A 57,671-nucleotide genomic window follows, 5' to 3' on the forward strand; every position below is an offset into this window, starting at 1 on the left:
CCGCGCGCACCAGCTCCACCATCTGCCGGCGAAACTCCGGCGGATAGTTGTTCGGCACAGCAGACTCCTTCTTCCGGGAACCAGGGTTCCCCAGAGATCAGGTGTCCACCAAACCGGGCCAACTCCACATGATCACTCAAGGCCATTTTGCTGTCCGTGAAACGATCAACCCGCCGCTCAGAACAACAATCTGGACGATAAGAACAAGCTAAGGCGGAATGGCATGACCATCCGCTAGTTCCGATGACTCGATCACTTCACTCCCGTCACGATGGAAGCGTCCACACCATGCCCGCCTCAACCCAGGACAGCAGGCACCAGAGGAGGCACGGACAGCACGGCAAACGCATCGGTGAAGCTGGCCGTCTTCTCTAAGCGCCCGTCAACGTACGCTTCTCCGGCACCAGATGGTGAGGAACATGTCCATACTCCACGAGCAGATCGCGATACTCGCCCTCGTCAAGACGACAGACGGGCCCTGGCATCACATCTCTCGCCTCGTCCAGTCCCACGGCAGCGCAGCGCGACTCACCGCCGGCGACTTCGCACATCTCCGAGAGGAGTACCTTGCTCGAGCCACCGCTCTGGTCGCCCGCCTTGACCCTGACGACATGGGCTGGGCCGAAAGGCTCATCGCGGCCACCACAGACCAAGACACACAACTGATCACAGTTCTGGAAGAGAAGTATCCGAGCAACCTCGATTTTGCGCCCAACCTGCAACCCTTCTTGTGGATTCGTGGGCAGTTGCAAGCTGACGACGATCGGGCCGTGACCATCGTCGGCGACGGGGAGCACGCCGACGCTCAAGCAAGCGAGGCGGCTACCGCTCTCGCCCGCACTGGCCTGACCCTCGTGGCAGGCCTGGCGTCCGCCGTGGACGCGGTTGTCCACGAGGCCGCCCTCGCCGCGGGTGGCCGCACAATCGCGGCTCTGGATCATGGCATCTCGGTGCCACCCCGCCCTGAAAACGCCACTGTGGCCAAGGAGATAGCTGCAAGCGGAGCACTGGTCTCCCAGTTCTGGCCAAACGCCTCCACCACGGACGAGACGATCATGCTGTCGCGCATCGTGACCAGCGGCTTAGCTGAGGCCGTGTTCGTTGCCGACGGACATGAAGACGGCGTTGCGGCGGCTCAAACAGAGGTAGCACTCAAACAGGGCAAGCATGTGTTCGTACCTCAGCGGCTTCAGCAAGAACAGCCATGGGTTGCCAGGCTGGGGTTCCGGGGAGGCATCACTGCCGTCCAGGACATTGACGACCTCTCTACTCAGGTCGTCAATCTCATAGATATGACCCGGCAATCGACCATTTTCTGATCATGGGTGACGCCCGGGCGGTTACCGAGCGAATCATCCACGTGTACCGGAATGTCCCGGCAGAGGGCCCTGGAGTCTGCCGGATCTGCCATACGGGGCCGAACGACGCTCCAATTACCAAAGAGCCATGGTGGATTTGTTCCAGTTGCGATCGCACCACCCGAGGACTGTACCGCCACGCCAAGCAGGTAGTGCCCATCTCGTTATGCGTGCAAGACGATGGCGAGGGGGCGTTATACGCGGTCGTTGCCCGCAAGCGAAGCTTGGTCACGTCGAAAGGCAGGACGAAGCGCAGCACTGTGCTCGCCGCCACGATCGCCCGCTTCTACGAGGCGCACGCCTCATGCCTCAGCGAGCAGGCAGGCGGCCCTTTCACGCTGGTGACGACCATCCCCAGCACTCACCCCGACCCGCCGGCCAGGGCTCACATCCCGATGTCGGAGATCGCTACACACGTCGGCGCTCTGCAGCACCTCTACCAGCCAACCCTTCGCCCCAACTACGAGTGCACGCCGATACTCGCTGAACGGTGCTCCCACCCGGATGCCTTCCAGCCAACCGAGCCGATCAACCGTCTCAACCACGCGAAGGTGTTGCTGCTCGATGATCTCTTCGTGTCCGGCGCACATATACAAAGCGCTGCGTCGGCGCTGTACCAAGCGGGGGCAGACATCGTAGTAGCCCTGGTAGTCGCCAGGTTGATCAAGCCGGGATTCAACCCACACCGCGCCCGCATCTGGGAGCAGGCTGAGAGCGAAAGGTTCAGCTTCGAGCGTTGCTGCCTGTGCGCTCCATCAGCCGACCGCACTGCCTAGGACTGTATCCATGCGAGTTGCCACAGCGGCTGACCAGTCGGCTCGGCAAAGCTGCCCTTGTTGCCAATGTTAGCGACGTCCTCTGTCTGTTCTGGATGGCTGGACTAAGGCCGGACAGCTCGCCGAAATGGAAGCTCGTCCGAAACTCCGTAGCAGCGGATAAATCACCCCGTCCACAGAGCGAGCCTAATTGTCGGCGGTGGACTGTAGCGTCATTCGTAGTACGGCTGCGAAAGCACTGTAACGCCGTCGTGGATTTCGTCCCGTCGCACATGAGGTTGAGCCCTTGACGACCACAGATCGTACCTTCCGCCGGTCCTCCGGCACCTATCGGGCCGGCGGACCGAGTTCGGCGTTCAACTTCCTACCGATCAAGCTCACGGCGTCAGGGTTTCTGAGCCTGGATCCACGGATTCGAATCTGACGTAGCGGCAGTGAAATGAAACGAGGTGCCCTCCGATCTGGGAGGATGGGAGTTCTCTACGCTTCCAGCCACCGCAGTCAAAGGAAACCTCTGAAATGCGATTCTCCCACGCCGCGAGCAAGACTCATGCACGCTTCGACGATGAGTATGTGATCGCGTACGGCGGGCTGGCGAACTCTCTGAGGCCGCTCAGCGATGTGGACGCCCAGGAAGATTTCCACCTGCACCGTTCTGCATGAGCACCTGTTCGATGGCTTGTTGATACACGGGCCATCCGTGCTCGTGGCCGCCGGCCCAATCCCATTCGTGACGATCTCCCCCGAATTCTTTGATCTCAGGTGCGCGCCCCAGGGCCTCGGCGATCTGAAGGTAGGTAACACTGGCCGCGGCCAGGTGGGCTTTCTGACGGCACGAGTTCGCGAGCGGCGACCCCGGATTCTTCATGACCTCATCGAACGGCAACCCGCCCAGAGCGGCGTAGACGGCGTCGACGAAATCGTGCGCAGCGCCGGGAAGGAGATCGATTCGCCGTGACGTGGCTGGTGCTCGTTCCCCGATGGCCGCGTAGAGGCTGGCCAGATCCCCGTTGAACCAGTGATTGGCCGCCGTGCCAGCGAACCGCGCGAACTGCTTGTACGTCGGGAGCCTGCCATAGGCGGCGACGAACCTGTTCAGCTCGTAGGAGACCTCGGTCAACTCGCTCTTCCATCGGTGTTCGAGATATTCGGCCAGGTACCGATGGCTCCATCCCTGCCGATGACGCGTGATGATGTCCTTCAGTATTTCGAAGCCGGCACGGCGCTCGCCGATGACGACGCCCGTGGAGATGCCCGTTCGGCCCGCGTTCGCGTTCTGCTGGTGTGAATACACCGGCTGTGGCTCCCCGAGGTAGCGCTCGGCATGTTCGAGTTCGTCGAAGAGGCTGAGGTGGATGGGCGTACCGGCCTGTTCAAGTTCGTTCAGGTGGCGGCGGTAGTAGGAGCGCAAGCCCGGAAGGGTGGTGCGGGAGGTCGGGCCCTCACAGACGAACCAGGCCGTGAGCGCGACACCGTGCCAGAACGTGGCGGCGATGCCCAGGGTCTCGGCCATGAGCCTGTGCGGGTAGGGCTCGCTTACGATCGTCTCCGGCCAGCGCGGCAGGATGACGCCGTCCCAGAGGCGATCCACTTCCTCCACCAGATCTGGTGACAGGAGCCAGCGGTAGAGCTGCCGGATGGGTCCGAATCCGGCCTTGATCGCATACGGGCCGTCCTCGATCAGACCCCACAACGGGTGCATACCGGGTGCCTGGTGGGCATGGACAACGTCGAATTGCGACCACCATCGCCGCAGGACATCGACGCGCTGCTCCACGGGAGATACGGAGCTCCCCTGGCCTAGGAAGGCCGCGAGCATGGCCTCAACATCGCTGACGTCGATACCCTGCTGAGCCGCGACGGCTTCGGCCTTGGCTGACCCTCCGACAAACAACTTCGTCTCCGGCAGAGCGGTGACGATCTCCTCGCCCGGCCCTGGCGGCATCTCCACATAGTCCAGGTAGGACAGCCAGTCACCACCGAAGTAGGCGCTCAACACCGGCTGAAGGGCCTTGGTGAGCACCGTGCGCGCCAGCGGTGTCCCGCTCCGCGACTTCTTCACCGTGGCGCTGATCAGCGCCTGGATGCGTGCGGCGCGGAATCGTGCGGCCACCTGAAGCGGATCGGCTCGGGTCAGCTCATCGAGCAGGACGAGTCTGGCCCGTACCTGCCCCCCACGATCGAGGTGGCTCCAGCCCGCACCATAGGCGAAGACGCGGCTCTGCGAGGTGAGGGCCAGGCCCATGGCTGCGTACTTGGCCGTGATCTGGGCCCAAGTCTCCTCCTGCTCAGAGCCCGGCTTCGTTGAGCCTGTCGCCCGGACCGTGATCGGCGCCATGAGGTCGTCAAACAAGGGAATGAGCAGCGACCATGCCGCCAGGGCATCCGGTGCGGCACCGAGATGCACGCGGGCCACCTCGTCGGTGGCGAGCGTGATGGCATGCCAGGGATGGTGGCGGAGGTTCGCGGGCAGGTTGAGTACGCCCGCCTTGAGGGACAGCTGCTCGGTCAGGTACCAAGCGCCTCTTTGCTGCTGCGTGGAGAGGTTGTACGTCTCCCGCACGAGGGCCTGTTCCTGTCGGGTCAGGCTGTTCAGGGCCAGTGTGTCGCTGTTCTTGGAACCTTTCGGTCCTGCGACAACGGATATCGGGCGGTGACCCGCAAGAGCGGTCACAAGTACGTTCGCCACCAACTGATCGATCTCCGCGAACCTCGAGCTCCGGCCGGTGTCACGTTCCAGCCGCAGGAACTGGTCGGGATCCGCCGTCGCGAGCTCGGATGCGAATGGGTGCTCACCCATGAGTGCTCCTCATGACCGCCACGAACTGCTCGAATGGTCGTGGTTCCGATGTTTGCGCCACATATTTGGCGTAGGCCTGGGCCATCGCATGCAGCCGCCGCTCCTCCACGCGAGCCTCAATGCTCATCGGCGTGTGCAGGAACTGCTCTCGTGTGTTTCCCTCCTCATGGAGGACGCTGGCCTGCACCCGATCCTCAGACGGCCACCCACCCGGCGAGCTGCCGCCACGATCAGGAACCGGCGCGTCGCCAAAGTCGTCGGCATCGGGCGGCCGGGGATCCATGTCGTTCTCGGCCCGTAGGGTCTCGAGGTGTTCATCAAGGCCGAGCTCTCCGTGATACACCAGGTCGAGATGCTGTTCCTGGCGCCGCGCGCGGAGTTCAGGATGCTGTACGACCCGGATGCCGCGCCCCACAAGCTGGTAGAACTCGCCAAAACTGCCGTATGGCCGCATCGGGACCACGATGGCGATGGGTGGCAGGTCGTAGCCCTGGCCGAGCATCTTCATCTGCACTACCGCTTGCAGCGTCCCCGCCTCGCCTTCGTAGCGGGCCCTGACCGCGGCGATCTCGGAGTCGGACATGGAGTGGTGAAGCACACTGGCGGCGATGCCATGGGCGTTTGCGATGCGTGCGATCTGCTCCGCGTGCCGTTTGCCCAGCGCAGCGAACAACACCCGGGGACGGAGGGGCGCGAGGGCCCGGATCTGGACCTCCAGGCACCTACAAACACACTCCATCACCTTGCGTATCGGTTCCTCCGAGGTCGCGGTGATCTGCGCGACCTTGCGCTCGTCTTCCAGAACCTCCAGCAAAGCGTCCTTGCCGACGACGCGCTCGCGAAGGCCGTCCGGCCAGACGATCTCGTACTCCGTCTGTCCCACCTCCGGGCTGAATCGCTGTGCGCGCAGGTGCTTGGCGTGCCCGTCCGCGATCGAATCGATCAGCCGGTAGCGATAGACCACGTCAGCGGTCACCGGCCGTCCGTCACCGCGGCTGAAGCAGGCCGACATCAGCAGCCGGCGGGCATGCGGGAAATGCGCGAAGAGCCGCCGGTACGACTCTGCGGCCGCGATGTGCGCCTCATCGATCACGATGAAGTCGATGTCGTCCGGGGCGAGCTTGCCGAGCAGCCCGCTCTCACCGAGAGAGTGAAAGTTCGTGACAATTACTTCGGCGCGCAGCAGGCGTTCCCGGGAAACGGCGCGGATGGCGCCCTGTGCTCGGTCGAGCACCTCGACGACGGGCGGCCGGAGGCCAGCGATGAGAGGGCCACCCGGAAGCGTGAACAGCACGTTGCCCGCCATCGACGCGTCAAGCGCCCGGGCGAAGGTGCCTCTGATCACACGCCCTGGTGTGACGATCAGCGCCCGCCGCCGGGCGAAGGCAAGCGTGGCGGCGACGCCCAGCGCCGTCTTGCCGGCACCCACGGACATCACACAGGCGGCGTTGACCTGCCCCCGCCGGTAGTAGTTGGCCAGCGCCACAATGGCCTCGCTCTGGCATTGGCGCAACGGCTCCAGAGTCAGGCGCTCCCGTACCTGGTCGAAATAGCTCCGCTCGACCACCTGTGGCCGGGCGGGGGGCGTGATGATCGCCAGTGGCGTCGTGCCCATATCGTCAGGGATCGGAACGATGGGCTGCGCGATGAGGTATGTAGCCAAGAGAGGGTCGTCACGCAGAACGCGCTGGAGCTGCTCGACGCACAACCTGGTGTTTCGGCGGATCATCTCGTACGAGAACCGCAGCACGGTATAGCGCAACCCGACCAGGTGATTCTGCCGAATCCTGTCGTGCAGGAAAGCCGTCCTGTCGCTGTGGTACGCGAACCCGTCCAGTTCGATCGCAACACGCAGTCGTGACCCCGTCAGCAGGAAGTCCAGGCGATAATCATGGCCATCGGCCGCCACCGGGTGCTGCCCGCTCACGTGCTGTGCGATTCCCTTGGTCGCTGCGAAGCTGAGCACCCACTTGACGAAGGCGTTCTCAAGAAAAGAGTCGCCCCGGATCAGATCGACCAGACGGGCCACCTTCATCGCCCCTCTGCGTCGAGTGCGGCCACTTTCGCCTCCAAGTCCGCGCGCCGGTAACTCTCCCCGAACCGCTGGGCCCGGCGGCTCACCGCCACGGCGTCGCGAAGCGCGCCCTCGGTCTCCAGAAGCTTCATCCAGACCTCCACCGACGCGAGCCGAGCAAACCCTTGTGCCGGATCCGCTTCATCGATCGCGACAGCATGCGGGACCGCCTCTATCAGGCCGAGGTCGAGGGCGGCGAACACCTCAACGAACTGCAGCCCCTCAGGCGCCGATCGGCGCCGCGACCACAACTGCTTGATGGCGCCTTGCAAGAGGAAGTGGTAGTCCGACGCGATGCCCGGAAGTTCCACTCCTTCCCACACCCAGCGAACGAGCCCGTTCGTGTCCATGTGTTTGGTGTCGGCGAAGGCGCGGCGGTGGGCCGGGGAAGCGCTGGTTCCGCCCTCCGGGGTCGGCCAGTACAGGTACCGGGAACCGCGCTCCTGGCGAGGCCGTACATGAGCATCCGGCAGCCGGGAGCGGTCGATGTCAGGGCTGCCGGTGAACCCTATGCCTAAGATGTCCGCCATCCGCGTGTACCACCGTGCCACCGGTCGCCCCCTCCACCTGCGCATGCACAGTCAGCGAGGAGATCATCGCCTGGAAAGCGTCGAGTGTTACGGCGGCGGCCCCGCCGGCCAAAAGTGCGTTTGCGTGACCCTGCGTCCAGTGTGATGTTGGGCGGCGGCTTCTATGCGACATCGTCCGATCTCGGCCATCAAGGGGGTGAACACAGACAGTACGGTTGACATACGGCATTTCGGCCGAGAGGCGAACGAGCCATCCACTCCATCTCGCGCCTGGCGACCCCATCCCCACCCCAGACCTTCCACAACGCCTCTTGGAGACGCGGGCTGAGCGCGCCGATTCCTACAGAGACCCGCATCTGAAGAGCGGGAACGTCTCGGAAGGATCCGGCCGCGAGTATCGTTTTGACCAGGCCAAACGGCCCTCAAACGATGGGCGATGGGAGGTCCTTGCCGAGGTGCCAATGTACAGTGAGCAGCAACCCATATCGCCCATCAGGAGACATGTTGGACTCGAAACGACTCGAGCTATCCTAAGCGGGTGCCGCAGGTTCGAATCCTGCCGGGGGCGCTCACCTAGATCGGCATTTCAGGCTCCTGACCTGCTGTTTCACAGCCGCAGGTCGTTTTATTTTGCGCCCTTGATAGGCAGCGGACGGTGCCCGCATGCAGTCGTAAGACCATGATCAGGGGATATATGCGGGATGGTCTTGAAAGCGTTTCCCCAGGTCAAACAGAGTAGTGGGCCATCCGAGCGCCCGACAACCTGCTCAGGCCGCCTCCCTGCTGTGCTGGGCGCACGAGAAGGCTCAGTACCGAGTCCCGACCCCGCCTGCAGGCAAAGGTTCAGGTAGAGACGATGTGCCTGTAGCAGATGTTCAATACTTCGAGACTCAGATAATCGTCGTTGTTCCGGAGTAGGCCGAGGCCCCAGGTGAGGCTGGCCACCTGGGGGAAGGCATCCAGGGGGTCGAGACCCAGCGCGGCGATGGCGGCCGACAGTGCGTTGCGCTTGCGGTGCAGGTCGTCCACCTGTGCCTGCGTGCCAGCTGTGCCGATCTGCCGGTCGTACTCGTCGGACAGGGTCCGCAGCCGCTGGACAAGGAGCTCGATCTCCGCTTCCGGCGGTCTGGCATCGATGGCGGCCAAGACCGCCTCGGTGAGGGGGGTGCGCACGTCGGCGGTGGACAGGCCGATGGCGATGAACATCCGCAGCATCCTGGGCACCTGCTCCCGCCCGGGGTGGTCGACGATGTCGCGAATCTGCGGTGCCCGGGTGAGAAGTTCCCGCATGTCCGCGTACGGCAGCCGAACGGCGCCCTGACGAGCAGGACGGGACGGGCTTATCCGGACGGGCGTCCACACCGCGTCCATCCAGGTGTCGTCGGTCTCGATGCCGGTGACCGCCTCGACGAGGGCGAAGGCCGCAGCCTTCCACGAGGTGCGCCAGTCTCCGTCATCGATCCCCAGGGACCTGCTCCATCGGCGGGCGTCGTCGAGACCCTCCTGGTCGTCACCCATGCCCGCGGGGTCGAAGGTCACGGCGATCGCCGAATGGGTGACGTAGGAGAGGCTCGCGTTGACGCACCAGGTCAGGTTGAGCCCCTCTCCGGAGCCGCAGGCATCGAGCAGGACGTCATTGCGCGCGCCGATGGTGCTGTCCGGTTCCAGGACGATGATCCATTCGCCTTGCCTGCGCAGCAGGACCACTGGTTCTGGCTCGTCGGCCGACCGGAGCGCCAGATGGTTGCCGACACTGGTGACCTGGCCTCGGACTGCGTCGGCGGGCTCGCCGTTGAAGGCCCGAACGACGTACTCGAGTTCGGCTCCACGAACCCACGTGACGCAGATGGCCTCGTCGAGCAATTCCCACACGTCATCGGCTGCCACGGCCGAATCGTCGTCATCCATCTGACCATGCTCCCGCTTGTGTCGCGAGAAGGCCCGCGAGGCGCATCAGACCGGCCAGGCCGGACCTGATGCGCCTCACGGGCCTACCCATTGCCCTTGCTACAACGTCGGTTCTATCTCATCTGCTTGGCATGACGCCGCTACTCCTTCGACCGGCGGAGGAATATCGTCCAGGCCGGCGTACGGGGGTTCGCCGGGGAGTGTGGCCCATACCCAGAACGGGTCCATGTCAAGGAGTCGATTGTATACGTTGAAGTTTTTCAGGCGCAGGCCCGCCTTGCAGTTGTCATCGTAGTCATGCAGGCTGACGGAGTAGTTGATGCCGGCCCGGCTGACGCCCTGATAGGTAGCGGCCATCGGATACTCGTCGCAACTGAGCGGCTTTCTCCATTCGCCGCCGTTCACCCTGCGGCACGCTCTTTGAGCCTCAGTGCGGTTCGTACTATTCAGAGACTCGTTTGTGGTACGCCACAGACAGCCCGATTCGTACGCACCTCGCCTGCACGTGGGGTCGTTCGGATTGAATCGCCCAGGTATGGACTTTGTCTGGCCGGCCGGTGCGGCGGGGAGTGTCGATTGCGGGGCGTCGAGAGCCTTGCGGACGTGCCGCGCCGTCTCGACCACCTTGGTGTCTTTGGCGCCGTCGAGCACGAACACCGGGATGGGGTCCCACATGATGCATGCGCCAGTGTAGTACTTATAGAACGTCGAACTGTCGCACCGTACCAGATAGGGTTCTTCGAGCGGGTAGAAGTAGTCGTCCTTGTCGTCGACGTCGGGCGACTTGACCCACGGCCCTACACCGCACCATGACTTCTTCGCCGGACCACCCACGTGAATCGGCTCTTTGCTGGTGAGTTGCCATCCGGTGTCGCCGCCGTCTTTCCACTGCTGCAGAGTCTTTTCGATACCGTCCGGGTTGGTCACCATGCAGCTACTGAGCTGCCCGGTGTTGTTCTGCAGCCCGATTCTGATTCTTGGATTGCAGTAGTTGGGCTGTGCCGAGCAGGTGACGGTGTCAACGCGCGCCCAGACGTTGAATTGCCTGCTGGTGAGACCGGGCTTCCCCCGAGCGGCCATATTGGGTCTGGTCGATCCCACGTAGCTATGAGCCACCATGGTCACACGTGCTTTCCACTTCCCCAGCCATTTCGTGCGCTCCTTGTCCTGGTAGATGGGACCATCCATCCAGAACACCATGCACATGTTATGCGTATTCGCGTACATGCCCGCGCCGAGCGCCCCATATTGCTTCACGATCTCGTCCTGGCAATCCTCCTGCTCTATCCGCCTGTAGTTGAAGGTGCGGCCGGCGTTGGCCTGCTGTACGGCCTTCTGCGTCGTCTTGGCGGGGGCAGACTCCGTAGGCGCGGACAAGTCAACCTTCAGGACTTGCCATGATGACCAAGCACCAGGAACCGTGCCGATGGTTGTCCGGGCGCGCCAGCGCACTGTCGACCCGTCAGCGAGCTTTCCCTCAGGGATCTGGACGCTAGCGACCGAACCAGCAGTGAGGCTCGCGCTGCCCGACCAGATCAAGTGCTCACCTTCGGTCGTCTTGGACGTCTTTGTGAGCTTGGTGTGTTTGGCAGGCGTACGGGCGATTTCCACGTCGACTTTGGCCTCAGCGTCGCGCCCAGCAGCCACCCAGGTGCTCAGGCGGGGGGTGAGAGTAGAGGTGACGGTGACGCCGCCCGCTGTGCGACTGCCGTCCACCGCCAGCTTCTCTATCCCGGTGCCGAGGTCATCCACGCTGGCATGCGCCTGCGCCGCCCCACTCGGCGCCGCCGCAGCACCGATGGGGGTGTTCATGTCGGCCTGGATCTCGGTCGCGGTCTGGACACGGTTGTAGATGCGCACCTCGTCGATCAGGCCGCTGTAGAACTCCTCGTCCCATACCGCGTTGCCGCCGAGGTGCAGCACGCCGCCGTCGTCGCGGAGGTTGCCGGTCATCGGTGTCTGGTCGATCTGGGTACCGTTGAGGTACAGGGTGACGATCGTGCCGTCATAGGTGACGGCCAGGTGGCTCCATTGGTTCAATGGCAGCGGATCATCGCCTACCACTGACTTGGTGGTGGTGGCGTTTTGCAGGGTCCCCAGCGGAACATCGTCGACAGATGAGTACAGTCCGTAGGAGGCATCATCAGCGTTCTCTTTCCACAGCACGGTGCGCCAGCCGTCCACTGTCACCGGCCGGACCCATGCCGAGAATGTCAGTGTGTTCATCAAGCGCAGTGACTCGTCGTGCGGGACAGTGACCCAGCTGGAGAGGCCGTTGAAGGACAGGGCGTTGCCGTGCTTACCGGTCGTCCAGGTGGTATCGGTGGCCGCTCCAGTGTTGTTATGCCCGGAGGCGTCACCCACGGTCGTGCCCGAACCCTCGTTCATGCCGTATGCCGCCATCAGGCCCTCGTTCGCGGGCGGCTCGGTCGCCGTGGCCGATGCCTCGGCCGACGCGGGCCCCATGTTGCCGGCTGCATCGACGGCGCGCACCTGGTAGTAGTACGTACCCGCGGTCAGCCCCGGGTCCAGGAACGAGGTGCCCTCGGCGGAGCCGACCTGGTTGGCGCTCGACGGGGTGAAGCCGGGCGTCGTGGACCGGTGAATCGTGTAGCCCATCACGTCCACGTTGTCGGTTGCGGCCGTCCAGGTCAGGGACGCCGAGTTGGGGCCGCCCGTCGCGGCGAGCGAGCCGGGCGCGGTTGGGGCCTGGGTGTCGGGCGGTTGCGGCTGGCTAAGGGGGGTGTTCATGTCGGTCTGGATCTCGGCAGCGCTCTGTGCGCGGTTGTAGACGCGCACTTCGTCGATCAGGCCGTGGAAGTACTCACGCCAGATCTGGTTGCCGCCGATCCGAAGTGGGCTGCCGTCGCTGTACAAGCTGCCACTGAAATCGGTCTGGGCCACCTGCTGGCCGTTGACGAACAGCCGTAGCGCGGCGCCGTCGTAGGTGAGCGCCAGATGGCTCCAGGTGTTCACCGACAACGGCGACATTCCATCGACCGTTGCAGAGCTTCCGGGTGCGTCCTGCGCCCAGCCGCTGGGAGCCGCGCCGTTGGAGGCGTACAAGGTGTAGGAGACGCCGCCGGTGCCCAGTTCCTTGCCCACCACGCTGCGCCAGTTTGCCACGCTGGCCGGATTTACCCAGGCCGACAGCGTCATGCCGGTCGTTAGACGCAGCGACGCGGTGTCGGGCACGGTGACCCAGCTGGATGTCCCGTCGAACGAGAGCGCCTTACCGTATTTGCCGTCCACCACGGTGGTACTGGTACCGGTGCCGGTGTTGTTCTGTCCGGAGGAGTCGGCCACACTGACGCCGGTACCCTCATCCATGCCGTAGCCCGCTACCAGCCCCGGCACAGGCGCGGGGCCGTTAGATTCGTCACCTTGATCGGACAGATCGAGGTCTCGTAGCCATTCTTCCTCGGTCGCATCCTCGGGCGGCTCGTAGCCGAGGCTGGAGTTGTGGAGCACCACCTTGCCGGACGACACCCTGCGATCCATGTTCTGGTCTTCGCTCAGGTCAGGGACGACCGGCATCGAACTGGAGGACCGACGGCTGGCGATCACCTCGTCGTACGTTGGCTGCTCACTGAGCGGTGCACCCATCCGGATCGTCATCGTACGGGAGACTTGCGCGGGCGTGTAGTCGATGATGAGGGCAGGTGGGTGACGATAGCCCGGGTAAGGAGCGCCGCCGCCGAATTGGCTGGAATAGTACTGGCGCCAGTTGATCGCGGCGGTCTCGCTGGCGGCCTTCAGCACGATCCCGTGGTTGGGCACGCCTTGCTGAATCCAGGCGCGGGTCATGGCGGTGACCTCGTAGAAGAGTTCCTCGTCCTTGGCGCACCAGCTGGCGGGGTCGGCGTCGTAGTTGTAGCCGGAGTAGTTCACCGTCTCCGGGGCCGTGCTCGAAGGCTGGTTGTACCAGTCCAGGCTGTCGATCGTGCCGTCCAGGGTCCAGTCGGAGGTGACGCGCGCGGCCCGGATTCCCACGCCCATGGTCTCCCCGCACAGCTGCCCGTTGGGGCCGCCGGATTTGTAGTTCCACATCCGCAGGTCCGCGTCGTTGACGGTGGCACCCTGCAGCACCGGGTCGGTGGTGTCGAACTTCATGTACGCGCGGGCAATGTCCGCGCTGGTGGAGGTGGTGCCCGCGCGAAGGTACCCGGCTGCGGAGTTGTTGTTGTAGGGGTCGTTCTTGCTGATCCAGGCATCGTCGGGAGCGCCACCGCCGAACCATATGGAGGAGGCGGCGACGGTCACTGGGTAGGTTACCGCGGGGTCGGCCAGGAACTTCTCATCCGGAGAGAACACCAGCTCTGACGTCTTACCGGTGGTCTCGACCTGCGCCTTGACGGAGGAAGTCCTGCCCTGCTCGGGCGCGGCCTCCACCTTGGCGTCCGTCGCGGTCAGCACGATCGGCGCGGCCTTGGCCTTGCCCTTGGCGTCCTTGAGCTGCGGCAACCCCTGCGGGGTTTCGCCGAAGGTGGTGCCCTCGGGCAGAGTGAGCGGCAGCCGTACGGTCACCGGGCCGGTCGGCCGCTGCCGGAAGACCACCTGGGAGATAAAGCCGTCGGCTTGGGCCAGCACCACCAGGTCCGCCCCCGGTGCCACGGCGTCGGGATAGGCGACCGCGTTGCCGGAGACCTTGGGTTCCGGCAACGCGCGAGTCACGCTCAGGCCGATCTCACCGTGCTTATCGGCCGCAGACACCAAGTGCTTAGCGCCGCGCCCGCCGAAGGTCAGCGGGGTCTTGACCCGGGCTGCCTGGAGCTTGCCGTCGCGGCTGACGACGCTGGTGTCGATGGGTTCCCAGGCCCCGCTGGCCGGGTTCTTGAGCTGAACGGGCCGGGTGTGCAGCTCGGCTCGCATGTTCTTGCCGTCGGGGTTGGCCCAGACCTTCATGGTCTCGGTGAAGCGGGAGGGAACCTCGACGGGTTTGCCGGTCTTGGCGGCCTTGTCCCAGGCGGTTTTGAGCCCGGGATCCGAGGTAGCGCCTGGCGGTGTCGTGGATACGGGGGACAGGGTGGGCGGCGGCGTGGGACCCTCTGCGATCGCGGGCGCGCTCATGAGTGAGAGCGGCATCATCAGAGTCGCGATCAGGGCAGCGCGGCGGCGCGTCCGGGTGGATAAGCCGGATGCCGATCGTCGTGTGTTCACTCACAACCTTTCGAACAGATGTAGTAAAACGACTTGATCGTCACATACGGCTTAGCTGAAAGTAAAGATCGTCATCAGTATCGGGAACGCGATGCTCCGTGGTCACCGTGATCCGCTCTCGGCCCACAGCTGTCCTACCGCTGTCGCAGCCAGCGGGGTTGCCGGCACTCCTGTGACCGTCGGTCTCCAGACATATCGTGACGCGATGCCTTATCCGGTCTTGATCGCTGGAATGGTGGTTACGAGCCGATCAATGAGCACTTTCACCCTGAGTAGCGGGTCATCTTCGATGAGCTGCCGGACGTGGATGGCCTGCACGATGGTAGAGGCACGGCGCGGGTGGGCAGCGCAGCCGAGCCAGGACCTTCCAGGTCTTCCAGGCGGCAACGGCGCGTGCCCCACAGGCTCGGATACGAGCATGCGCGCGGTTATCGAGCGCTGATGGCGGGACAGGGCGGCCGCAGCCGATGGCCTGCGAAGGGCGTGCGGGTGCCATCGGCCGCGCCTTGAAATCCCTTGTCGGCGAAGGTCTCCACCCCGCGGGGGTCAGCGCGGCGATCAGGCCGGTGGCACGCGCTCAGGTCAGGTCATGCGTGGCACCGGGCAGCGCAGGTGAGTCCCAGACGATTCGGCCGGCCGGATCGGCCAGAACCTGCACGTTCACGCCGTGGCGTCGATGTTTACCGGGGTAGTACGGCCGTTCGTCGGCCAGCCGGTCGATCGGGACCAGTGTGCCGTCCAGGATGACGTAGGCCAACCGGCCGGCGTATGAGACGGTAGCGTGGACATCGTCGGCAAGCATGACGAGCAGGTCGGCGGCCTCATGGACGTAGCGCCAGGCGGGTGCTGGTGCCGATGGCGAAGCCCGCGGCCAGGCGCCCTTAGGTGTCGCCGTTGCGCAGGTGGGCCAGGACCAGCAGGGCTTGCCGAGACGGGTTAAGGCGCCGCCACCGGCAGTGGTGCTCGACACGCCGGGCGGGAATCAGCCCGGCCAGGCGGATCAGGGCGTGATTGGACAGCGGAATCGCGGCGGAGTAAGACAGCAACGAGGCTCTCCGGTAGAGGCATCGAATCTTGGTCGGATTGCCGTCTTACCGAGAGACTCTTCTTATGCCAGCCGGTCCCGGCGCCGGCCCTGCTGACCTGCACGATCAGGCCGGAAGGCTTCCGTCTACAAGCTCAGCACGCCAAGGTCACCGCGGAGCGAGCCGACTGCAGCGGTGCTGCCCCTCACGAGAACACCCGCATCGGCAGAGCGGGTACGCCTTGCGAGGCTCTCGCCACGAATATCGCTCTGACCAGGCCAAACAGTAGTCAGGTGACGGGTGATAGGAAGTCGTTGTTCAGGAACCGGTGTAGGTCAAGCGGCCCGCCACATATCGCTCAGTAATAGACATACTTGGCTCCGTACGAGTCGAGCTCTCCTAAAGCGGGTGCCGCAGGTTCGAATCCTGCCGGGGGCACTCACCTCGATCGCCATATATAGCCCCTGACCTGCGGCTTCACAGCCGCAGGTCTTTTGTTTCGCCACCCTCGATAGGCAGCGGACGGTGCCCGTACGCAGCCGTACGACCATGATCAGGGGACATGCGGGGGATGATCTTGGAGACATTTCCCCAGGTCAACCCCTGATTCCGGGTCATCCACGCAGCGACAACCCGCTACGACCGTCTCCGCGCGCGGGCGACGCAGCCATCGATCGTGCCAAATACGTGCGTACAACCCGGAACGGCAACCGGTCATCGCCATTGAGGGCGTCGTCACTCTCCTGGGCTACGCCCTGGCCGCGGACCATCGCGATCGGGCAGCCACCATGCCAGATCCTTCCCGTGGAGGGCCGGGGCTCAGCCAACCGGGCGATGCCGCCGGCAGGGCGGGCTCGTGCACCACTCCCGTGGACGCAACCCCTGACACGCGGCACTAAATCGTGGAGTATGGCCATCACCGGAAGGCACCCTTCCATCGAATGGCGCCTTCCGAGGGGCCGCTGTTTGTTGTGGGAGCGCGTCCAGGAACGATGGAGCGATCCGTTCGTCGTGGAGGCCCTGTCAGCGGTCCGCTCGATGGAGGACTGGGCCGAGGCCACCCGGCGCATCGGCTACCACTTTGGCACCGACGAGGTCCGTCGCCGCGTCGACCGCCGCCCGGCCTACATCCTGGACGACGGGACGAGCGGTAAGAGGCACATCGCGTCGATGACCGGCCCTGCCACTGGTCACCAGCTCTGATGCGCGTTCAGGGCGCGGTGCGGCCGATGCGCTGCAGGCACCGCTTCATGATGATGACGACAGCTTTTTGATCGTCGGTGAGATGTCCCATGTAGGCGTGGCCCGCGACCGCGTCCGCGGATTCGGTGAGGTCGTCTCCGAGCGCGTCCATCAGCACCTTCACGGCCGCACGGCGCGGCGTCCAGTCCGGGCCGGGTTCTCGTGCGACGTCGTCGCGCAGTAGGGCGACCTGGCGGCGGACCTCCCGCCGCCGGGTGACGTCGTCGTCGCCGCGCAGGAACTCCAGCGCCTCGTCCACTGCGGGGTGCGACAGCTGCGAACCCTGGACCACCGCCTCCGTCATCAGGTAGCGGATGGGAGCCACCTTGCCGGGCGACAGGTCATCGAGGATGGCCCGTACTTCGGGCCGGTTCAGTACGCGGTGGTCGCGTAACTGATCGGGGACGATGTCGTCGGGGAGCGGATTCTCGACGAGCAGGCGCGTGAGGCCGCCGTCCAGCAGCCACTCTTCCGTGAGGCGGGCACCGGTGATGTGCTCCGCCGCCAGGAGCGTGGCGGCTTGGAGCCCGATGACGTCATCGGTGCCGGCCGCGTCGATAACCGCGTCAGCGTCACCCGGAAGGTGGCCGGAGCGGGACGGGGAGGACGTCAGCCGGACGGCGAGCAACCGCCCGGCGGCGGCGTAGCTGAGCCGGTCGTACTGACCTCCGTCGAGCAGCACGTTCACCGCTCGCCCGCGGGCCGACAACGCCTTCAGCACTTCGGGTCGTGCGCCCTCGCACCCGTTCGGTTCGACGACCAGCGTCCAGTCGCCGATCGTCCCGGCGACGAGACTGGGCAGGATGCCGGGGATGTCCGCGTTGTACTGCTCGCTCTGGGCGTCCTCGAAGCTCAGAGACTCGGCCTCGGCGAGGTCGGCGCCGAAGGCTCGCGCCACGTCGTCCAGCCCCGATGCCTCGCACCAGGTCAGACAGGTGGGATCGGAGAACCACGCGGAGACGAGTCCCTCGTAATGGGTGAAGTCGTCTTCCCTCATGCCGCGGTCTCCATCATGTGGGGCCGGCGGGCGTCCTGGAACGCCCGCCGGCTCAGCGCTTACTGGGCGGGTGGCTGGTGGTGCAGCTCGGCTCTCGCGTGAGGCTCTGCTGGTTTGACTATGCCCGTCGTCAGTTCGGTGTGCGCCACCTCCTGGAGATTGGCGCTGGATGCCGTGACGAGGGCCATGGAGCTTTCGGGCAGGCAACGGCGGTCGGCGACCCGCCATTCGTCGTGGGCTTTGACCAGGCCGGCGCCGGCCAGGCGGAGCATCTCCGCACACCACAACGCTTCCCCCCGATCAGGGCCGTTGCGTTCTCGGCTGGTGAGACTGCTGCACCCCTGAGCCGGGTGGGCAAGTAGGGCGCCCCGGTGCGGAGATGACGAACGCGACCCCTCATGATCGTCGGTGTCTAGCCAGTCGATCAAGAACAGGGGCCGCGTTCGCGTGCCATCATCCACGATCGAGGTGCTCTCTCGCCACCTGGAGCACGTCGCCCTCACCGACCCCACCTCCGACCTGCCAACCCTGGCCGAGGTGCTGGATGCCGTAGCGCAGTGAACTTTCTGGTGTCCTATCGGTATGAGGATGAGAGGTCTCACCACGGGTTGTTGGCGACATACCCGAGATATACCGGGGTGTGCTCCAATTTCAGGTCGAAGCACCAAAGTCAAAGCCTCGGGACGGAGAACACATGCGAATATTCGCAAAGGTCGCGGCCATAACCATGCTAGGCCTGACAGCGGCAGGGACGGGGCTACTGGTAAGCCCCAGCACTGCAAACGCTTACCCAGTCTGTAGGACGGGGGTCGACCACGCCCCGAACCCCGACGAAGGTTGGGCCGTATGTGACAAGAGCTTCATGCATCGGGTTGTCGTCACCTGCAAAGTATCCGTCTCTTCGGCAATGGCAACAAAGGAGTACGGCCCTTGGAAGGCTCCAGGCATCAAATCGTGGAAAGCCTGCCCAACCGCCAAGCCATACATGAGTTCCGCAACTTACCAGTTGGATACATGATCGAAATCTGCGGATCTGACGGGAAGGTTCCTCGGCAACGGGGGTATCACTCCAGGGGCTCGACTCGGGAGCGCAGGGCCGGGCCGAAGCGTTCTCATGTGGTGAGACCGATTAGCTGAAGGCCGTCGGCAGGGTGGCTGCGGTAGTGGTCGGTGGCGGCGGTGATGTTGGTCCAGCCGATGAGGCGAGTCAGGCCGATGGCCAGGTTGCGCAGGCCGGCTAGGATCCGGGGCGCGGCGCCGGTGCGGACCTTGCAAGCGTCTTCGCGATAGGTGACATCGCGGATGTGGTGCAGGGCCTCGACGCTCCAGTGCCCGCGGATCAGCGCGGCAAGCTGGGCATGAGTGACGCGGCCCGGTGGCAGGCTGGTGATGGCGTAGATCGTGACGATGGTGGTCTTGCCGGTCTTGAGGTCGGTGCGGCGGCGTTTGACCTGGATGGCCTGGGCGGCATGGGGAAAGGGCAGGCCGGGTCGGGTGGTGCAGATCTTCATGCGGCGGATCTCGCGGCGGCCGTGCCCGCGCTCGTCGGTGCGGTCGTTGAGGACCGTTTCGCGCCAGGGCAGCGCCTTGAGCCTGCGGTGGAGCGTGGGCTGGTTGGCCTTGACGATGAACAGGAAGTGGCCGCCGGCGGCGACGAGTTGCCGGGCGTGCTCGGCTTGGGTGTGCAGGGCGTCGGCGGTGATGACCATTGCGGACAGGTCCAGGCCGGACAGCAGGGGTGTGAAGGCGGGAATCTCGTTGCTCTTGGCTTCGACCTGCCGCTGGGCCAGGACGGTCTGGGTGTCGTGCCGGACGGCGGCCAGTAGGTGAGTGACACTGTCGCCGGTACGGCTGCCGCGCAGGGTCTTGCCGTCCACGGCTAGGCCGAGCAGGGTTGTACTGGCGGCGGTGATCGTCTGGGTGGTCGTTTCTGGCGGGTGGCCGGGGGTGATCGCGGAGAGGTAGGCGCAGGTCGCGGCGTCGAAGGCATCGCCGTCCAGGCGGGCCAGCAGCCGTCCGAGGGTGCTGGTGGCCAGCGGGGTGGCCGGGAGCCCGAGCTGGGTGCGCAGGTCCGGGTCGTATCCGGCGATGAACCGGGTGATCTTCGCCAGGGATGTCGCTCCGCTGAGGACGGCGAGCAGGGATAACGCGAGCAGCGGGCCGAGTCGGTAGCGACGTCCCCGGCGGTGACGTGGGTCGGGTACGGCATCCAGCACCTCGGCCAGGGTTGGCAGGTCGGAGGTGGGGTCGGTGAGGGCGACGTGCTCCAGGTGGCGAGAGAGCACCTCGATCGTGGATGATGGCACGCGGACGCGGCCCCTGTTCTTGATCGACTGGCTAGACACCGACGATCATGAGGGGTCGCGTTCGTCATCTCCGCACCGGGGCGCCCTACTTGCCCACCCGGCTCAGGGGTGCAGCAGTCTCACCAGCCGAGAACGCAACGGCCCTGTCCCCCCGATCAACAGGCTGGAGCATCACATGTGTGTCCTGGGCAGGGTCTCGAGGTTCTTTCGGATGCTTGGCGATTACTCTGTTCTACGAGGGGCTTTAGTGAGGCTGGAATCAAAGCCTTGCGACGGCCAGAACTGTATAAGCCACTCCTCAGCTCCTCGTGGAGGAGCATCTTCATCTGGCCAGCTCCAGCCGCTTCCTGGACGACGATTTGCCTTGATCGCCCAATCGCTGGCATTTTTGCGCAGATCCATGAGGACACTCGGGGGCCCGCTGCCGAACAGCTCACTCAAGTAGACGAGACCCGAACTGGAGTAGAAGGATGCGGTCTTACTTCTCTCCCAGGAGCCGGAGATGTCGGGAGGGGGGCCATCCCATAATTCCAGGGTGACCGAGGTTTCGTGCCACGGAGCACTGCTCAGGAATACTGCCCAGTTCAAGGTCGCCTCGAACCAGGAGCCATGGTTGAGACGTGCTGAGATCTCCTCCAGGCGAGGCCAACCAGGTGGCTCGTCCAGTGTACCCTCCTGATCTCTCAGCAGAAATTGGCTTCTCTCCACCGTGATGACCTCGTGGAGGCGATCAACAAGTTGTGACATTCATTCTCCATACGTCCAATAATGATGCAGTGTGCTGCCTCCGCGGAGGCAGCACACTGCATTTAGATGGGCATCACGTTTTTGTGTTGCGTCGGACTAGGGATTGATTCGCGTGCCCGCCCTGTTGTAGAGGCGGAGGAAGAAGGCGTCTCCATCCAGCATGCGATCGTATGCATAGTAATACAGGATGCCGCCTTGACGGTTGTCGCCCCATGCACCGTTCTCTGCGGCTGGGATGGGTTTCACCGAGTAGTTGACGCCTCGTGGCCGGTAGTTACCTGCGTCGTTCGGAAGATTTTCCTGCCACCATACCCACGAGCCTTCGTAGGTAGAAGCGAACGGGAATTCGTCGCATTCGTTTCCAGCGGTAACCCATGGCGCTTGCCCCGCGCCGCTCCACGTGGGGAAGTATGACCAGCGGCATGCCGATTGCGACCTGCCGCGGTTACGGGCATTGCGGTTACCGTCTCGGACGCGTTCGTCTTCATATTGGTAGAGCCGGTGAATGAATTTATCCTTTGTGAAGCCCGGAATTACTTTTGGAGTGTCCTTCCGGATTTCCGGAACATTCGTGGGCCAGGCGTTCGCGTGGTCCGTTGGCTTGGGATGAGTGGCATTGGGGTTGGAGTAGGCCAAGGAGATGTGCGAGTATGCGTTCGGGTAAATGCTCTCCTTCAGAGCGATCGAGGGTGTCTCGTGATCGAAGATGCATCCTTCCGCATATCCAACATAGTGGGCGGAATCGCATCGGATGCTTTGCTTCGGCGGAGCCATTCCTTCTTGATAGTCGTTGAGACCGATGAGATGGAGGGTGGTCCTCGTAGTACAGGTTCCGATCAGTTCGCGGTTGTTGGACCCTGCCGATCCTGCGTCGACATAGGACTCGAACTTGAAGTGCACCGTTCGGTCGTCCCAGTAATCTTCGTTTCCGATGTACGACGTTTTCAGGCCGTCTCTGGTGACCGAAAGGCAGGCATTTCCGTTGGGGTAGCCGGTCCCCATCATACCGATGGAGAACGTCTTCCCCTTGAAGTAGTCACCTTTGAAGGGGTTATGAATCGCTTCGTCCACCCAGAGATCGAATTCTATGGTCCGACTTCCCTGATAGGTGCGCCCGATCAGAATTTGCGGGAACCAGACCTCATCGGTGGTTGCCGGACGACCCTGTGCGTCCTTTACGACGTCGCCGAATCTGTTGCGCTTGACGCGAACCAATCCGGACATGTATGTGGCGCACCACGAGAACCGGTTTCTTGCATAGCCCTTGGGGTTCTGAAGCACGTTGCTGCCGGAAGGATATCCGTAGGCGCTTCTCGCATTTGACTTGCAGTCGTCGTTGTCCTTGATCCTGTCGTACTTGAAATTGCTCGCCGAGTACGTAGATGCGCGGTTAGGAGACGTGGCTGAGGACTGCGTGGTCGGCTGACTCTCACCTTTCGAGGCGCGAACGTTGACGGGTTGCCAGCCAGTCCAGGGACCGTTAACGCCGTCGACTGTGGCGCGGGCTCGCCATCGCGCCTTCTCGCCGTCCCGCAACTTGCCCTCGGGGACCTGCAGGGACACCCGGGTCTCGCCGGGCTTGGCGGTGGCCTCACCCGACCAGATCAGCCGCCGGTCCGTGCGCACCTTGCCCGCCTTGGCTGACTTGGTGGGCTTGCCGGCGATCTCCACTTCCACCTTCGCCTCGCCCTCGCGCCCGGCGGACAGCCAGGTGGTCAGGCGGGGGGTGAGGGTGGAGGCGAGGGTGACCCCGTCCGCGGTGCTGCCGCCGTCCACCGTCAGTCTGTCGATCGCGGGAACAGGATCCGTAGCGGCGTTGAGGCGCTGTTGCTGCGTTGCCGTGCTCGTCGCGGCGGCGCCGATGGGGGCGTTCATGTCGGCCTGGATCTCGGCCGCGGTCTGGACGCGGTTGTAGATGCGCACCTCGTCGATCAGTCCGCTGTAGAACTCGTCCAGCCAGATGTTGTTGCCGCCGAGGCGCAGGACACCGCCGTCGTCGGCGAGGTTGCCGGTCATCGGGGTCTGGTCGATCTGGGTGCCGTTCAGGTACAGGGTGACGATCGTGCCGTTGTAGGTGACGGCCAGGTGACTCCACTCGTCGATCGGCAGCGGATCGTCGCCGACCACCGACTTGAAGGTCGTGGCGTTGCTCAGCCAGCCCAGGGGAACGCCGCCGTAGGACGCGTACATCCCGTAGGCGGGGCCGGAGGCGTTCTCTTTCATCAGCACCGTGTGCCAGGCGTCCACGGTCGCCGGCCGGACCCACGCCGAGAGCGTCAGTGTGTTCGCCAGGCGCAGCGACTGGGCGTGCGGGACGGTGACCCAGCTGGAGGTGCCGTTGAAGGACAGGGCCTTGCCGTGCTTGCCGTTGGCCCAGGTGGTGTCGGTGGCCGCTCCGGTGTTGTGCTGCCCGGAGGAGTCGCCGACGGTGGTGCCCGAGCCTTCGTTCATGCCGTACGCGGCCACCAGGCCCGGGGTCGCCGGCGCGGCGGTGACGGCGGTCGAGACCTCGTTCGAGGACGGGCTGAGGTTGCCGGCCGCGTCGGTGGCCAGCACCCGGTAGTAGTACGTGCCCGCCGTGAGGCCGCCGTCGGTGAAGGTGGTGGCGGTGACCGAGCCGACCTGGTTGGCGGCCGACGGGGTGAAGCCCGGCGTTGTGGAGCGGTGGATACGGTAGCCGGTGACGCCGACGTTGTCGGTCGAGGCCGTCCAGGTGAGCTGGGCGCTTCCGGAACCGCCGGTCGCGGCAAGCGAGCCGGGCGCGGTCGGCGCCTGGGTGTCAGGCGGCGCCGCCCCGCCGATCGGGGTGGTCATGTCGGTCTGGATCTCGGCGGCGGTCTGGGCGCGGTTGTAGATGCGCACCTCGTCGATCAGGCCGCTGAAGTACTCACTCCAGACGACGTTGCCGCCGATCCGCAGCGGGCTGCCGTCGTCGTAGAGGCTGCCACTCAGCGAGGTCTGGTCGATCTGCTGGCCGTTGACGAACAACCGCAGCGCGGCGCCGTCGTAGGTGAGCGCCAGGTGGCTCCAGCTGTTCACCGGCAACGGCGAGAGTCCGTCGGCGGTCGCCGAGCTTTCAGGATCGGTCTGCACCCAGCCGGACGGGACTGTGCCGCCGTTGGCGGCATAGACGGCATAGGAAGCCCCGCTGGCGCTCAACTCCTTGGTCACCACGCTTCGCCAGGCGGTGCCGGTCACCGTGGTGGGGTTGACCCAGGCCGACAGCGTCATCCCGGTCGTCAGGCGCAGCGACGCGGCGTGCGCGACCGTGACCATGCTGGAGGATCCGTTGAACGACAGTGCCTTGCCGTACTTGCCGTTCTGCCATGACGTGGCGGCGGCCGCCCCGGCGTTGTTGCGGCCGGAGGAGTCAGCCACGCTCGTGCCTGTTCCTTCGTTCATCCCGTAGGCCGCCACCAGCCCGGGTATCGGCTGTGACGTGTCTGCGGCTGTGGTGAACGACCAGGTATAGGGCGCCATGACATTGCCTGAAGAGTCCTTGGCGCCGCTGACATCGACCCGGTACGTTTTCTGGGCGGCGAGCCGGGAGGCCGGCGTGAAGGTCCACTCGGCGTTGCCGTTGCTGCCCGTCAGCGTGCCCTGCACGATCGCGTCTGATTGATCTTTGATCGTGAGCTGGACCTCAGACACGGTCTTGTCGAAGATTACTTTGACTGGGGTGCCAACTGACACGTTGGTAGCGTCCCGGCTGGGCTCAGTCCCGGTCACGATCGGTGCGTCGGTGCTGGAGACACCCGTGGTGAACGACCACGTGTACTGCGGCACGGTCACATTCTCGTAATTCCTCGCCCCGCTCACTGTGGCCGTGTAGGTGGTGTCTGTGGCGAGAGACTGATCCGGGGTGAAGGTCAGAGTCTGATCACCTGGTTCCAGGGCTGCGTTGCCCGCCACAGAAGCACCTTGTGAGCTCGTAACGGCGATGTCCCCGCCGACAACAGGTTCGCTGAACGTTACTTTGATCGGCTTATTGATGGCAACGTTCGTCTGCGAATCAGCCGGCGACGTAGACACCACCGATGGAGGCGCCGGCGGCTCTGTAGGCCTCGGGCCGTTCAAGAATTCTTCGATCTGTTCAGGCGTCAGCCCCTCCGGAAGAACCATGTCCTCCGGATTAGTTTCGGTATAACCATCCCCAGTAAGGGCAGCTGCGTCCATCTGCTCACGCGGAACCGCTGGGGGAGCTTGCACCGGGACGGCCGACGTCGCAGCTTCCAGGACGTCTGCAGTCGGGCTGTCTGGAGACATTCCCCAAATTGCGACGATCTCTTCTTGCGCGGGCGTGTAGTCGATGATGAGTGCGGGTGGGTGACGGTAGCCGGGGTAAGGGCTGCCGCCGCCGAACTGACTGGAGTAGTACTGGCGCCAGTTGATCGCGGCGGTCTCGCTGGCCGCCTTCAGCACGATGCCGTGGTTGGGCTCCGTTTGGTCGATCCAGGCGCGGGTCATGGCGGTGACCTCGTAGAAGAGCTCCTCGTCCTTGGCGCACCAGGTCGCGGGGTCGGCGTCGTAGTTGTAGCCGGCCTGGTTCACCGTCTCCGGGGCCGTGCTGGAGGGCTGGTTGTACCAGTCCAGGCTGTCGATCGTGCCGTCCAGGGTCCATTCGCCGGTGACGCGCGCGGCCCGGATGCCCGTGCCCATGATCTCCCCGCACAGCTGTCCGTTGGGTCCGCCGGACTTGTAGTTCCATATCCGCAGGTCGGCGTCGTTGACGGTGGCGCCCTGCAGCACCGGGTCGCTGGTGTTGAACTTGAGGTACACACGGGCGATGTCGGCGCTGGTGGAGGTGGTGCCCGCCCGGAGGTACCCGGCTGCGGAGTTGTTGTTGTAGGGGTCGTTCTTGCTGATCCAGGCGTCGTCGGGGGCGCCGCCGCCGAACCAGGTGGAGGACGCGGCGACGGTCACCGGGTAGGTCACCGCCGGATCGGCCAGGAACTTCTCGTCCGGGGTGAACACGAGCTCCGAGGTCTTCCCGGTGGTCTCGACCTGCGCCTTGACCGGGTGGGTTCTGCCCTGGTCGGGGGCGGCCTCGACCTTGGCGTCCGTCGCGGTCAGCACGATCGGCGCGGCCTTGGCCTTGCCCTTGGTGTCCTTGAGCTGCGGCAGTCCCTGCGGTGTCTTTCCGAAGGTGGTGCCCTCAGGCAGGGTGAGCGGCAGCCGTACGGTGACGGGGGCGGTCGGCCGCTGTCGGAAGACGACCTGGGAGATGAAGCCGTCGGCCTGGGCCAGGACCACCAGGTCCGCTCCGGGTGCTACGGCGTCGGGGTAGGTGATCGCGTTGCCGGAGACCTTGGGTTCCGGGAGCGCGCGGGTCACGCCCAAGCCGATCTCGCCGTGCTTCCCAGGGGCGGACACCAGTTGCTTGGCGCCGCGCCCGCCGAAGGTGAGCGGGGTCTTGACCCGGGTGGCCTGCAGCTTGCCGTCGCGGGCGACGATGCGCGTGTCGATGGGTTCCCAGGCGCCGCTGGCCGCGTTCTTGAGCTGGACGGGCCGGGTGTGCAGCTCGGCTCGCATGTTCTTGCCGTCGGGGTTGGCCCAGACCTTCATGGTCTCGGTGGAGTGGGTGGGGACCTCGACGGGTTTGCCAGTCTTGGCTGCCTGGTCCCAGGCCGCTTTGAGTGTTGGTTCCGTGGTGCCGGCTGTTGTCTTGGATGCCGCGGCAGGGGGTGGCGTGGGGCCCTGGGCGATCGCGGGCGCGCTCATGAGCGAGAGCGGCAGTGCCAGGGCCGCGATCAGAGCGCTGCGGCGGCGCGTTCGGGGGGATAAGCCGGGAGCTAATCGGCGTGCGTTCATGCACAACCTTTCGAACGAAAGTAGCAAAACGGCCCTGATCATCACATAAGGCGAAACTAAAAGTAAAGATCCTTTTCAGTATCGGGAACGGGATGCTCCGTGATCACAGGCCGGCGTGGACCTGCGCCCGCCGGATCACAATCGACCAGCTCATAGCCTTGCGAAGCTGTGTCGGCGAGTATCTGACATGGATGATCTTCGCCAGTCGCAGACGATTTTGGCCTGTCACCTAGCGGACCCCTATGGGTGAGACGGCGGCCATGCCGGCGATGGCAGCCCAGCGGATGACGGACTCAGAGACCTTCAGGTCCCGTTCGTAGTCGCGGGCCAGACGGCGACAGGCGGGCAGGCAAGCCAGCGTCCACATGGGATGGCGCAGATGATACGGACCGCGACTTGGCGTAAGGCCACGCCACCGAGAGTGATGCTGTAATAGCACGCGGCCAGCCCCAGCCCCCGGTCGCGTCGGTGGAGGACTGCGCAGCACTACTCGCATACAGGCACCCGCATGTGAACAGCGGGAACGCCTTGCGGTCCTCCTTCCACAAATGTGGCTCTGACCAGGCGCAACACCCATGATGAGCTGATCCTCAGCAGGCCCACGCCGAAGAGCTCAACACATGTCGAGGAGCACCTACATATTGTCCCATTAGTAGAGAAACTGGACTCGCTGTTGCTGGAGCTCTCCTAAAGCGGGTGCCGCAGGTTCGAATCCTGCCGAGGGCACTCACCTGGATCGGCATTTCAGGCCCCTGACCTGCGGTTTCTCAGCCGCAGGTCTTTGCTTGGCGGCCCTTGATAGGCAACCGACGGTGCCCGCATGCAGCCGTAAGCCATGATCAGGGGATATACACGGGATGATCTTGATGGCGTTTCCCCAGGTCAGACCCTAATTCTGAGCCATACCGGCCTCCGGCAACCGCTACGCCCGCCAGACGCGGGATGAACACAGCCGCTGATCGTGCCAAATACGTGAGTAAATCCGAGCGTCCTTGCCGATGAGTTCGTTGCGACCCACGACAGTGAACAGGCATGCTCGCATCGATCTTGATGCGCGACTCTCCCCGCAACTACCTCACCGGCCCTATCCTCCGCCGCTTTCCCCGCCGCCAGGAAGAACGCCGCCGAGCTGGTCCTGACAGCGGCTGGAGAAGAACTGAGCCCAGCTTCGTCACGCCGTGAGCATGCGTCGGGAACGCGCCGGACGCATCCGCGCGAAGCGGAGCCAGCATCGAATGCGGGCCGTTGACGCAGGAAGGTGTCTCAGAGCGTCCGCGGCGCAGTCACCTATCTCGGTGAGCCGGCGGTTGCCGCGAGATCGTGAACGCTTCCGCACAAGGCGGGATTTGCGCCACCATGATCGCATCGTTCCGACGAAGGAGGCTGCTTGGTCGTTTTCGCCTGTGCAGGATGCGCCGCCGTGGTGACCGCGCGGGTGACGCGGGTGGCGCTTCCCGACCACTCTGGCCAGCAGTACGGCCATGGCCTGCTCCCCGGTCTTCTGGAGCCGGGAACGTACGCGGTGGACCCTGGAGACGGCCGGACTTGGCAACCATTGAAGCCCGAGCCGGAAGAGCATGGCGTCCGGCTACTGACGTACTGCATCACTGGACCTCCGAACAGGATCGCGATCGCGCCGGGCGACGTCCGCGGAACCGTCTTCATCCCGGAGCGGTTGGGCGGCTGCTGTTGCGGCTGGGACGGCCAGTACGGTCCCAACTTGGCGTGCGCGAAGTGCGGCTGTCCGGTGGCCACCCGCGTCGATGACTGCGGGTTCTGGCAGGTGGTCTGGCTGGAGCCGGACGCCGTGCGCCCCGTCGCCGTCGATGGCCCCGTCCAGCGGGTGATGGATTGGGAGAAGTTGTCCAGCACGCCGCCCGTTGACCAGCCTGGTTTCTGGAGCCCGCTGTGGGAGGCCGCGGTCGCGGTGGCACTGGCGCACCTGCTGGCGGTCTCGGATGGTAAGCGGGTGTCCGTCCCCGAGGGGTCTGTCGCCGAGGCATTTCGCCGAACGATCGACAGCCTGCTCCCTCCAGGGCCACCGGAACGACACCTCGTCCTGGCCGGGCCCGGCCTACCCGCCGCCATCACCGACATCGCCCTGGTGCCGCGGCATCCGCAAACCGGTGAGATATGGCCGTGCGACGCAGGAGCGGTGGTGCCACTGGCCGCGGACGTATGGATGTACATGGCCTTCAACGATGATCGGCGGGGCGTGCCGACGGCGTACGGGATGCCTGCCGGCGTTCGCCGTGACGATCCACCCCCGCTGCTGCCGCATACTCTTTTCCGTCCCGACGGGCGGGTGTTCCTCAGCACGCTAAAGCGGCTGACGGCGGTTCGGCAGCCGTGGTTACGCCGCATCCACGACCGGGTGAAAGACCGCCCGTACATGGACCCGTTCTCGTAAACGCCAGGCCTCCAACCTGGGCACATACGCCGCGTGACGGCGGCGTCGCAGAGGCCGCCTGGTTGCAGGAAGAAGCTTTCACTCGCCAGACCCCAGAACGTCACGAGTGATCAGCAGCTTGTGGAGTCGGCCCATGGCGGTCCAGTCCCCTATGTCGGGCTCCCCTGGGTCGGCTCCCCATTCGGCAAGCGATTCGTGCACCAGCTCAGCACTACCGGAACGATCCAATACTCTCGGTCTCCTCACCGACCGGACCCAGACAGGCGAACAGCGGCTACCAGATCACCTGGCACAAGTGACCAGTCTCGCCCAGTCCTCGCGTAAGAACCGTAACCCAGCGGTTCTTACGCGATCGGCCGGGCGATCAGCGCGTACCTGCCCACCACCAGCAGGGCCGACATCCCGCCAGGACGCTCACCAGGCAACAGCAGGCCAGCATCAGCCCTCTTCCCCCGCCGCAACACCCGGCCGTCAGACCAGACCGCGAACACCAACGCCAGCAACGGCCACAACCCGAGCAGCGGCTCAACCGCGACGAACGGCCCCGCCAGCACCTCCCCAGCAACACTGTCCGTCCGGCTCGCCACGCTGAAGTTGTGCGCGGCGTGCGCACCACACACCAGCGCCACCGGCAGAAGCCCGAGCAGCCGTGATGGACCGCGCCACCGCAACAGCAGCCCCACCCCGAGCCCCGCCACCGCCGACCACGCGACATGGAACCCGGCCTGCAGGAACAGAGCCTTGATCATGCCAAATGCGTGCACGCTCTGCTTCCTCGACGAACACCTGCACCGCTCGGGCCTGGGACGATGACCCGCTGGTCCGCCTGACTCCTAAAGCGGGTGCAGCGAACGGTGCCCGTATGCAACCGCAAGACCATGATCAGGGTAATGCAGCAGATGATCTTTAGGCGCTCTCCAGGGCAGACCCTGATTCCGAGCAATCCAAGCTGCCGACAACCCGCTAAGACCGGCCGCGTATGCGACCAACGCCGCCGTTGATCGTGCCGACCACATGCTTACAATCCGAAGACCGTCCCTCCCCCGCCGTCGCCATTGAGGGTTTCGGCGGCCTCTTGCCCTTGGCCAGGCAAGGCCTGGATGCCGGCGGCGCGGCGTTCTCAGTACAGTGTCGGAGTGGCAGGTGAGCAGCTGAGTGTGCGAGTGGACAGCTGGATATGGTCGGTACGGCTCACCAAGACTCGTTCGATCGCGTCCGACGCCTGCCGGGGCGGTCACGTCCGGGTCAACGGGGTGCGGGTCAAGCCCGCGCACGCCGTACGGGTCGGCGACGAGGTCCGGCTGCGGCATGAGGGACGCGAACGCATCGTGGTCGTCTCCCGCGCCATCACCAAGCGCGTCGCCGCTACCGTCGCCGCCGAGTGCTACGTCGACAAGAGCCCTCCGCCCCCTCCTCGCGAGGAGACCGTTACGGTGGCCGTCCGGGCTCGTGGCGCGGGGCGTCCCACCAAACGCGAACGTCGCAGCATCGACAAGCTGCTCGCTCGTCCAGCGGTAGAGGGACAGCGGGGCGGTCGAGCGCGCCCGGAGTGATCGAGCACGATCTCATCGAGGTGGATGTGCGGAGGTGACCGGCCTGCGGAGCAGCACCGCCGACGTTGTGCCGGTCCGCCGCCGTAAGCCTCCGACGCTGGTCAGCCGCTCGCACTGCCGAAGGGATTTATGTGGTGGGCGGCGATGGGCATACGGACTGGTCGCGGCCCGGGGCGGACCCATGGCGTCCGATGAGGGTCGGCTGGTCTCCAGGACGACTCGCTCTCGCCGGCCCCGAGCCTGGCCTGTTCCCACTCCCGGCGGGTCACCGGGCTTGTCCCCCGCCGAGGCCGCAGCAGGAGCGTAGGCGCAGCGCCTGTTCTCTGCGCTGGGCGAAGTCGAGCAGGAGGGCCCAGCTCCCGCGTGCATGGCCGGGATCACCATGGCCGAGGCCGCTCGGCGGCTGCGCGCCCGGCCCGCCGATGACGCCGCCGTCGCGGCGATCCTGGCCGGTTCGTGGTCCGACTCGGCAATCTGGGTGATCATCGACTTCCACCAGGCCATGCCGGTGCTGTCGCTGTCTGCGGTGCCGCCGAACCAGCATCACCGCACAGCCATGGAAGATCTTTTCATCTTCTTCGCACCGGACGTTCTGTGACCCCCCACACTGAAGGCCGTGACGAACGATCTCACCGACGCTCGGAACCGCCTGGTCCCTCCCCGCCGGCTTCACCAGGTGGCGGCCCTGCTCAACATGCCGCACGTGGACGAGACCTCCACCCACGACGACAACGCCCCGCAAACCAGACGACAGGCGGCGCTGTACGCCAGCATCGCCGACTGGGCTCGGCTCTCGGCGCAGGCCGCCGAACAGCTCATCGATCGGGACGTACCCGAGGCTACCGACCGATTCGCCTACCTCGTCGAATACACCGACCGGCACGCCAAAGGCTGGCACCCAGCTCCCAGCGAGCGCTCCAATGGGATCACCCTCGCTGAGACGGCCGAGACGGTCGCGCGAACCGTACTTACGGGCTACATCACCCACCTGGACGAAAACCGCGAGGACTACCAGTTGTGGCTCGTGGACTCGCTGTCCCTGCGCGCGAGCGCGTGGCACGTGGACACCGCCCAGGTGCAGCTCGGCGGCCGCCGCCCCAGCTGTCCCTCCTCAGCGCTCACGTTCAAAGAGGCGGAGATTCCTCCTCACGCCGTCGAAGTTCGCACGCCCGTCCAAATACACCGGTTCATGAATCACCCCATCTGCCCATAGCCGCCGGGCAGCGGAGAGGTCAGCGCGGGAGAAGCAGGGGCCCAGCGTCGTCATGCCGTGTGCATGCGCCGAGAACGCGCCGGACGCATCTGCACGAAGACCGGGTTGCGGAACACCGAGCCCGTCAGCAGGCATTGGCCCTGCCCCAGCGCGGGAACCGTCGACCACAGCGCCTCGTGCACGCCCCCCGTGGTGGCACGTACGGGCGCGAGGTTGCCGGCCGACTTGAGCTGATGGATGAACCGGGTGTTCGCCAGCTCGAACAACTCCTCCGGCACGTGCCCGGGCTGCTGCGACACCAGCGCCAGGCCCATCCACCGCTTGCGGCCGCGGCGGCTGATGACCTGCAACTGATCCAGCACCGCTCGCATCCTGCCCGCACTGGCCCGCGAGACGAACGTGTGCACCTCCTCGATCACCACCAGCACCGGCGGCCGCGGCCGGCCGTCCTTGCCGATCGGTTCGTCGCGAGCCACCGCGATCACCCTGTCGAACAGCGCCTGCAGCAGGAATGAGATGGCGATGTTGCGAGCGGTGTCGTTGGTCTCGCTCACATCGAAGACGCTCAGTCGCCGCTCCACGAGCAGCTCGTCCACATCCAGGTACGGGGTGTTCCTTGTGGGCATCCAGTCGAGCATCTCGGACCTGCCGAGCTTGTACAGCTTGTTCCTCAGCGTTGAGGCGGTGGCCTTCTCCGCCATGCCGGGCCGCCCTGGGAACAGGGGCATGCTGCCCGTGGTGGTGTCCTCCTGCAACCCGTCGATCAGGTCGCTGAGGTTGTACGGGCGGTCGGGCGGAGGCGGCGTGGGGGCGGCGAGAGTGCCCATCCTGCTCGGCCGGGAAACCCGCTCCGCGTTGCGCCGGGCCTGGGCCGTGATGGCTCCCCACATCCTCACCTGGGGTTCGCTGAGGTCGAGGATGTCCGCGACGATTTCCTCGGGTACGTCGGCGATCGGCACCTTGAAGGGGAGCGGGTCGGGCGCGTCCGTCATGCCGGCGTTCGGCACGTACACGCGGAAATCCGGGATGCCGCGCGGAAGCCGTTCCTCGAAGTGTTCCTCCAGCAGGCGTGCGAGGTGGGGCTCGTCGTTTCCCTGGTCCATGCGGACGTACTCGCCCTCGACGTCGATGGCGACGACCGCCCACCCGGCGCGCAGGGCCTCTTCCATCAGCACCTGAGTGGTGTTGGACTTGCCCGAGCCCACGGTGCCGAAGATGCCGGCATTGCGCGGCAGGAAGCCCTTGTTCGCCGAGGCCGCCTCGACCCGGACGTCGTCGTAGCCGAGCAATGAGCCCAGTTGCATGTCACCTTCGATGCCGAGCATCCGGCGCAACCGGTCGCTGGGATAGATGAACACCCGGGAGTACGGCCGAGGGCGGGTCGAGGTGGGCAGCACGTTCTCCGAAGGGGTCACTTCGCCGAGAATCTCGATCGTGCCGGCGGCGTAGTACGCGGGCCGGAACTGGGTGCGTTCAGGGTGGAGCAGCGTGGTGCGGCTGATGGCCGAATCGGGGCCGATCTCGTGCGGGCTGTGGAAGGGGCCTTCGACGACGCGTCCCAGGAAGGTGATGCCTTGTTCGGTGTCGTTGACGCCCACGTACGCGTCTCGCCGGAAATGGCGGCGCAGCTGTTCCGACACCATGACACCGCTGCTCGTGTTGTCCGTTCCCGGCCCGTCGAAGGCGACGAAGCCGAGCGTGATCAGGGAACGGGCGAGGCTGGCTTCCGCGGCCTCGAGGTCTTCGGCGGGGATCTCCCGGTCGATCTCGGAATCGACAGGTACGTCTGGCTCTTCCGGCTCTTCCAGCGGTTCGTCGGCCTCGGCTTCGACCTGGATATCCGAGCTCATCCTCGTGTCCTCCGTGGGTCCAGATCGGTGAGCCCGTGCTCGACCCCGAGCTCCAGCAACCGAGTTTCGATGAAAGCGCGAAACTCCCCACCCTTGAACATGGTGCGGGCCACGTTGTCGGCGAGGTCGATATGGAAAGGGAAGCCGCGGGCGGTCGCGGGCGCGCCGCTGTCCGGCAGGCCTCGTGTCCAGAGCGCGTCGGCAAGAAAGAGCGCCGCGGCCTCCTCGGCCCGGTCCCGGTGGCATTCCAGGATGAACGGACGATGCCCGGCCTTTATCAGCAGGATGGTGACTTCCGGCCCCACCTCCGCGATGAAGGCCCTGAACGTCGCCCGGTCGAGTTTGTGGAAATTGGCCTTGATCGTTCCTGCGTTTTCGTCACCGTCAAGGAAACCGGTGAGGTCGTCGGCGAGCGTGCGCAGCTCGATGAACTCACCGGGCTCCAGGACGATGCCGGCGTTCAGCACGTCGAGATCCTCGGGGCTCTCGCTGACCGCGATGAAGCATTGGTCCTTGACGTATTGGCGGACGAGGTCGAAAACAGCCGGCAGGTTCTCTCTCGGATGGCCCACGCCCGTACGAAGCTGGAAGGGAATCAGCTCGCCGTGGATCATCCGCCAGTCGGCCTCCTGCGCGAGCAGGATCTTGCGTTCGCCGAACAGCATGAGCGCCTGGCTGGCCAGATTCGAGGTGCCGTGCACCTTCCGCAGGTTGCCGAAAAACTCCCTGGCCGAATCTCCGGACGTGGTCAGCTCGTGCTCGAAAACCCTCGTCACGAGGCCGACAGACTCGCCGGTGTTGGTGACGACCACCACCCCGATCTGGACTTTCGTGCCGCTCAGGAGCGGTACGGCGGCCACCGTCCCGTCGGAGGCGGCGACGATTCCCGAACCCAGAAGATTTTTGGCCCACTGCATCTTCTCGGGCGTCGGGCGGCGGATTTGAGAACTCAAATCTGGATTTTCCGCCAATATCTCCTGGCGAAGCTGCTCCCGCCGTCCATGTGAGGCCAGAACGGCCGCGTCCACCCGCTCCCTCAGGCGGTCGAAATACGTTTCGAACTCCATCCATGGCGCAACCGACAGAATGTCAGCAAGGCTGTGCGCGTCAGGCCGTTCCACTGGACCTCCAGCCTCCGATGACGCTTCGCAACCGATCACCACACTCTGCTGCAGAGTAACCACGGGACCGACAGAGATCCAGGTCTTATAAAGACCCGGTCGCCGTCGGCGGAGCAGCTCGGGAACAATCGCCAGGCCGAGCGACTTCGGCTTCCTGTGACACCGTTGCAGGCATGGGTGCTTAAGCTCACCCATTCGGGGTCGACAAATTCGGACTCCGCGGCGGGGCAGTCGCCCTGTTGTAGCTCCTCAAATCCGGAGCTCACCTCGACGCTGATCTCATGGCCGTTGACGAGCGCGAGTTGGGAGGTGCGTTCGTCGTCGTCCGCCTGGCTGACCCATTACGGAGGCGACCGCCAGAAGGAAGGGGAACGGCTTGTGCAGGGCGCGCTCACCGCCCCTGGTCCAGCGCCGGCTCTCGGTGACCCGCTCGATCCGGTCGACGATCGGCCAGCGTAGGGCGATCTTCCGACCTCGGCATAAGTGTTTCGTGGTAGTCGGCCGCGCCCTATAGTCGCCGAGGTGAGCGATCTTCAGCCTGGTGTCTACCAGCATCTGATCACTCGCGAGGTGGACGCCCTCCTGCGTGCGGTGTCCGATCGCGAGCTGATCGACCGGCGGTCGTTGGATCTCGCCGACTCTCACGAGACACTGGCCCGGCACCTGGCCGCGCTCACTCGCCGGGCGCTGCGCTCTGTGCGGGGTGAGAGCGACACGGTACGGCTGGCCCGGCAGGTGGAGATCGTGAACCGGGTCGCCGACTTGATCGGTGAGCTGGTGCCCGAGGCCGCCGCGCCCGAAGAGCTCGTTGAGGCCGCAGATGAGCTGCTGGGCATCGCCAGGGGCCGGGACGAGGGCGGGCGCGTGCACTTCCCCGCGCGGCCGGTGATCCCCCTCACCGGAAGCGCGTTGCTGGTCAACGGCCGCGGACAGCCGGAGATCGGCCATGAGCTCAAGCGCGAGCTGGCCTCCGCCGGCCACGTCGATCTGCTGTGCGCGTTCGTGAAGTGGAACGGCGTGCGGGTACTGGCCGAGGCGATCGAGGAGTTCATACGGCGCGGCGGCCGGCTGAGGGTGGTGACCACCACCTACATCGGTGCCACCGACCGCCTCGCTCTGGACCGGCTGGCGGCCATGGGCGCCGAGATCCGCGTCTCCTACGACACCCGGACGACCAGGCTGCACGCCAAGGCGTGGCTGTTCCACCGGGGCAACGGCCTGTCCACCGCCTATGTGGGCTCCTCCAACCTGTCGCGCACCGCCCTCAGCCACGGACTGGAGTGGAACGTCCGCCTCGCCCAGGCCGAACAGCCGCACCTGATCGACACGTTCGCCGCCACGTTCGACGACTACTGGGGCGATCCGTCGTTCGAGCCCTACGATCCGGCGCGAGACGCCGAGCGGCTCGACCGCGCCCTGTCCGCCGAGCGGACGGGCGGCCGGCCGGTCGTGCTCGACTTCGCACACATGGACGTCCGCCCGTACTCCTACCAGCGCGAGATCCTCGACGAGCTCGACGCCGAACGGCAGATCCACGACCGGTGGCACAACCTCGTCGTCATGGCCACCGGCACCGGCAAGACCGTCGTCGCCGCGCTCGACTACCGGCGCCTGCGCGCGGCCGGGCAGGCGGAGTCGGTGCTGTTCGTCGCCCACCGCAAGGAGATCCTGCGGCAGAGCCTGCTCACCTTCCGGCAGGTGCTGCGGGACGAGACGTTCGGCGAGCTGTACGTCGACGGCACCCGCCCCGAGCAATGGCGGCACGTGTTCGCCTCGATCCAGACCCTGCACCACAACCCGCTGCAGGCGCCGAACCGGTTCGACATGGTGATCGTGGACGAGTTCCACCATGCCGAGGCCACCACCTACCGCAGCCTGCTCGCCGGAGTGCGGCCCCAGGTGCTCCTCGGCCTCACCGCGACCCCGGAACGCGCCGACGGCCAGGACATCAAGCACTGGTTCGACGGCCGCATCGCCGCCGAGCTGCGCCTGTGGGAGGCGCTGGAGCGCGGGCTGCTGGCCCCGTTCCAGTACTTCGGCGTTCACGACGGCACCGACCTCCGCCAGATCGGCTGGCGCCGGGGCCAGGGCTATGACGTCGGCCAGCTCTCCAACGTCTACACCGGCAACGACCGCCGCGCCGCCGTGGTCCTGGAGACCTTGCACCGCAAGATCGGCGATGTCGGGCGGATGCGGGCCCTCGGCTTCTGCGTGAGCATCGAGCACGCCCGTTTCATGGCCGACCGCTTCACCCGGGCCGGGCTCCCCTCCGTCGCCGTCACCGCGCACAGCTTGCGTGACGAGCGCGACCAGGCGCTACGCGACCTGCGAGACCGAAAGATCAACGCCGTGTTCACCGTCGACCTCTTCAACGAGGGCGTCGACGTCCCGGAGATCGACACCGTGCTGTTCCTGCGGCCCACCGACAGCGCCACCGTCTTCCTGCAGCAGCTCGGGCGTGGGTTGCGGCTGGCCGACGACAAGCCGTGCCTGACCGTGCTCGACTTCGTCGGCCATCAGCACAAGCAGTTCCGCTTCGACCGGCGCTACCGGGCGCTCACCGGCGCGAGCCGTACCGGCATCGCGCGGGAGATCGAGCAGGGGTTCCCGACACTGCCCGCCGGCTGCGTGATCGACCTGGACCGGGACGTACGCCGGCTCGTCCTCGACAACGTCCGGCAGGCTCTCAGCCTGAACTGGCGGGACCTGGCACGCGAGCTGCGCGACCTCGGCGATGTCGACCTGTCCACGTTCCTGCGGGAGACCGCGTTGGACGTGGAGGACCTGTACCGGCGCCGCCAGGGCTGGGCCTCCCTCAGGCACGCCGCCGGCCTCGACGCCGCCCCTGCCGACGAAGCGCTCGGCCGGGCCTTCGGCCGCATGCTGCACATCGATGACGTCGAGCGGCTCACCTTCCTGACCGATGTGCTTTCCGGGCGGGTGCCGCGGTCGCCGCGCGAGCTGCGACTGCTGGCCATGCTGGACGCGATGTTGTGGGGCGGCACCGAGCCCGTCTCCGGGATGGAGGCCCGGCTCGCCCGCCTCACCGGCGCCCGCGCGGCGGAGCTGGGAGAGCTGGCGGACGTGCTCCGCTCGGGACTGCGTCACGTGGCCTCGCCGCTGGACCCCGTCGTGCCCTTGCACGTGCACGCCCGCTACAGCAAGAACGAGGTGCTGGCCGCCTTCGGCATCGACCGGCCCGCGCACATGCGGGAAGGCGTCAAACACGTGCAGGAACACCGGGCGGACCTGTTCTTCGTCACCGTGGACAAGTCGGAGGACCACTACTCCCCCACCACGCTTTACCACGACAGGGCGATCAGCGGGGACCTGTTCCAGTGGGAGTCGCAGAGCACCCTGCGCTCGTCGGCCGCGACCGCCCGCCGCTATGTGACTGGCGAGTCCACGGTCCACCTGCTCGCAACCATGTCCCCTTCAGACGGCCCCGGGGGATCCGATCCAGCCGCGTCGAGTGACGCGGTCGAAGGCAGCGCGCTCAGCCCCGGCTCGAATCGCCGGCACCGATCACGGCCTGGCTGCTGCGCAGGAACGAGGCCGCGACGTTCGCCGGCTGGTCGAGGTAGCCGGCGACCATGGCGCCATCGCGGATCAGCATGAGGTCGTCGGCGACCTCTGCGGCGTTCGTGATGCCGAGCGGGGCGATGAGCTGCTCGAACGTCGTCCTGTTCCAGCGGCGATGCGCGTCGACCGCCTTGCGGATCGGGCTGTCGGGGTCAGGGTGTTCGGCGGCGGCGTTGATGAAGGGACAGCCGCGGAAGCCGGGCGCGCAGGCGATGATCCCGATCGCCTCGGAGATCACCCGCAGCGTGACATGGACGTCGCCGTCGCCCTGCTTGATCGCCTCGCCGATGCCGTCCCGCTCCAGCGCGGCGCGGCGTTCGAGGTAGGCGACGACCAGGTCGTCCTTGCTCTTGAAGTGCCGGTAGAACGTCACCTTCGTCGTGCCGGCGAGGTCGATGACCTTGTCGACGCTCACCGCGCGCAGCCCGTGCGCGTAGAACAGCTCGCTCGCCGCCTCAAGCAGTCGCTCGCGCATGGGGCTGTTCATGTTCGAGATCATACGCGTCCCTCCTCCTCTCCCCTTGCGCCGGACCTCGCCGCGGGGCTAACGTCAGCGTTGGTAGAGTTACTAGTCATTCTACCTAGCTGACGTGCGAGAATAAGGACAGAGAATGACCATCGCCATCGACACGAACGCCAGGCCCACCGCCGCGGCGTTGCGGAACCTCTACGTGGTGCGCTTCGGATTCGCCGTCGTCTGGGCGATCCTGCTGTTCCTGACCGGGCCGGGCTCGGGTCCGGTCAGCGTGGCACTGCTCGTGATCTACCCGCTGTTCGACGTCGCCGCGGCCATCGTCGATCTACGCACCTCCAAGACCGCGCGCCCCACCACGGCCCTGTACGTGAACCTGGCTCTCAGCCTGCTCGCCGCCATCGGCCTGGCCGTCACGGCCGCCTCGGGCGTGGCCGGAGCGCTTCGCGTCTGGGGCGCCTGGGCGATCACCGCCGGGATCGTGCAGCTCATCGTGGCCGTCAACCGCCGCAGGCTCGGCGGCCAGTGGCCGATGATCCTCAGCGGGGCGATCTCCACGCTCGCCGGGACGACGTTCATCCTCCAGGCCGGCACGCCGACCGCGTCGCTCACCACCCTCGCCGGGTACGCGACCATCGGCGGCGTCTTCTTCCTCATTTCCGCCCTCCGCCTGCACCGCACGGCGAAGAGCACCTGAGCCCCGTCCGCCGCACTCGACCACCAGCGGCAGCGCACGACCGGGCAGGCAGGCCAGGTCGAGGTCCACGGGCCGCGACACCCCGGCAAGGGTCGCCGTTCCGTAGAGGGGGGTCCACCGGTCGGGGCCCGGTGTCCGCGATGAACAATCACCGGGTACGAGGCAGCGCCTGGAAAGTCGGCCGCGCGCACGCCATCCGCCTGATGCGTTTTGTGCGTCCCGCTTGCGCGAGGAGGTCCAGCATGGTGAGGTCCGAAGTCGTCGCAGCCAGCTGTTGTTGCCTCCAATCCGACCAATCGTCGGGCACGCCGCTCACTCGCGCCAGCCGCCTTCAGCGCGCGCAAAATCACTGCCAGCAACGTCTCCCGGTCAGGCTCCTCGCCGTCGCCCTACCGCCCGCGACCCGCGCGGAGCAGCACATTGCCGGCATGCATCCGCCACCCCGGCCGTTGCCATCCGCCCGCCGCCGGTACGGCCGAAAATCGGTTGCCTCGCGTGGCGGGGCTCGGAGATCGTTGTGTTCATGAGGCTCTGACGACGACACCCCGCTAGTTCGAGAAGCCACGGCGCCGATTCGCGCCGCGATGCCGCCCATCCGCGCCGCCGTTCAGCGAAGAGAGCCTCTTTGTCTCAGCAACTCTCGGCCACCGTCACGGTGTTCGCCTCGCCCACGAGCTGGATCGAGTCCGATGCCGTCGCGCAGTGCCATCAGGTCGCCGCCCTCGACGGTATGACGCACGTTGCCGGCATGCCGGACCTGCACCCCGGCAAGGGCGCCCCCATCGGCGCCGCCATGACTTCGACCGTTCTGTACCCGTTCCTGGTGGGCTCCGACATCGGGTGCGGCATCGCCGTGTTCCCCGTCAAGCTCAAGCGCGCCGTGCCCGAGAAGCTCGCCGCCCGGTTCCCCGATCTCGATCGCGCGCTGGACCCCGAACGGGATGCCGGTGATCCCGCCTGGGATGTGGTGAAGAGCGACATTCCCGCCGGTCACGTCGAGGGTCTCGGAACGGTCGGCCGGGGCAACCACTTCGTCGAGCTGGCCCGGATCGGGACCGTTCTTGAGCCGGGCCACGCCGGCCGTCTCGGGCTCGACTCCGGGGACCTGGTTCTCATCGTGCACAGCGGCTCCCGAGGGCTGGGCGAACGGATCCTGCGGGCGCACACCGAGGTCCACGGCGCGGGCCCCGCCCCCGATCCCGGCGCTTATCTGGCGATGCATGACGACGCCGTACGCTGGGGATCGCTCAACCGGCGGCTGCTGGCCGCCCGGGTCGCCTGCGCCCTGGGGTTCGAGCCCGCCGAGCCGATCGTCGACCAGTGCCACAACCTGGTCGAGGTCCGCGACGGGAGCTACCTGCACCGCAAGGGTGCCGCGCCGGGGGACGGCCGCGACGTGCTCATCGCCGGCACGCGCGGCACCCCTTCCTACCTCGTGGCCGCCCATGCCGGGCCGGACGCCGGGCATTCCGTGGCGCACGGCGCTGGCCGCAAGATGTCGCGGGCGGACGCGCTGCGCCGGGGGCGGGCCAAGCACACGGTCGAGGAATTGCGCCGTACGCCGGTGGGGTCGCTGGTCGTGTGCGGCGACCGCCAGCTGTTGTTCGAGGAGGCGCCCACGGCGTACAAGCGCATCGAGCAGGTGATCGCCGATCTGGTCGAGCACGACCTGGCCACGCCAGTGGCCACCACGATCCCGCTGGTCACCTACAAGACGCCCGACCTCGGGTCGGCGCCCCAGAGGGACCGCCGCAGGCGGGGGCGGGCATGAGCGCCCACCCGGATCTGAGCGTTCACCTGCTTCTGTCGGCCGGGCGCGGCCCGCAGGAGTGTGCCTGGGCCCTGGCCGAGCTGCTGCGCCGCCTGGAGGCGGACGCCACCCGGCAGAAGCTGCGCACCGAACGGATCGAGACCGTTCCCGGTGACCGGCCCGGGACCTATCGCTCGGTCCTCGTCCGGATCGCGGGCGCGGGCCCCGAGGCGTTCGCCGCCTCGTGGAGCGGAACCCTGTGCTGGCAGGCGCCCAGCCCCTACCGGGCCAGTGCCGGGCGGAAGAACTGGTACGTCATCGCCCGGCCGTGCCAGGTGGACACTCCGCGCACCGCGTTCGCGGAAGCGGACGTCGATGTCGTCGCCTGCCGCACCGGTGGCCCCGGCGGCCAGCATCGCAACAAGGCCAGCACTGCCGTACGGGCGACGCACCGGCCCACGGGGATCGTGGTCGTGGTCGACACCGAGCGGCAGTTCAGCCTCAATCGCGGCATCGCCATGCGGTTGTTGCGCGAGCGCATCGAACACGGCGACGACGCGGCGGAACGCGCCGTCACCACCGCCCGCTGGCATGTCCACGACGAGCTCGTACGCGGCAACCCCACCCGCGTCGAACGCCCGGCTCGGTCGCCACAAGGTCGCGGGGGTTCGCGAAGCGGGTGAAACGGGCGGTGCTCCGCGCTGCGCCAGGCCCTTCCGCCGCCCGGTCGGATGCCCTGGCCGGGTCTCGGATCTGCCCTCGTGGTGCGGCCCACGACCTGAACGCGCTACGTCGGGCTATGGGAGAGAGGTTCCCTGTACGGCCTGGATGTCCAGCTCGACCTTCACCGTCGCCCCGACCAGGTTGACCCCGGCCCGCACCACCTGGTTGTACGTCATCGCGAAGTCCTCGCGCCGCAGCTCGGTCTCGGCGTGGAACGCCGCCCGCAGGCCGCCCCACGGGTCCGGGCCGGTGCCGAGGTAGGCCAGGTCGAGGTCCACGGGCCGCGACACCCCGGCGAGGGTCAGCGTTCCGTGGACCGTCCACCGGTCGGGGCCCGCGGGGCTGAGCCCGGTGCCGCGGTAGGAGATCATCGGGTACGAGGCCACGCTCAGGAAGTCGGCCGAGCGCAGGTGGTCGTCCCTGGTGGCGTTGCCCGTGTCGATCGAGGCGGCGGCGATGTCGGCGGCCACGGCCGAGTCCTCCGGGGTCGTGCCGATCTGGATCCGCCCGGCGAACTGCCGGAACCGCCCGCGTACGGTGCTGAGCCCGAGGTGCTGGGCGGTCGCGGCGATCGTGCAGTGGGCCGGGTCGAGCGTCCAGGGGCCGGGCGGCGGCAGGTCGTCGCCGCCCTGCCTGGCCAGCACCACGGTGCCCAGCTCGGCCACGCCGGAGGCGGTCACGATCGCCGTCAGCGCGACCGGCGCGTAGCCGATCGCGGTGGCGACGGCCGTGTACACGCCGGGCGGCAGCGGGCGGCTCGACACGATGCCGTCGGCATCGGCCTCCGCCCGCGCGACCTGCTGCCCGGACGTGTCCGTCACCGTGACGACCGCGTGCTGCACGGCCCATCCGTCCTTCGTGCGGACCGCGGCACGCAGGCCCCGCCGACCGGTCGCGAGGTCCTGCTGCCTGTGCTGGCTGGTGTCCATGGTGCGTGCTCCTGCTCTCCCCCTGCTCGTACGTCCGGAGCAGTGCTTCGTTCGAGATCCGGCCTGCTCGTACGTCCGGAGCAGGCCTTCGTCCGGGAATCTGGGACGGTCAGTCCTTGTGGGCCAGCCACAGATCGCGGTCGTCGTCGTCCCGGCCGTTGATGGTCACGGTGTCGGCGACGGGCGGGTAGCCGGTGGCGATGAGGGTGTACTGGCCGCCGGTCAGGTCGGCGAAGGCGTACGCGCCGTCGTCCGCCGTCGTCGTGGTGCCGACCACGTTCCCGGCCGCGTCCAGCAGCGTCACCCGGGCGTCGGCCAGCGGGGCTCCTTCGCGGACCCGTACGGTGCCCCGGATCCGGGTGCCCGGCCGCAGCTCGACGTCCTGCCGGGTCTGGCCGGTGCCGTGGGCCTCGACGAAGACGGCGGTCGGGCGGTAGGAGTCGGCGCTGACCGCGAGCGTGTAGGTGCCCGCGGTCATTCCGGAGAAGGAGTACGCGCCGTCCGTGTCGGTCGTGCTCGTGGACAGCACCTCACCGCGGACGTCGGTGAGCACGAGCACCGCGCCGGGCACCGGCTTGCCCTCCAGGTCGCGTACGGTGCCGGTGAGCTTGCTCGATCCGGCGAGGATCAGGTTGAAGTCGAGCGGCTGGTCACCCACGACGAGCGTGGCCACCTGCGGATCGCGGTGGGCGGCCGACGCGATCAGGACGTAGGTGCCGGTGCCCGGCGTCCAGATGCTGTAGCCGCCGTCGGCCAGGCTCACGGCCCGGCCGAGCTGGTGGCCGCGCATGTCGATCAGGGTCAGCGTCGCGTGGCCGACCGCCTGGCCGTCGTCGCCGCTGACGAAGCCGCGGATCTCGACCGCGCCCTCCGCCCGGGCCGCGTCCTGGACGGCGTACGCGAGCTGGGGCTCGTCCTCCGGGACGGCCTGAGCGGCCGCGGCGGCGGGGGCGTGGTGCGGGGCCGCGGCGGCGGCCGGGTTGCGGCGCGGCAGGAAGGCGGCGAGCAGGAAGGACAGCAGGGCGGCACCGGCCCCGATGGCCAGCACGACGCGGAAACCGTCCTCGGAGGGCAGGTCGGCGGGCCCGAACCGGGTGGTCATCTCGGCCAGGATGACCCCGGCCACCGCGCTGGACACGGAGGTGCCGATCGCGCGCATCAGGGTGTTGAGGCTGTTGGCGGCGGCCGTCTCGGAAACCGGGACCGCGCCCATGACGAGGGCGGGCATGGAGGCGTACGCGAAACCGATGCCGGCCCCGATGACGCAGGAGACCAGGACGAGCTGCCAGACCTCGGACATCAGCACGATGTTGAGGCCATAACCGGCGGCCACGATGATCGCGCCGAGCATCAGCGTCACCTTCGGCCCGTAGGCCGCGGACAGGCGGGCCGCGATCGGCGCCAGCAGCAGCATGACCACGCCGGACGGCGCCATGACCAGGCCCGCGGCCAGCACCGACTGGCCGAGCCCGTACCCCGTGGCCTCGGGCAGCTGGAGGAGCTGCGGCAGCACCAGCGACATGGCGAACATCGCGAAGCCGAGCATGATGGAGGCGAGGTTCGTGAACAGCACCTGCCGCCGCGCGGTGGTGCGCAGGTCCACCATCGGCTCCCGGGTACGCAGCTCCCACCAGCCCCACAGCAGCAGCGCCACGACCGCCACGGCGAACAGGCTGATGGTGAGGGCGTCGCCCCAGCCCCAGTCGGCGCCCTTGGAGATGGCGAGGAGCAGGCACACCAGCGCGCCGGACAACCCGATGGCGCCGACGAAGTCGAAGCGCCCGCCGCTGCGTACCGCTGATTCGGGCACGAGCGCCACCACCAGGATGAACGCGACGGCCCCAAGCGCCGCCGCGGTCCAGAACAGGACATGCCAGTCGAAGTTCTCGGCGATGAGGGCGGCGGCGGGCAGGCCCAGCGCGCCGCCCACGCCGAGCGAGGCGCTCATGGAGGCGATGGCGGAGCCGAGCCGTTCGGCGGGCAGCTCGTCGCGCATGATGCTGATGCCGAGAGGGATGACGCCCGAGGCCAGGCCCTGCAGCGCCCGGCCCACGATCATGGGGGTCAGCGAGTCGCTGAGGCCGCACAGGACGGAGCCGGCGATCAGCAGGAACAGGCTGACCAGCAGCATGCGCCGCTTGCCATACATGTCGCCCAGCCGCCCCATCACCGGCGTGGCGGCGGCACTGGCCAGCAGCGTGGCGGTGATCGCCCAGGTGGCGTCGGCCGCCTCGGCGTTCAGCAGCTTGGGCAGCTCGGGTACCAGCGGGATCACCAGAGTCTGCATCAGCGACACCGCGATCCCGCTGAAGGCGAGCACCACCACGAAGGTGCTCGCCTTCGGCGGGCTTGCCGCGTGCGCGGCGCGGGCGGAGTTGTCAGTCATGCGGGGAAAGCCTCCGTTTGGAGCGGGGGGAATCAACGTCGAAAGAGATTTAAATCAATCACTTGAGTTAAGATTAGCAGCGGAGATCTGATCACCAGCGGCGGGATGGAGGTTGGCGACGCTCACACTGCGGCGAGATCATGGTGAACGGACGTGAACGCAGGGCGACCCCAGCACAGCTCAGGTGAGCCCCAGCACAGCTCAGGTGAGATGGTGATGATGACCGGCAGGACCGCGCGCGCCGAGCGCGTCGAAGTGACCCGTGACCACATCCTGACGGCGGCGGAGCGGCTGTTCGCCGAGCACGGCGTGTTCTCCGTGTCCAACCGGCAGATCAGCGAGGCCGCCGGGCAGGGCAACACCGCAGCGGTCGGCTACCACTTCGGCACCAAGACCCACCTGGTCCGCGCGATCGTGCGCAAGCACAGCGAGTCGATCGAACGGCGACGCGCGCAGATGGTGACCGCCATCGACGGCTCCGACGACGTACGCGACTGGGTCTCCTGCATGGTGCGCCCGGTCACCGAGCACCTCGCGCAGCTCGGCTCCCCCACCTGGTACGCCCGCTTCCTCGCGCAGGTGGGCACCGACCCCGCGCTCTACAAGATCACGTCCGAGGACTACCGGGCCTCCCACGCGCTGCAACGGAACATCGAGGGCTTCAACCGCTGCCTGCCGGCGCTGTCCCCCACCGTGCGAGCCGAACGGGGCGAGATGATGCGCCAGCTCGTCCTGCACACCTGCGCCGTCCGCGAACGGGCCCTCGCGGACGGCGCTCCCACCCCCCGCAAGAGCTGGCACGACGCGGCGACCGGGCTGATCGATGCCCTCGTCGGCATGTGGCTGGCGCCCGTCACGCGCGACTGACCCTCGTCCCCGCCCCCATAGTGACGTGATTCACGGTCACGAAGGTCCTCATCGACGTCACATCCGCCGGGCCTGTCGCGTCATGTGAGTAGGCAAGGTTAGGGGGCCCAAGATGCGTTCGTTGCCGGTCATACGCCGCTCGTTCCAGTTCTCCCACTGGTCGTTCATGTTCGCGGAAATCGCCGTCTGGTCGTTCGTCGTCCTGCTGGTGACCGGGGCGATGCTCATGCTGGTCTACGACCCCAGCATGGCCCAGGTGACCTATGACGGCTCCTACGGCCCGCTGCGCGGGCTCCTCGTCAGCCAGGCGTTCGACTCGACCATGCACCTGAGCTTGGAGGTGCGCGGCGGCCTGCTCATCCGGCAGATGCACCACTGGTCGGCGCTCGTCTTCGTGGCGGCCGTCGCGCTGCAGCTGCTGCGCATGTTCCTCACCGGCGCGTTCCGCCGGCCGCGTGTCCGGCAGTGGCTGATCTGGGTGGGTCTGCTGGCGCTGGGCATGTTCGCGGGCGAGACCGGCAACGCCCTGCCCGACGACATGCTGTCGGGCGGGAGCCTGTGGCTGATGATGTCGGTCGTACAGTCCGTCCCGGTGGTGGGCACGTGGGTGATGTCGCTGCTGTTCGGCTCGGGCTTCCCCGGTGACACGGTCATTCCGGTCATGTACGGCGGGCACCTGCTGCTCGCCGCGCTCATGGGCGTGCTGCTGGTCGCCCGTGAGCTGCTGGTGCGGCGGCACGGCCACTCGCGGTTCGTCGCCTCGCTGCCGACGCGGCGCCGCGCCCGCCCGCTGATGGCGGCCGCGACGGTCGGCATGCTGATCATCCTCGGGTTCGGGTTCCAGATCGCCCCGATCTGGCTATACGGCCCGGCCAGCCCGACGCAGATCTCGGCGGGGTCGGTGCCCGACTGGTACATGGGGTTCCTCGACGGCGCCCTCCGGATCATGCCCGCGTGGGAGCTCAACCTCGGGGACTACACGCTCAGCCTCGCGGTCCTCGTTCCCACCGTGGTGGTGCCCGGGCTCTTCTTCACGGCGCTGGCCGCGTACCCGATGGCCGAGCGCTTCTTCCTGGCGCGTCGCGGCCGCCGCGACGCGCTGGGCCGGCCCGAGAGCGCGCGCCGCATCGCCCGCCAGGCACCCGCGCGGGACCTGCTCGACCGGGCGCGTGACACGCCCGTGAAGACGGCCATCGCCGCCGCCGGGATCACGTTCTACGGCCTGCTGTGGGCAGCCGCGGCCAACGACCAGCTCGCCCACCAGTTCCACCTCACCGTCAACGCCGTGACGATCTTCTTCCGGTACGCCGTGGTCATCGGGCCCGTCGTCGCCTTCGTCGTCACCCGGTGGATCTGCCTGGCGCTCCAGCAGTCGGATCGCGAGGTGGCCGAGCACGGCGTGGAGACCGGGATCATCACCCGGTCCCCGGACGGCGGATTCCACGAGCGGATGGCGCCGGTGCGGCCGGAGCGCGATCGTGACCGGGAGCTGAGCCGGTCAGCGTAGGTCCGGGTTACCGGGTGACGGTGCCGGGCTGGGCGGACAGCAGAGTCTGAGCCCAGCCGGCGGTGTCGACCGTGCTCTGCTCGGACACGTCCGCGGCCTGGCCGTCGTAAGGGTTGATGTCGAAGTAGCGAGACAGCGACCTGTCGGCCTTGCGACCGTAGTAGACACCCGCACCCGGCGACAGCAGGTGGTCCAAGTCCTGCCAGGAAGTGTCGCGCAGCTGGTAGCGCCGCCAGAGATCCGCCCCGCTGATCTTGTAGGAGATCAGCGCGCCGGCGGCGGTCGTCCCCAGGATCCACCCCAGGCCGGTCGTGGTGAGCGTCTTCAGGGTGAAGCCGGTCCCGATGAGCGTGTTGCCCGTGACGTCAGCCAGGGCCGGCTTCGCCACCGTGATGATGTACCGGCGCAGGGCACCCCCGGCGATCCCGAACAGGAACCTGCCGTCGTAGGCCAGCAGGTCGTGGGTGTAGCCACTGCCGAGATAGACCGGCCTCCCGAACTCGACGGGGCCCGTCACGTTGTGCACGTCGACCCGGTAGAGCTTGCCCGCCGTGCCGTTCTCGGTCACCAGCAGCGTGTTGGCGTTCAGCGTCGCCATCGCCTTCGGCGTGAAGCCCAGCGTCCCGTTCGAGAAGGCCGGACCCGCCGTCCGCTGCCCGGACGCCGCGTCGATCGCCGTGTACGTCAGCCGCCCGTTCGGCAGCACCCCGAACACCGAGGCACGCCCTTCGGCCCCTTGACGTACGGCCAGACGGTGTTGACGATGACCTGCGCGTCGGCGGCCTGCGCCTGGTAGCGGTCAGTGGAGTCCGAGACCTGGACGGCCTGGCAGACCTCGCCGATCGGCGCGGTGACCCAGGCGCGGTCGGGGTAGAGGCTGATCATCTTGTCGAGGAACGCGTTGGCCGCCCACGTCGCGTCGAGACGCTGCGTGCTGCTCCCCCAGGCGGCCCCCATCTGGAAGAGCCCCAGGCCGGCCCGATCGAGCTCCTCGCTGACGTTCTGGATCCCGCTGTCCACGATGGCCGTGGTGAGCGCGATCACGGCGCCCGCTCCGGATTCCCGCGCTGCGCCACAGCCTTGATCACCATGCGGGCGCAGGAGACGCGATAGGCGTCCATGGAACCGCGCATCGCGCCGCTGAGCGTGGCGTTGAGCTGCGCGGCCACAGCCTCGTCGGCCGCGGTCTGACCTGCGGGGTCGCAGGCGGCCGTCGCGTAGGCGGCGGCCGTCGCAGGATGCGTGCCGGTGGGCAGGCCGGTCGCGATGATCACGGCTGCGGTCGTGACGGCAGCACGAGACCGGAGGGATCTGAACACTCGGTTCCTTTCGCGAACTCGTCCCGCAGTTCCGAGACGGTGGAGCCCTGTAATAGAGCGACTTCCATGCTGAGAGAAACCTAGGCAGCGGCGGTATGTCGTTGACTGAGCGGCAACGCCACGCCGGCGCCGCGGCGCCGTGAGCTGGGGGCTCGGATCGGCGTGGGCGGGCGGAGCGACCAGAGCCTCAAGCCCGGAACGTACGGCGGTAGGCGTCCGGCGGGACGCCGATCGTGCGGTGGAAGTGGCGGCGCAGCGTCGTCGCCGTCCCCATCCCCGCCGCCGAAGCGATGAGGTCCACGCTGTCGTCCGTGCTCTCCAGCAGCTCCTGCGCGCGACGGATCCGCTGCGTCAGCAGCCACTGCAGCGGGGTGGTGCCGGTCACCGCGCGGAAGTGGCGGGCCAGGTGGCGGGAGCTCATGTTCGCCTGGCGGGCCAGGTCCTCCACGGTGAGCGGCTGGTCCAGTCGCTCCATCACCCAGGGCAGCAGGCCGGACAGGGGGTGGCCGTCCTGGGCGGGCACCGGGGTGGTGACGAACTGGGCCTGGCCGCCGGCCCGGTGGGGCGGCACGACGAGGCGGCGGGCGACCACGTTGGCGATCGCCGAGCCGTGGTCGCGGCGGACCAGGTGCAGGCACAGGTCCATCGCCGCGGCCTTGCCCGCGGAGGTGAGCACGCTGCCGTTGTCGACGTAGAGCACGTCCGGGTCCACCTCCACCCGGGGATAGCGCGCGGCCAGTGCCTCGGTGTGGGCCCAGTGCGTGGTCGCGCGCAGCCCGTCCAGCAGGCCGGCGGCGGCGAGCACGAACACGCCCGTGCACAGGGAGACCACCCGCGCGCCCGACTCGTGGGCCGCGCGCACCGCCTCGACCACGTCGGCCGGCGGGTCCATCTCGACGTCCGTGAGGGCGGGGACGATCACGGTGTCGGCGTCCGCCAGCCGGTCGAGCCCGCAGTCCGGCTCCACCATGAACCGGCCGGCCCGGACGGCGTGCGTGCCGCACACCTTGACGTCGTACCAGGGGCCTGGCACGGCTTCCGGGGCTGAGCCGAAGACCTCGTACGCCAGGGCCAGCTCGAAGTGCAGCATCCCGTCGGTGGCGGCGACCGCGACGGAGCGCGGGAAAGAGCTCATGTCGGGAATTGTACGGGTCGTGTCGTTCCGGACACTGGGCATCGATGGGCCGACGGGACAGGATTCAAGCACTGAAATCAGTTCGAGCACGTGGGAGCGGGCATGGGATCGGGTCGGAATGTGGCGGTGTTCGGCGCGTACGGGCACACCGGGCGGTTCGTGGTGGCGGAGTTGCTTGAGCGCGGGTACGTACCGGTGCTCCTCGGCCGGGACCAGGACAAGTTGCGCACGCTGGTGGAGGCCCACCCGGGGCTGGAGGCGCGGCAGGCGTCGGTCGATGATCCGGGCTCGCTCGACCGCGCGCTGAGCGGATCGGCCGCCGTGATCAACTGCGCCGGGCCCTTCGCCACGACCGCCGCCCCGCTGGTCGAGGCGGCGTTGCGGGCCGGCATCCCGTACGTCGACGTGGCGGCCGAGATCGAGGCGAACGCCGACACGTTCGAGCACTTCGCGGAGCGCGCCCGTGCCGCGGGCACCCTGGTCGTCCCGGCGATGGCCTTCTACGGCGGGCTCGGCGACCTGCTGGTCACCACCGCGATGGGCGACTGGACGGCGGCGGACGAGGTGCACGTCGCCTACGGCCTGAGCAGCTGGCACCCTACCGCCGGGACGCGGGCGGCGGGCGCGGTCTCGGGGCAGCGGCGGGGTGGCCGCCGGGTCCGCTTCACCGATGGCCGGCTGGAGTACCACGACGACGCTCTGCCGACCCTGGAGTGGCCCTTCCCGGCCCCGCTCGGCCCCCAGAGCGTCATCGGCGAGTTCACCATGGCCGACGTCGTCACCGTTCCCAGCCATCTGGCCGTCCCGGAGGTGCGCACGTACATGAGCGCCAACGCGGCCGCGGACCTGTTCGCTCCTGACGCGCAGGCGCCGGCCGCCGTCGATGAGCGCGGCCGTTCCGCGCAGACCTTCGTCGTCGACGTCCTCGTCCGCTCCGGCGGCGCGGAGCGGCGCGTGTCCGCCGCCGGTCAGGACATCTACGCCATCAGCGCGCCGCTCGCGGTGGAGGCCGTCGAGCGCATCCTCACCGGCCGGACCAGGACCACCGGCGTCGCCTCCGCGGGCGCGGTCTTCGACGCCCCGGACTTCCTCCGCGCCCTGTCCCCGCAGCTCTCTCTGACCGTCCCGGCCGGCAGCTGACCGGCCGATGGCGGCCGATGGTCAGCGGGCCGGGGTCCGGGGGCGGTTCCACCAGAGGGAGAGTGACAGCGCCACGATGATGAGGACGGCGCCCCCGGCGGCGAAGATGGCGGCCGTGTCGATCTTCTGGCGGACGACGGTGAAGCTGCCGGGCAGGGCATTGAGTGCGCTCTGGAGCTCGTCGGCGTTCTCGGCGCGGTGGTAGGAGCCGCCGGTGGTCTGGGCGATCTGCTTGAGTGCGGGCTCGTCGATGGTACGGGGGTTGCGGCCCCGGTCGAACCCACCGCGGCCCCCGAACCCGCCGCCCCACCCGCCGAAGCCGCGGCCGTCGAACTGGGAGTTGTCGCAGACCATCGGGGCCGGGTTCGTGGTGCCGAAGCCGATCGGGAAGACGCGGACGCGGCGCAGGGCCGCCTCCTGCGCGGCGATCTGCGGATCGACTCCCTGGGTGTTGGCGCCGTCGGTGAGCACGACGATCGCGGCGCCGGCGTAGCCCTCGCCGCCCTCCGGGGGATTCGCGCCCGTGGGGGCGACCGACGGATCCACCTCGGCGATCGCGTCGATCGAGGCGAGCATCGCCTGCCCGATCGCGGTGCCGCGGGACACGGTGAGGTTCTCCAGCGCTTTGGTCAGCGAGTCGGTGTCGTCGGTGGGCGGGACGAGCAGGCCCGCGGTGCCCGCGAACGTGACCAGGCCGATGCGCGGCCCGCCGCGCTGCGACTCGATGAACTCCGTGGCGGCCTTCTTCGCGGCGGTCAGGCGGTTGGGGTCGACGTCCGTGGAGCACATGGAGCCGGAGGTGTCGAGCGCGAGCAGGATCGTCGCCGACGTCTGCGGCACCGGTACCGACGCCTGCGGGCGCGCGGCCCCGACCGCGAGCAACGCCAGTCCGGCGATGAACAGGGCCGCGGGGATCTTCCGCGTCCAGCGCGTACGGCCGGGCAGCGCGCTGCGTACGAGCGCGATCGAGGTGACGCGGACGGCGGCCCGCCGGCGGCGGCGCAGCGCCCACCAGCGGATGGCGAAGATCAGCGGGATGATCAGGACTGTCAGCAGCGCCCACGGCCATGACAACGACATTCAGATCACCCGTCCAGACCGGAGCACGGTGAGCGCCGCTCCCCCAGCGAGCAGCGCGAGAGCGAGCCCGATCAGCCCGCCGGCGAGGGGCAGCGGCTCGTCGGAGACGGTGAGCCGCAGGTCGATCGTGTCGGCGATCCCGTCGAGCCGCGCGGTGTCGGAGGCGGGGTGGTAGCCGCCGCCGGTGGTCTGCGCGATCAAGGTGAGGGTGTCCTCTTCGAGCGAGGTCTGCAGGTGGTAGCCGTCGACCTTCACTGTCGCCCCGGCCGTGGTGCCGACCCCGACGGTGTGGATGTGGACGTTCGCCTGCTGGGCCAAGGTGGCGGCGCGTTCGACGTCCGGGCCCTGGTTCTGGCCGTCGGAGAAGATCACGATCGTCGCCGACGGCCAGTAGCCGATGTCGGGCGTGGTGCCGTCGCGGCCGAAGGCCACCGGCTTGCCGATGATCGCCGACAGGGAGGCCGTGATGGCCGTCTCCAGCGAGGTGCCGCCGGTGATCTTCAGCCGGTCGATGGCCTTGAGCGCGACGGAGTGGTCGGCGTCGGGCCGTGCGGTGGTGAGCGCGCCCCGTTCGAACGCGACGACTCCGATGTCCACGCTGTCGGGCTGCGCCGCCACGAACGCGCGGGCCGCCCGCTGCGCGGCCGCCAGCCGGGTGGGCGCGACGTCGTCCGCCCCCATGCTGTTGGAGACGTCGATCGCGAGGATGACGGTGCCCGCGGTCCGCGGGACCGGGACCATGGCCGCCGGCCCGGCGGTGGCGATCGCGAGCACCCCGACGCCGGCGATCGTCAGGCCGACTCCGAAGTACGCCCCGCGTCCCCCCGGCACGGCGACGCCGGCCGCGGTGAGCGCGGCGGCCCGGCGGCGGGCCGAGACGACGGCCGCCCAGGCGAGCGCCGCCGTGACGAGCAGTCCGGCGACCAGCAGGAGCGGCGAGTTCAGCGTCATGAGGCCTCCTCCATCGGCCTCGGCGACCTCGGTCATGGCGACCGGTCCCGGGTTCGGGCGACGACCTCGACGAGCGCCTCGGCCAGATCGCGGTCGGTGTCGATGCGGTGTACGGGCACCCCGGCCCGGCGCATGCCCGCCGTGACCCGGGCCTCGCGTTCGTCGACGGCGGCGCGGAAGCGTACCCGTAACAGCGGGTCGGCGGAGTCGACGACGAGCTGCTCGCCGGTCTCGGCGTCCTCGACCACGATCAGCCCGGCTTCGGGCAGCACGTCGTCGGCGGTGTCCACGATGCGCAGGGCGACCACCTCGTGCCGCCGGGCCAGGCGCTGGAGCGAGCGTTCCCAGTCGCCGTCGCCGATGAAGTCCGACAGCACGACGACGAGCGCGCGGCGGCGCGCGAGCCGTCCGGCCGCGTCGAGCATCTCCGCCAGGTCGGTGGTGGCGCCGCCGCGCGCCTCGGCGGTGCGTTCCAGCTCCGCGCCGATCCGCAGCGCGTGCCGCCTGGAGGTGCCGGGCGGCACGACGCGCAGCATCCCGCTGTCGAACAGCAGGGCGCCGACCCGGTTGCCGCCCCGCCCGAACAGCCGGGCGAGGGTGAGCGCGAGCTCGGCGAGCACGTCGTGCTTGCCGCGCCCCGGCCGGCCGGCCGCCATCGACGCCGAGCGGTCGAGCACGAGCCACACCGTCAGCTCGCGGTCCTCGGTGAACACGCGCAGGTGCGGCTCGTCCAGGCGCGCGGTCACATTCCAGTCGATGTGCCGGGCGTCGTCGCCGTCGCTGTAGGGGCGCAACCCGGTGAAGTCGATCCCGGAGCCGCGGTGCACGGTGCGGTGGGCGCCCTGGAGCCGGCCGTCCAGCCTGCGGACGACCTTCCACTCCAGGCGGAGCAGGAGCCTCTCGGGGGCGGTGGTCATGCCGGCTCAGCGGTTCTGCAGGACGACGTCGGGCGCCCGGACGGCCCCGAGCACCCTGCTGATGATCGTGTCGGGGTCGATGTCGTCCGCGAGGGCCTCGTACGAGAGCACGAGGCGGTGGCGCAGCACGTCGAGCGCGAGCTCGGACAGGTCGTGCGGCAGGACGTAGTCGCGTCCGCGCAGGAACGCCAGCGCCCGGGCGCCCGTGACGAGCGCGATGGACGCCCGCGGGCTGGCCCCGTAGGTGACATATCGTTCCAGCTCGCCGAGCCCGGCCGTCGCGGGAGAACGGGTCACGGTGACCAGCCGGACCGCGTAGTCGACGATCGCCGGATCGACGTACACCTCCCGAGCGCGGGCCCGCATCGCGATCAGGCCCTCGGCCGTCACCATCGGCTGCGGCGACTCCGGCGGACGCAGCGCCCTGGCGACGATCGCCTGCTCCTCGGCCTGCGACGGATAGTCGACGACCACCTTCATCATGAAACGGTCGACCTGCGCCTCGGGCAGCGGGTAGGTGCCCTCCGACTCGATCGGGTTCTCCGTCGCCATGACCAGGAACGGCTCGGGCACCCGGAACGTCTCGCGTCCGATGGTCACCTGATGCTCCTGCATCACCTCCAGCAGGGCGCTCTGCACCTTGGCGGGGGCGCGGTTGATCTCGTCGGCCAGCAGCAGGTTCGCGAACACCGGGCCGAGCTCGGTCTTGAACTCCCCGGAGTGCTGGTGGTAGACCCGCGTGCCCACGAGGTCGGCCGGAACCAGGTCGGGGGTGAACTGGACGCGCTGGAAACTCCCGGCGATCGCGGCGGCCAGCGACCGCACCGCGAGCGTCTTGGCCAGGCCCGGCACGCCCTCGACGAGCAGGTGGCCGTCGGCGATCAGCGCGACGGCCATGCGCTCCAGCAGGATGTCCTGACCGACGATCGTGCGTTTGACCTCGAACAGCACCTGTTCGAGCGGATGAGCCGACTCGGGGGACTTGGTCGGGGTCATGTGGACTTCCTTCTCGTCGGTCAAATCAGGGGTCCATCGCCCGGCGGGCCGTCGCCTTCGGCACCGCCCAGGGCCACGCCGATCGGCACCGCGAACGCGATGCCGGCGAACGCCTCGTCGCCTCCCGGGTCGGCGATCGAGACGACGATGCCGATGACCAGGCCGCGAGCGTCCAGGAGCGGACCGCCGGAGCTGCCCGGGTTCACGGAGGCGTCGAACTGGATGAGCCCGCCCAGGTCGCCGTCCTTGGAGGTCCGGTCGGCGGTCCGGTTCAGGCCCGACACGACGCCGGTGGAGACGCTGTAGGTCAGTCCCAGCGGGTTGCCGATCGCCACGACGGGCGCGCCCACGGCCACGCCGCCGCCGAGCGTCGCCGGGACGAGGATCTCCGGCAGCTTCGCGGGCTTGAGCGTCGCGACGTCGCGTTTCGGGTTCGACGACGAGACCACGGCCTTCGCCTTGGTGCCGTCGGCGAACGTGAGGTTCACGTTCTTCGTGCCTTTGATGACGTGGTGCGCGGTCAGGATCGTGCCGTCCTCGGCCGCGATCACCCCGGTCCCGAACGACTTCCCGGCCTGGATGACCACCACCGACGGCCCGACCCTCTTGAAGACGTCGGGCACGGTGAGCGTCGCGCTGGGCGTCGGTGTCGGGCTCGGTCTGGGCGCGGCCGCTCCGCCGCTCCCGCCGCTGCTCCCCAGCCAGTACGCCAGCGCCGCCACGACGACGAGCGCGCCACCACCGGCGACGAAGCGCCGAGCCTTGCTCCCGGCCACGGCTCCCTGAGCTTCCTGAGCCTCGGCCGCACCGGCGTCCTGCGGCACGCGCTCCATTGCCCCATAGTCATAAATCCCAGTCGAAAGTGCTACAAACTTCGCCTGAGAACTTCATGAGAACCGGTCGCCGCAGCCGTCAGCCTCTCGGGCCGAAGGCCGTCATGAGGACGTGCACGGCGATGAGCACGACGATCCAGACCATGGCGCGCCTGGTCGGCGGGGGGCCGCCGCGCAGCAGCGAGATGCCCAGGGGGATGAAGGCGAGGCATAGGCCGCCGACGGCGATGAAGGACTGCGGTTCGGTGCCTTTGAGCGTCCCGAGCGCGAGCGCCGACATCAGGCCGAGCGCGATCGAGCGGCCCAGCCCCAGGGCGCCGGAGCGGTAGGCGCCGACGGCCAGCACGACCCAGCCGAAGAAGGCCGGTCCGGAAATGGCCCTGAACGGATGCCAGACCGTGTCCCGCCATGCCGTGTAGTAGCCGTCGATGCCGTTGAGCATCGTCTGCAGGCCGAGGCTGTCGGTCAGGTGGAAGGCCAGGTGATCGGTGCCGAACTGGAAGGTTCGGGTGAACAGGCCGACGATCACCAGGCAGCCGCCCCACAGTCCCCACAGCGGGCTGGTGACGGCGATCCGCTGCGCCAGCGTCATGACCGCCGGCCACAGCAGGATGAAACCGGCGGCGAAGCAGACGTAGGCGGCGGTGATGAGGGTGGGGTGCTGGGTGTAGGCGACGAGTTGATAAGGGACGAAGTAGTAGAACGGGGAGCGGAGGATGGTCCCGGTCATGATCAGGGCTGGGCCGCCGATCAGGGAGACGGCGCTCACCCATCGTCCGGGGAACGGGGGTTGCCGGCCCAGGTTGGCCGCGGTGTTGGCGGCTTGCCGGTCGGCGGCGGCTTGTCGCCATCGCGTGATTCGCCCGCCGAGATCAATACGCATGAGTTCCCGCCCGTCTGTTCGGTGTCGGCTTGTAGGTGCTGGCTTGTCGGTGCCGACCTGTCGGTTAGTGCTGGGCTTGCCGGCGCCGTCGCGGCACGGCACCGCACGGCATGGCGCGGCGCGGCACGGTGTGCCGGACGCGGCATGGTGTGCCGGACGCACCAGCATGGTGCTGGGCGCATCAGCATGGTGCTGGACGGGACGAGGGCGGCGCGTCTGGCTCGGGTCGCATCTTGGCGGCAGACCCCGACCAGGCCGTACGACCTCAGTCGAACGCGGATGTCTAACCGTGGTCTGATGCCGGTGATCAAGCGAGGCGATAACTTCTTGCCATGAAGTGGGCTCGGCGGCTCGACGGCAAGGGCGTTGCCGACGCGGCAGTGGCGATCATCGTGGCGCTGCTCATCGGCTACGCCATCGTCGATCCGCCGGGGCCGTCGTCGCCATGGCCCGCCTGGTCGGCCTGGCCGGTGGCGGCCGTGGTGAGCTTCCCGGTCGCCGTCCGGCGGTGCCGGCCGCGGGTCATGCTCGCTCTCGCGTGCGCCGCAGCCGTGCTGGCGACCGTGGCCGGTGCCGTCGCGGCGGGCATGATCTGGCTGACTTTCGTGCCGACCGTGCTGGTG

Annotated in this window: 39 protein-coding genes and 4 pseudogenes (1 of these 43 running past the window's edge); 15 read left to right on the plus strand and 28 right to left on the minus strand. The window is 67.5% G+C overall.

Annotated features, from left to right (window positions below; translation table 11 throughout):
- The first annotated feature begins 419 nt into the window (after window positions 1–419).
- Together ETD85_RS13290 and ETD85_RS13295 are read left to right on the plus strand one after the other, a co-directional pair.
- Window positions 420–1,319, plus strand: coding sequence for a DNA-processing protein DprA (locus ETD85_RS13290; RefSeq protein WP_170246651.1), 900 nt, complete (start codon window positions 420–422; stop codon window positions 1,317–1,319).
- 2 nt (window positions 1,320–1,321) lie between these two features.
- Window positions 1,322–2,134: a phosphoribosyltransferase gene (locus ETD85_RS13295; RefSeq protein WP_138689985.1), complete on the plus strand. Its 813-nt coding sequence runs from the start codon at window positions 1,322–1,324 to the stop codon at window positions 2,132–2,134.
- A 613-nt stretch (window positions 2,135–2,747) separates the two neighbouring features.
- Here the strand turns inward: ETD85_RS13295 and ETD85_RS13300 are convergent.
- The 6 genes and pseudogenes from ETD85_RS13300 to ETD85_RS13325 form a co-directional block, all read right to left on the minus strand.
- Window positions 2,748–4,934 carry a stress protein gene (locus tag ETD85_RS13300; protein WP_138689986.1) on the minus strand — a complete coding sequence of 729 codons (2,187 nt, stop codon included), beginning with the start codon at window positions 4,932–4,934 and terminating at the stop codon, window positions 2,748–2,750.
- Complete coding sequence (locus tag ETD85_RS13305) at window positions 4,927–6,969, minus strand: DEAD/DEAH box helicase family protein (protein ID WP_138689987.1); 2,043 nt, start codon at window positions 6,967–6,969, stop codon at window positions 4,927–4,929. The genes ETD85_RS13300 and ETD85_RS13305 overlap by 8 nt, the downstream gene beginning before the upstream one ends.
- The gene (locus tag ETD85_RS13310; RefSeq protein WP_138689988.1) at window positions 6,966–7,538 is read right to left on the minus strand and encodes a hypothetical protein; all 573 of its coding nucleotides are present in this window, start codon (window positions 7,536–7,538) and stop codon (window positions 6,966–6,968) included. Before ETD85_RS13310 ends, ETD85_RS13305 begins: the two co-directional genes overlap by 4 nt.
- A gap of 843 nt (window positions 7,539–8,381) precedes the next feature.
- The gene (locus ETD85_RS13315) at window positions 8,382–9,446 is read right to left on the minus strand and encodes a DUF6461 domain-containing protein (RefSeq protein WP_138689989.1); all 1,065 of its coding nucleotides are present in this window, start codon (window positions 9,444–9,446) and stop codon (window positions 8,382–8,384) included.
- A 99-nt stretch (window positions 9,447–9,545) separates the two neighbouring features.
- Window positions 9,546–14,606 carry a LamG-like jellyroll fold domain-containing protein gene (locus ETD85_RS13320; RefSeq protein ID WP_138689990.1) on the minus strand — a complete coding sequence of 1,687 codons (5,061 nt, stop codon included), beginning with the start codon at window positions 14,604–14,606 and terminating at the stop codon, window positions 9,546–9,548.
- Between the two features lie 263 nt (window positions 14,607–14,869).
- Window positions 14,870–15,652 (minus strand): annotated as a pseudogene (locus ETD85_RS13325) (transposase family protein).
- 945 nt (window positions 15,653–16,597) lie between these two features.
- Between ETD85_RS13325 and ETD85_RS13330 the strand changes: the two are divergent.
- Window positions 16,598–16,834 carry a hypothetical protein gene (locus ETD85_RS13330; protein WP_138689991.1) on the plus strand — a complete coding sequence of 79 codons (237 nt, stop codon included), beginning with the start codon at window positions 16,598–16,600 and terminating at the stop codon, window positions 16,832–16,834.
- Window positions 16,835–16,841: 7 nt separating this feature from the next.
- Here ETD85_RS13330 and ETD85_RS13335 read toward each other — a convergent pair whose 3' ends face one another.
- The 4 genes from ETD85_RS13335 to ETD85_RS13350 form a co-directional block, all read right to left on the minus strand.
- Window positions 16,842–17,870, minus strand: a complete 1,029-nt coding sequence (locus tag ETD85_RS13335; RefSeq protein ID WP_138689992.1) for a DUF6461 domain-containing protein — start codon at window positions 17,868–17,870, stop codon at window positions 16,842–16,844.
- A 59-nt stretch (window positions 17,871–17,929) separates the two neighbouring features.
- The gene (locus ETD85_RS13340; RefSeq protein WP_138689993.1) at window positions 17,930–18,142 is read right to left on the minus strand and encodes a hypothetical protein; all 213 of its coding nucleotides are present in this window, start codon (window positions 18,140–18,142) and stop codon (window positions 17,930–17,932) included.
- A gap of 840 nt (window positions 18,143–18,982) precedes the next feature.
- The gene (locus ETD85_RS13345) at window positions 18,983–20,215 is read right to left on the minus strand and encodes an ISAs1 family transposase (protein ID WP_138689994.1); all 1,233 of its coding nucleotides are present in this window, start codon (window positions 20,213–20,215) and stop codon (window positions 18,983–18,985) included.
- An 804-nt stretch (window positions 20,216–21,019) separates the two neighbouring features.
- On the minus strand, window positions 21,020–26,734 hold the full coding sequence (locus ETD85_RS13350; RefSeq protein ID WP_138689995.1) for a LamG-like jellyroll fold domain-containing protein: 5,715 nt from the start codon (window positions 26,732–26,734) through the stop codon (window positions 21,020–21,022).
- 1,387 nt (window positions 26,735–28,121) lie between these two features.
- Here ETD85_RS13350 and ETD85_RS13355 point away from each other — a divergent pair.
- Window positions 28,122–29,144 carry a hypothetical protein gene (locus ETD85_RS13355; RefSeq protein WP_138689996.1) on the plus strand — a complete coding sequence of 341 codons (1,023 nt, stop codon included), beginning with the start codon at window positions 28,122–28,124 and terminating at the stop codon, window positions 29,142–29,144.
- 344 nt (window positions 29,145–29,488) lie between these two features.
- Here ETD85_RS13355 and ETD85_RS13360 read toward each other — a convergent pair whose 3' ends face one another.
- Window positions 29,489–29,893, minus strand: a complete 405-nt coding sequence (locus ETD85_RS13360) for a hypothetical protein (RefSeq protein ID WP_138689997.1) — start codon at window positions 29,891–29,893, stop codon at window positions 29,489–29,491.
- 414 nt (window positions 29,894–30,307) lie between these two features.
- Here ETD85_RS13360 and ETD85_RS13365 point away from each other — a divergent pair, with 414 nt between their 5' ends.
- The 3 genes from ETD85_RS13365 to ETD85_RS13380 all read left to right on the plus strand — a co-directional run bounded on the left by ETD85_RS13365 (window position 30,308) and on the right by ETD85_RS13380 (window position 31,910).
- On the plus strand, window positions 30,308–30,697 hold the full coding sequence (locus tag ETD85_RS13365; protein WP_240779129.1) for an RNA-binding S4 domain-containing protein: 390 nt from the start codon (window positions 30,308–30,310) through the stop codon (window positions 30,695–30,697).
- Between the two features lie 367 nt (window positions 30,698–31,064).
- Entirely contained in the window at window positions 31,065–31,295 is a 231-nt protein-coding gene (locus tag ETD85_RS13375) for a hypothetical protein (protein ID WP_138689999.1), read from the plus strand.
- Window positions 31,296–31,313: 18 nt separating this feature from the next.
- Window positions 31,314–31,910: a hypothetical protein gene (locus tag ETD85_RS13380; RefSeq protein ID WP_138690000.1), complete on the plus strand. Its 597-nt coding sequence runs from the start codon at window positions 31,314–31,316 to the stop codon at window positions 31,908–31,910.
- A gap of 50 nt (window positions 31,911–31,960) precedes the next feature.
- On the opposite strand, the gene ETD85_RS13385 is transcribed toward ETD85_RS13380, so the two are convergent.
- From ETD85_RS13385 to ETD85_RS67480, 3 genes and pseudogenes are all read right to left on the minus strand, one after another.
- Complete coding sequence (locus ETD85_RS13385; RefSeq protein WP_170246652.1) at window positions 31,961–33,760, minus strand: ATP-binding protein; 1,800 nt, start codon at window positions 33,758–33,760, stop codon at window positions 31,961–31,963.
- On the minus strand, window positions 33,757–34,881 hold the full coding sequence (locus tag ETD85_RS63055) for a hypothetical protein (RefSeq protein WP_170246653.1): 1,125 nt from the start codon (window positions 34,879–34,881) through the stop codon (window positions 33,757–33,759). Before ETD85_RS63055 ends, ETD85_RS13385 begins: the two co-directional genes overlap by 4 nt.
- Before the next feature lie 351 nt (window positions 34,882–35,232).
- Window positions 35,233–35,328: pseudogene (locus ETD85_RS67480) on the minus strand (phosphorothioated DNA-binding restriction endonuclease); the annotation flags it as partial.
- 438 nt (window positions 35,329–35,766) lie between these two features.
- Here ETD85_RS67480 and ETD85_RS13390 point away from each other — a divergent pair.
- A pseudogene (locus tag ETD85_RS13390) lies at window positions 35,767–38,271 on the plus strand (DEAD/DEAH box helicase); the annotation flags it as partial.
- 106 nt (window positions 38,272–38,377) lie between these two features.
- On the opposite strand, the gene ETD85_RS65705 reads toward ETD85_RS13390, so the two are convergent.
- Window positions 38,378–38,950: a TetR/AcrR family transcriptional regulator gene (locus ETD85_RS65705; protein ID WP_240779130.1), complete on the minus strand. Its 573-nt coding sequence runs from the start codon at window positions 38,948–38,950 to the stop codon at window positions 38,378–38,380.
- A gap of 124 nt (window positions 38,951–39,074) precedes the next feature.
- Here ETD85_RS65705 and ETD85_RS13400 point away from each other — a divergent pair, with 124 nt between their 5' ends.
- The 3 genes from ETD85_RS13400 to prfH all read left to right on the plus strand — a co-directional run bounded on the left by ETD85_RS13400 (window position 39,075) and on the right by prfH (window position 42,065).
- The gene (locus ETD85_RS13400) at window positions 39,075–39,632 is read left to right on the plus strand and encodes a hypothetical protein (protein ID WP_138690004.1); all 558 of its coding nucleotides are present in this window, start codon (window positions 39,075–39,077) and stop codon (window positions 39,630–39,632) included.
- Between the two features lie 625 nt (window positions 39,633–40,257).
- On the plus strand, window positions 40,258–41,403 hold the full coding sequence (locus tag ETD85_RS13405; RefSeq protein WP_138690005.1) for an RNA ligase RtcB family protein: 1,146 nt from the start codon (window positions 40,258–40,260) through the stop codon (window positions 41,401–41,403).
- Window positions 41,400–42,065: a peptide chain release factor H gene (gene prfH / locus ETD85_RS13410; protein ID WP_240779131.1), complete on the plus strand. Its 666-nt coding sequence runs from the start codon at window positions 41,400–41,402 to the stop codon at window positions 42,063–42,065. Before ETD85_RS13405 ends, prfH begins: the two co-directional genes overlap by 4 nt.
- 114 nt (window positions 42,066–42,179) lie before the next feature.
- Here the strand turns inward: prfH and ETD85_RS13415 are convergent, their stop codons facing one another.
- The 3 genes and pseudogenes from ETD85_RS13415 to ETD85_RS65715 form a co-directional block, all read right to left on the minus strand.
- The gene (locus ETD85_RS13415; RefSeq protein ID WP_138690006.1) at window positions 42,180–43,034 is read right to left on the minus strand and encodes a YceI family protein; all 855 of its coding nucleotides are present in this window, start codon (window positions 43,032–43,034) and stop codon (window positions 42,180–42,182) included.
- Window positions 43,035–43,143: 109 nt separating this feature from the next.
- Window positions 43,144–43,824: an MSCRAMM family protein gene (locus ETD85_RS65710; protein ID WP_240779132.1), complete on the minus strand. Its 681-nt coding sequence runs from the start codon at window positions 43,822–43,824 to the stop codon at window positions 43,144–43,146.
- 129 nt (window positions 43,825–43,953) lie between these two features.
- Window positions 43,954–45,420 (minus strand): annotated as a pseudogene (locus tag ETD85_RS65715) (MFS transporter); the annotation flags it as partial.
- Between the two features lie 219 nt (window positions 45,421–45,639).
- Here ETD85_RS65715 and ETD85_RS13425 point away from each other — a divergent pair.
- Together ETD85_RS13425 and ETD85_RS13430 are read left to right on the plus strand one after the other, a co-directional pair.
- The gene (locus ETD85_RS13425; RefSeq protein ID WP_138690029.1) at window positions 45,640–46,287 is read left to right on the plus strand and encodes a TetR/AcrR family transcriptional regulator; all 648 of its coding nucleotides are present in this window, start codon (window positions 45,640–45,642) and stop codon (window positions 46,285–46,287) included.
- Between the two features lie 112 nt (window positions 46,288–46,399).
- Entirely contained in the window at window positions 46,400–47,794 is a 1,395-nt protein-coding gene (locus ETD85_RS13430; RefSeq protein WP_138690008.1) for a cytochrome b, read from the plus strand.
- Between the two features lie 7 nt (window positions 47,795–47,801).
- On the opposite strand, the gene ETD85_RS64625 is transcribed toward ETD85_RS13430, so the two are convergent.
- From ETD85_RS64625 to ETD85_RS13440, 4 genes are all read right to left on the minus strand, one after another.
- Window positions 47,802–48,509, minus strand: coding sequence for a hypothetical protein (locus ETD85_RS64625; protein ID WP_206058284.1), 708 nt, complete (start codon window positions 48,507–48,509; stop codon window positions 47,802–47,804).
- Complete coding sequence (locus ETD85_RS64630) at window positions 48,479–48,838, minus strand: hypothetical protein (RefSeq protein ID WP_206058285.1); 360 nt, start codon at window positions 48,836–48,838, stop codon at window positions 48,479–48,481. The genes ETD85_RS64625 and ETD85_RS64630 overlap by 31 nt, the downstream gene beginning before the upstream one ends.
- On the minus strand, window positions 48,835–49,068 hold the full coding sequence (locus ETD85_RS64635) for a hypothetical protein (protein WP_206058286.1): 234 nt from the start codon (window positions 49,066–49,068) through the stop codon (window positions 48,835–48,837). Before ETD85_RS64635 ends, ETD85_RS64630 begins: the two co-directional genes overlap by 4 nt.
- 232 nt (window positions 49,069–49,300) lie before the next feature.
- Window positions 49,301–50,248, minus strand: a complete 948-nt coding sequence (locus ETD85_RS13440) for a helix-turn-helix domain-containing protein (RefSeq protein ID WP_138690009.1) — start codon at window positions 50,246–50,248, stop codon at window positions 49,301–49,303.
- Between the two features lie 102 nt (window positions 50,249–50,350).
- Between ETD85_RS13440 and ETD85_RS13445 the strand changes: the two genes are divergently transcribed.
- The gene (locus ETD85_RS13445; protein ID WP_138690010.1) at window positions 50,351–51,388 is read left to right on the plus strand and encodes a saccharopine dehydrogenase family protein; all 1,038 of its coding nucleotides are present in this window, start codon (window positions 50,351–50,353) and stop codon (window positions 51,386–51,388) included.
- A 21-nt stretch (window positions 51,389–51,409) separates the two neighbouring features.
- Here the strand turns inward: ETD85_RS13445 and ETD85_RS13450 are convergent, their stop codons facing one another.
- From ETD85_RS13450 to ETD85_RS13475, 6 genes are all read right to left on the minus strand, one after another.
- On the minus strand, window positions 51,410–52,468 hold the full coding sequence (locus ETD85_RS13450; protein ID WP_138690011.1) for a VWA domain-containing protein: 1,059 nt from the start codon (window positions 52,466–52,468) through the stop codon (window positions 51,410–51,412).
- Window positions 52,469–53,419, minus strand: coding sequence for a VWA domain-containing protein (locus ETD85_RS13455; protein ID WP_138690012.1), 951 nt, complete (start codon window positions 53,417–53,419; stop codon window positions 52,469–52,471).
- 32 nt (window positions 53,420–53,451) lie between these two features.
- Window positions 53,452–54,336, minus strand: a complete 885-nt coding sequence (locus ETD85_RS13460) for a DUF58 domain-containing protein (RefSeq protein ID WP_138690013.1) — start codon at window positions 54,334–54,336, stop codon at window positions 53,452–53,454.
- Window positions 54,337–54,342: 6 nt separating this feature from the next.
- Window positions 54,343–55,332, minus strand: coding sequence for an AAA family ATPase (locus ETD85_RS13465; protein ID WP_138690014.1), 990 nt, complete (start codon window positions 55,330–55,332; stop codon window positions 54,343–54,345).
- Window positions 55,333–55,352: 20 nt separating this feature from the next.
- Window positions 55,353–56,165 (minus strand): S1C family serine protease, encoded by an 813-nt coding sequence (locus tag ETD85_RS13470; protein WP_138690015.1) that lies wholly within the window; start codon window positions 56,163–56,165, stop codon window positions 55,353–55,355.
- 79 nt (window positions 56,166–56,244) lie between these two features.
- Window positions 56,245–57,048 carry a hypothetical protein gene (locus ETD85_RS13475; protein WP_138690016.1) on the minus strand — a complete coding sequence of 268 codons (804 nt, stop codon included), beginning with the start codon at window positions 57,046–57,048 and terminating at the stop codon, window positions 56,245–56,247.
- 332 nt (window positions 57,049–57,380) lie between these two features.
- Between ETD85_RS13475 and ETD85_RS13480 the strand changes: the two genes are divergently transcribed.
- Window positions 57,381–57,671: the 5' portion of a sensor histidine kinase gene (locus ETD85_RS13480; protein WP_138690017.1), read on the plus strand. The gene runs 909 nt beyond the window's last position; only the first 291 of its 1,200 coding nucleotides appear in the window; it begins with the start codon at window positions 57,381–57,383; the stop codon falls past the right edge of the window.

The sequence above is a fragment of the Nonomuraea zeae genome, assembly GCF_005889725.1.
Lineage (GTDB): Bacteria > Actinomycetota > Actinomycetes > Streptosporangiales > Streptosporangiaceae > Nonomuraea > Nonomuraea zeae.

Coding starts and splice junctions, on each gene's coding strand:
- ETD85_RS13290 (WP_170246651.1), top strand. CDS start 420: ATGTCCATACTCCACGAGCAGATCGCGATACTCGCCCTCGTCAAGACG.
- ETD85_RS13295 (WP_138689985.1), top strand. CDS start 1,322: ATGGGTGACGCCCGGGCGGTTACCGAGCGAATCATCCACGTGTACCGG.
- ETD85_RS13300 (WP_138689986.1), bottom strand. CDS start 4,934: ATGGGTGAGCACCCATTCGCATCCGAGCTCGCGACGGCGGATCCCGAC.
- ETD85_RS13305 (WP_138689987.1), bottom strand. CDS start 6,969: ATGAAGGTGGCCCGTCTGGTCGATCTGATCCGGGGCGACTCTTTTCTT.
- ETD85_RS13310 (WP_138689988.1), bottom strand. CDS start 7,538: ATGGCGGACATCTTAGGCATAGGGTTCACCGGCAGCCCTGACATCGAC.
- ETD85_RS13315 (WP_138689989.1), bottom strand. CDS start 9,446: ATGGATGACGACGATTCGGCCGTGGCAGCCGATGACGTGTGGGAATTG.
- ETD85_RS13335 (WP_138689992.1), bottom strand. CDS start 17,870: ATGAGGGAAGACGACTTCACCCATTACGAGGGACTCGTCTCCGCGTGG.
- ETD85_RS13340 (WP_138689993.1), bottom strand. CDS start 18,142: ATGCTCCGCCTGGCCGGCGCCGGCCTGGTCAAAGCCCACGACGAATGG.
- ETD85_RS13350 (WP_138689995.1), bottom strand. CDS start 26,734: ATGAACGCACGCCGATTAGCTCCCGGCTTATCCCCCCGAACGCGCCGC.
- ETD85_RS13360 (WP_138689997.1), bottom strand. CDS start 29,893: ATGATCAAGGCTCTGTTCCTGCAGGCCGGGTTCCATGTCGCGTGGTCG.
- ETD85_RS13375 (WP_138689999.1), top strand. CDS start 31,065: ATGGCCGGGATCACCATGGCCGAGGCCGCTCGGCGGCTGCGCGCCCGG.
- ETD85_RS13385 (WP_170246652.1), bottom strand. CDS start 33,760: ATGAGCTCGGATATCCAGGTCGAAGCCGAGGCCGACGAACCGCTGGAA.
- ETD85_RS65705 (WP_240779130.1), bottom strand. CDS start 38,950: ATGAACAGCCCCATGCGCGAGCGACTGCTTGAGGCGGCGAGCGAGCTG.
- ETD85_RS13400 (WP_138690004.1), top strand. CDS start 39,075: ATGACCATCGCCATCGACACGAACGCCAGGCCCACCGCCGCGGCGTTG.
- prfH (WP_240779131.1), top strand. CDS start 41,400: ATGAGCGCCCACCCGGATCTGAGCGTTCACCTGCTTCTGTCGGCCGGG.
- ETD85_RS13415 (WP_138690006.1), bottom strand. CDS start 43,034: ATGGACACCAGCCAGCACAGGCAGCAGGACCTCGCGACCGGTCGGCGG.
- ETD85_RS65710 (WP_240779132.1), bottom strand. CDS start 43,824: ATGCGCGGCCACCAGCTCGGCCGGGCCGTGAGCCTGGCCGACGGCGGC.
- ETD85_RS13425 (WP_138690029.1), top strand. CDS start 45,640: ATGACCGGCAGGACCGCGCGCGCCGAGCGCGTCGAAGTGACCCGTGAC.
- ETD85_RS13430 (WP_138690008.1), top strand. CDS start 46,400: ATGCGTTCGTTGCCGGTCATACGCCGCTCGTTCCAGTTCTCCCACTGG.
- ETD85_RS13440 (WP_138690009.1), bottom strand. CDS start 50,248: ATGAGCTCTTTCCCGCGCTCCGTCGCGGTCGCCGCCACCGACGGGATG.
- ETD85_RS13445 (WP_138690010.1), top strand. CDS start 50,351: ATGGGATCGGGTCGGAATGTGGCGGTGTTCGGCGCGTACGGGCACACC.
- ETD85_RS13450 (WP_138690011.1), bottom strand. CDS start 52,468: ATGTCGTTGTCATGGCCGTGGGCGCTGCTGACAGTCCTGATCATCCCG.
- ETD85_RS13455 (WP_138690012.1), bottom strand. CDS start 53,419: ATGACGCTGAACTCGCCGCTCCTGCTGGTCGCCGGACTGCTCGTCACG.
- ETD85_RS13460 (WP_138690013.1), bottom strand. CDS start 54,336: ATGACCACCGCCCCCGAGAGGCTCCTGCTCCGCCTGGAGTGGAAGGTC.
- ETD85_RS13465 (WP_138690014.1), bottom strand. CDS start 55,332: ATGACCCCGACCAAGTCCCCCGAGTCGGCTCATCCGCTCGAACAGGTG.
- ETD85_RS13470 (WP_138690015.1), bottom strand. CDS start 56,165: ATGGAGCGCGTGCCGCAGGACGCCGGTGCGGCCGAGGCTCAGGAAGCT.
- ETD85_RS13475 (WP_138690016.1), bottom strand. CDS start 57,048: ATGCGTATTGATCTCGGCGGGCGAATCACGCGATGGCGACAAGCCGCC.